The following is a 57671-nucleotide window of genomic DNA, read 5'->3' as shown; positions in this document are numbered from 1 at the left end:
GAGCCTAATGGCGATCTTGAGGCCAATAGCGCGTATAATAAGCTTCGTACATCCGATGATTTAGCAGAAACTATTTACTCGTTTGAATTTGATGCGATCATCAATGAAGGCGGCGCATGGCCAGCCTACGGTTTTACGTCCTCGGCTAGCGAAATATTTGAAAAATATACGCTCTTTGAACGGACTTACGGCCCTACCAATCGATTCTTAAATGTATATGAGTCTGATGATTTGCGGTTTCAACCAAGGCAGTTTTACCATTGGACCTACACCAACCCCAATAATGGTAAAACTTGGGATGGCGGTGGCACGGCTGGCGTGTGGTTTTTTGTCGATGAGGATGCACTACTCAATACAGGTCGTTCTACCAAGGATAGAAACATTTACCGCTATGCGGAGGCGTTATTGATTGCTGCTGAAGTGAAAGCACGGACTACGGGTGTTGCTAATGCGGCTATACATCTTGCAGAAGTGCGAGCACGCGCCAGTACAACGGGCAGGACAGTCGCTGCTATTACCAGCGAATTACAGGGGCTATCGGTACAGCAGTTTGTAGAAGAGGTATGGAAAGAGCGCCTACGCGAACTGCCGTTGGAGTTCAAAATGTGGGACGACTGTCTGCGTACGGGGATGTTTCCGAATATTTCTACTGAAGTTAAAGGTCAGATTACCTTCCAGCCCCTGGTGGGAGCATCGAACGGATCTGGTGCGATCTTTAAGCAGTCGGATTTAGTATACCCGATCTCTTTGGATGAGTTGCAACGTAACCCTAATCTCGTTCAGAATCCAGAATATCAAACGAACTAGTAGGTCTGAAAACTAGTTTCGAAAGGAAGACGAAGCAATCTTGCGTTTTTGGAAATGCAGATTGCTTCGTCCTACTTCGATGACGCATCTTTTGGTATTAAGTACTGCATTCGGTTGTTGGCCGCGTCATCGTAGATCAACTCAGCTGTCTTGAAAGCGATACGTCAACGTTTTTGGGAGAAGGAGGATAGACGATAAAGCATGCTAACGCTTTTGAAAATGCAGATTGTTTTTTATCGATCGGCAATGTAGCCAAAAAAAGAGGCTGTCTCGTGAAATTGGAGACAGCCTCTTTTTAATATCCATAGTGGATTTATCTTTTAAATTTCAATAGCCACTTCCATTTTGAAATCATCATCACGCAAGTGTACAATCTCCATGGCCTTTTCGTAGTTTGTTGATTTCTTGGAGAAGAAGTCGTGCTGTGTGGTTTCGGTATTCAGACCGTTTAATACGATTGGGTTGACCTGTTTCACTTCGAAGATAGGGTCGAAGCCTAAGTTCATGAGTGCTTTATTACCATTGTAACGCACATACTCTTTTACTTCAGCTGTTAAACCCACAACGGTATACAACTCTTCTGTATATTTTAGTTCGTTTTCATACAAGTCATTCAATAACGTTAAGAAACGTGCTTTCACCTCTTCTTTGTTAGGAAGACGGCTGTACACCTCTTGTGCAATCAGACCTACGAATACGCCGTGGATAGACTCATCGGCAACAATCTTTTTAATGATGTCTGCGGATGCAACCATTTGTCCCTGACCGCATAGCCATAATGGTAAAAAGAAGCCGGAGTAGAACAAGAAGGACTCTAACAACACTGATCCCGCTAAAGCCATAAATAGCTCTTCATCGCTTACGTTCTCTTTATCGATCGCGCGGTAGTATTTGTCAATCGTAGAGGCTTTATATTGCAAGAATTTGTTTTCTTGTACCCAGCCAAACACGTCATTGATTTCGTTTGTGGTTGATACCGTCGTGAAAATAGTCGAGTATGATTTAGCGTGGATGGCTTCCATCATACACATATAAGATAGTACGGCTTTATTCTGTAACGAGCTGATATGGTCGATGATTTTCGGCATACCCGTATGGCTTTGCAGCGTATCCAATAGCGTTAAACCACCTAATGCCTTTTTATAGCATTCTTTCATATCCCAACTTAATCCCTTCCAGCTATCGATATCTTTAGAGGGAATATACTCGGTGTCAATCCAAAATTGTTTGATATTTTGTTCCCAAAACATCAAGACGTAATCGTTGTCTGGTGTATTCCAGTTTACGGCGGTAAATTGTTTGCTCATGCTTATTTATTTTTTGGAGTCGCACAATGCCCGTTTTGAGCGAAGAAACGGAAGGAGAAACGTAGATAAGTGGTGTTATCAGTTTCTCCTTCACCTATGTGTTACCTTCGTAACGATTGTGCTTGACTTGTTTGTTTATTCTTTCGTTAAATCGCTTCGTGTTATGCCGAACATGAAATACACTCTTCTACGGTAGATTTGCGTGTACGCGTATAGTACAGTGATTTCAAGCCTATTTTATGAGCATAGATATAATACTTGGCCAAATCGCGCGTCGAATCTTTCGAATTGGTGTGCAAGATGGTCGATACCCCTTGATCAATATGGCGTTGTATCACCGAGATCAGTTTAAGCACTTTGTACTGATCCATGTCATACGCCGATTTGAAGTAGAAGTAGTTGTCGTTTGTTAAATACGGCATTGGGTAGTATGTTGTACTGTCACCGTATTCACGCACTTCGATAATATCCACTACGGGCATAACCGATGCGGTTGCGTTCATGATATAGGAAGTGGATTGGTTTGGTGCGATGGCCATACGGTAAGCATGGTAGATACCGTGCTCTTTCACCTGTGCTTTTAAGTTTGCCCAATCTTGACTTGTGGGTACATGAATGCCTTCAAACAATTCTTTCACCTTATCGGTAGTTGGTTGGTATTCGCGCTCCGTATAGCGGTCAAAGTATGTGCCGTCTGCATAGGCTGATTTTTCGAAGCCTGTAAACGTAGCGCCGCGTTCCTTCGCTATTTCCATCGATGCTTCTAACGAGTAGTAGTTCATCATCATGAAGAACGTATTGGCGAAATCTAACGCTTCGGTAGATTCATACATGATGAAGCTTTTCGCTAGGAAGCCGTGCAAGTTCATCGCACCTAAACCTACGGAATGCAGTTCGCGGTTTGCTTTGGCGATGGATGGCACCATGTCGATATTGGTTACATCGGTCACCACGGTCAGTGCACGCATGGCTGTCTTCACCGTTTCTTTGATACGTTTATTATCCATAACGGTGGCGATGTTCAGCGAACCAAGGTTACAGGAAATGCCATAGCGGATCGTATCTTCTTGTCCGTAGATATTGATATCAGAAACTTCAGACACCTGCATAATCTCTGTACATAAGTTCGAAAACTTCACGCTACCCAAGCCATTTAATGCATGTGCTTTGTTTGTATTTTCTTTGAAGAATATATATGGGTAGCCAGACTCTTTTTGCGTTTGCGCGATGCGCACCAAAAGATGACGTGCGTTTACCTTTTTCTTTTTAACGTTAGGGTTGGTGATCAACTCGTCATACATCTTATCCATATCCAGCTCGTCTAGATATTGACCATATTCCTGCATCACGGTGTGTGGGTAAATGAGGTAGCAGGCTTCATCTTTCTCCGCGAGCTCCATAAACTTATCCGGAACGATGATACCGATAGAAAGGGATTTGATACGCACTTTCTCATCCACATTGATTTTCTTACAATCTAAAAACTCTTCAATATCGGAGTGGAAGATATTAAGATACACTGCGCCAGCACCTGGGCGTTGGCCAAGTTGGTTGGCGTATGAAAACGTATCTTCCATAATTTTCATGATCGGAAGTACGCCACCGGCGCGGCCTTCTACACCTTTGATGGCTTCGCCACGGGCACGGATTTTAGAAATATTAAATGAAACACCGCCACCAATAGAGGAAAGCTTCATGGCCGAATCAACAGCATAGCCAATACCATTCAGATTGTCGCCGATCTCATCCAAGAAACAGGAGACAAGCTCGCCGGAGCGCTTTTTACCAGCATTCAAGAACGTCGGGGTAGCAGGTTGATATTCTTGATTGATCATGATTTCGGCATACTCGATAGCTTTTTGTACACCTTCTTTGCGCGCTAGGAAAAGAGCCACAGCCACTACGCGGTCTTCGTAGCGCTCCAGGAATTTTTCCCCAGAATCATCCCGTAAGGCATAGCTTTGGAAAAATTTGAACGCAGCCATGAATGACTGGAAACGGAACTTTTTCGCGTGCACGAAATTAAACACCTTTTCAATTTCTTCGAATGTAAATGACTCGTAGAAATTGATATAGTAGTCGTTTTCTATCAAATAGTCGATTTTCTCTTTCAGGGTGTAAAAGAAAACTGTGTTTTTGTTGACGTATTCTAGGAAATAGGCGCGTACAGCTTCCTTATCTTTGTGTAAGCTGTACTCGTCATCATGCTTAATCATGATTTCATTGTTAAGCAATATCCAATTTTTTGCTACCTCGTTTGCTATCATTGTATTGGTGTTTAATAATGTCAATAAATTGGTTGATATCCTCCATTGTTCCGGAAAGCTCAAACTTCATGGCCAATGGGATATCGTAACCTTCTGATATCTTATTAGCGGCTAGTCCGAAATTTTTACCCCAATTTCGGTTTCCGCTCGATGTTACCGAATAGATTTTGCTGGCATAGTTATCCATAAACCGCTGTGTCTTATCCGGCACAGCGCCCATTTTTGTCGTAAACGTTATCAGATGTCCGGCATTTTCTATTGCTAGATTGTCTTCAATTTTATGGGCGTCCCAACCCGTAATTTGAATGACCTTATTGATAAAGCGTTGAACATTTCCGGTTTTCGAATCGTAATACAGATGAACCATAGCGCGCTAGATTTTCATTTTCGGATCAACTCGTCGTAAATTTACAAGGCGATTAAAGCCAACTCTTCTGGCTTAAATCCTATAATGCGTTGTTGAACTTCCTCATTGTTTAAAACAAGAACCGTTGGTACGGTGCGGATGCGAAATTTTGCCGCTAAGTCAGGCTGATCAAAAGGATTAATCGTTTCGTATGTTATACCCTTATTATCGAGGTATGCTGACACCTGTGCGCATGGTGCACAGTCATTTTTTTCAAATTTAATGATTCTTGCCATGATGTTGTTAAGTTTATGTGCCGGATGCCTAGACACCCTAGAAGTTTAGAACACGAGTCTCAAAAGGCAGACTTACTTTTTGAGTGAAACAAATATCCACTATTTTATCTGCGGCAGTTAATGATACTTTTCCACATGCGAACCGACGCGAGCCCATAAAGCGCCCTATCTGATCGTTTTTTATTATAAAATACTGGTAGACAGTGTGTGATAGGAATGTTGAAAACTTTAAAATCAAATTTCTTGATAAAAATCCTTCGTAAAAAATGCGTAATATTTTACGGAATCCAAAACTATTTGAACGGTATTTGAAGGGCCTATTTCAACCCTCCACTTATTCGTGGTTAAGAACTGCAACATTCTTATTGTAATCGCTGCAAGGCCCAAAAAAATGTTTAGATTCGTAGCATCTAATTAACATATGGAGGATCCACGATCTTCGACCAAAATATGAATAATACAATCTAGATCCACGAGTTGGCAGATGACAATTAAACAACAAAACAGCTATATATGAAACCATTTTTTAGTGTTATGTTTCTGTTGTGGGGGGCTACAGCCTTTGCACAAGAAAACATAACGTATCAAAAGCCTACGTCAGAAATTCTGCAACTTGCCGATTATCAACGTCCCCCGTCCGTAAGCATTAGTCCGGATGAAAACTGGATTTTGCTATCTTACCGTTCTACGTACAAGAGCTTAGATGATTTAAACCAACCGGAAGTGCGGTTGGGTGGCTTGCGCGTCAATCCTGCGACCAACATGAGTAGTGCAACCAACTACGTGAACAATCTAAAAATCAAGAAATTTGGTGCGTCTGAAGAAACACAAGTCAAAGGGCTACCCAGCGATGCCCGCATTGCCAACGTCAGCTTCTCGCCCAACTCGAAGAACTTAGCATTTACCAATAGCACAGGGGCCGGTCTAGAGCTTTGGCTTGTAGATATTGCCACAGCTACGGCAAAAAAACTAACAGAAGCGGATTTAAATGCCAGTATGGGAAACCCCATTCAGTGGTATAGAGATGGCTCGCAGATGTTAGTTTCCAAGCTACCGGCAAATCGTGCTGCTTGGATAGACAGCAGCAAGGATCTGCCTAAAGGACCCACTGTATCGACCAGCGATGGTCAAATATCGCAGTTGCGGACGTATCAAGACCTCTTGAAAAACCCACAAGATGAAACGAATTTCGAAACATTGTCGACCTCGGAGCTTTATACCGTCAACTTGCAGGGGCAGCAAACGAAAATGTTCGATGCAGCGATGTATAGCCAACGTTCGTTCTCTCCAGATGGCAAGTATGTTTTGCTCGCTATGGTGAAGCGTCCTTTTTCATACGTTGTTCCGTATTACAACTTCCCGCAAGAGACAGCTGTTTTTGATCTGGCAACAAAAAGTAAGGTAAAGGTGGTCAATGAATCGCCTTTGATCGAGGTGTTGCCGAAAGGCTTTTCATCCACCCGTACAGGCAAGCGCAATCTATCTTGGCGTACCGATAAGCCAGCTACTTTGGTGTATGTCGAGGCTTTGGACGGTGGCGACGCTACGAAAAAGGTGGAATGGCGCGATGAACTTTTCTCTTGGGATGCTCCTTTTGATCAGGCTGCAACCTCGCTGATGAAAGTTGCCGATCGATATGCCGGCGCGCTATGGGGCGATAAGGAGCACGCGTTAGTTTATACGCAGTGGTATGATACGCGGAATGAGAAAATTTTCTTGTTGAATCCCACTACGAAAAGTTCAAAAGTGATCTCCGAACGCAATTCACAGGATGTGTACAGCGCTCCGGGCAATGTGCATACCGTAAAAAATGAATTTGGCGCTTATGTGATGCTGGTGGATAACGGAAGAAGTTATTGGATCGGTGATGGTTTCACAAAAGACGGACAGTTTCCATTTGTTGATGAGCTCGATTTCAACACATTGAAGAAAAAACGACTGTACAGCTCTAATGTAAAAGGAAAAAAAGAGGATATCTCGCGTATCATCGACTTGAAAAAAAGCGAAATCTTGGTGTCGATTCAATCGCCAACGGAATATCCAAACTATTACGTTAAAAATATGAAAACGGGGAAGACGCAAGCACTTACGCAACTTGAAAATCCGTTTAAAGCGTTGACAGGTGTTCATAAGGAAGTTATTCATTACAAACGCAAAGACGGTGTAGATTTATCGGGTACGCTTTATCTTCCTGCCGGCTACGATATGAACAAAAAGGAAAAGCTTCCTTTATTAATTTGGGCCTATCCTACCGAATACAAGGATAAAGCAACCGCAGGTCAAAACACGGCAAGTCCTTATGAGTTTACCTATCCATCGTACGGTTCTTTTGTATATTGGGTGACCAAAGGATATGCCGTACTGGATGATGCAGCATTCCCAATTATTGGTGAAGGAGAAACAGAGCCGAACGATACGTTCATCGAGCAACTCGTAGCGAATGGTGAAGCAGCTATTGACGCTGTGGATAAATTGGGTTACATAGATCGGACAAAAGTTGGCGTAGGGGGGCACTCTTATGGCGCTTTTATGACGGCAAACTTACTGACGCATTCCAAGCTATTTGCGGTAGGTATTGCGCGTTCTGGCGCCTACAATAGAACGTTAACTCCATTTGGTTTCCAACGAGAGCAACGTAATTATTGGGATGTGCCCGCGATATATAACACGATGTCGCCCTTCATGAATGCCGATAAAATGAAAACTCCGATGTTACTGATTCATGGTGCAGCAGATAATAATCCAGGAACGTTTACTTTACAAACGGAACGATACTTCCAAGCGTTGAAAAATCTGGGTGCCCCTGTAAGGATGGTGCTGCTTCCATTCGAGGCGCATGGCTATGCTTCGGAGGAAAATATCCTGCACACGCTTTGGGAGCAAGATCAGTTTTTGGAAAAGTATCTGAAAAACAAAAATTAAGCGGGTTATACCCAATATAAAAGGCGCGTCTGTAAGGTTAATAGCCTGAAAAAAATAGTCGCAACAGAGGATGACAAGACGAAGCAATCTTACGTTTGTAAACGTGCAGATTGCTTCGTCGTCGTTTCTCTTTCTTCATAACGCTAACATCTCGCTTTGAGACAACGTTTTTTTAGCAGTTGCCAGCTTGGGCTTATTTTGCAGCCTTTACGCTAAACGGAACTGTATATGTTCCCCAACTGGATGTTACCGTACCGGAAGGTGCTACTTGTATGGTAAATTGTTCTTGATTGGTGGCGCTTTGCACACTGCTTACCTCGACACGCAGAGCATCTTGACTTTCATCGTACTTCGTGCCCCATTGATTCCATGTTTTGTTGAAAATGATAGTAGACTGCTGTTCGCCCGGGATACTGTATAAACTATATTTTCCCGCAGGCAAGGCTTTCCCGTCGATAGTTACGTTTTTATCCACTGCAAAAGTCGTTGCTTCGTTGGCTCCCATACGCCATACTTTGCCCACTGGAGCGATGTCTACTCCCAATTGCCGGCCCTTCAACGAAGGCTTACTGTAATGAATGGCTATAGTCACGCCATCCGTAGTTTTGACCTTTACGCTATCTGGTGGACTGGGTCTTTTGCTCTTGTCTGTTTGTCCGAATGTGACGAAACTTATCATCGTCAGGAAAAATAAAATGCTTGAAGCTTTCATAGGCTTATTTCTTACGTTTACCAAGTTAAACAATTGTTTTGCAGTATTGTTTGTCGTTTATCACCTATAAAATATGTTAAATTTAGACGGCGAAATCCACAGCATAATATTTCGTCGTATATTCGTAATAAATTGCTAATTTATTGAACTAGATGAAAGTAAGTAAATATTTAATGCTCCTGCTTTGCATCGGCTTGGCTATCGGGTGTAAGAAAGATTTGGATACACCTACGCCCGAACCTGTCGACACGAAGGAAGAGCTGATACGCGATAGTATCTATTATTATTACAATTTACAGTCTTTGTGGACCGAGTATGTGCCCGACAACCGCATTCTTAGGACGTTCACAGCTAATTATACTAGTAATCTCAGTTTGTTGAATGCCCTTAAAGGGCTTACGCCTTATCATGCTGGATATGCTGGAAGTATAGACCGCTTTTCATTTTTGGAAAATGCAGACGGTTCTCAATTGGGGCGTAGCAGCGGCGTACGCATGGATACCAATACGGGGTTTGGCGTGTATTTCAGTTGGCATATTATTTCCGAGACAGCGGCTGCCCCATATGTTTACTTTGTAGAGGGCGGATCGCCTGCGCAGCGCGCGGGAATCTCGCGGGGCGCGATACTGTTGTCGCTGAACGGTGATGGGAATATGACGGCTCCCTATGAGTGTCAGGGTGTTGGTGCCACTAGGTCTTGCCGTGTCTTGGGTTCAATCCCTGGAAGAATTGACGCCGCACTAGATGCAGGCACCATGAGCTTGAAAGTTCGAAACGTGAATGGCGAAGAAGTCGAGAGTAGCTTGGCAAATGAAACGTATACCATCAGACCTATCCTCGCGGATACCGTTTATAATGGTACGACGAAGATGGGGTATCTCGCTTTTTCATCTTTTGAAGAGGTGACCAACTCCAATCAAAACTATCAGGATTTTCAACGTATTTTTCAGCGTTTTGAAACGGAAGGGATCAAAGAACTTATTGTGGATATGCGCTACAATACAGGAGGCTATGTGCACACGGCACAATATTTAGCGAACAAAATTATACCGGCATCCGGCGCGGGTAAACGTATGTTCACTTACCAAGTTAATGCAAATTTGCAACCTTATACGGTACGTGCGTCAAGTGAGTACGACTTTAGACCTGTTAATTTCGTCCGAAACAATAACTTGGAATTAACCAAGGTATACTTCTTAGTTACGGACGCAACGGCTTCGGCCGCGGAGCTATTGATCAATGTCTTGAAGCCCCATATGAAAGTAGTCCTGATTGCCGAAGCAAATCGTACCTATGGTAAGCCCGTAGGTTTCTTCGGGCAGGAGATAATGGGCGGTGAAATTTCTCTTTGGGCGGCTTCCTTTAAAACGTTGAACAGTAACGGCGATACCGATTATTGGGACGGCCTCTTCGTCGATGTACCTAACGTATACGATGATGTTTATCGGAACTTTGGCGACCCTCGCGAAAATATGATCGCACGGGCAATTAGTGAGTCTAACGGCAGCGGTGCCACGGGTAGTACCTTAAATCGATCTGCTGTTGCTCGGGGGACGGCTTCAAATCCGTCAAGACAGACGAAGATAGGCGTTGTTAATAAACCAGCCGAAAAGAATTTGATAAAATAAGTGCGTAGCGCGATTTGGCACTGTAAATAGCGCTGAAAAACAAATGCCCCCGAAAAATATAGGTTTTCGGGGGCATTTGTTTTTTTCCTGACTGTCTATACCAAGTACTCGAAGAGGGTTTGATCTTTATTGATTTCTATAAAGTCAAATTTATAGGCTTTCATGCGTTCAATAAAGCTGGTATAATCTTTCGGATCATTAAGCTCGATACCAATCAACGCTGGCCCTCGCTCACGCTCTGTCTTTTTGATATACTCAAACCTTGTAATATCGTCCTTGGGCCCGAGTACTTCGGTAACGAGCAGGCGAAGTGCACCAGGTCGTTGCGGGAAACGGACGATGAAGTAGTGCTTAAACCCTTCATAAAGGAGTGACATTTCCTTGATCTCGCTCATCCGATCGATATCGTTATTTCCTCCGGAAACCACACAAACCACTTTTTTTCCTTTAATTTCTTCTTTGTGAAATTCCAAAGCCGCGATAGATAGTGCACCAGCAGGTTCGGCCACAATCGCGTCTTTGTTATAAAGTTGCAATATCGTTGTACAGATCTTTCCTTCCGGAATAGGTTTGACGCTATCCAATAATTGGCTGCTGATCGCGTAAGTCAATGCGCCTATTTTTTTGACAGCGGCGCCATCCACAAATTTGTTGATTTGCTCCAGCTCTATAGGGCTACCGTTTTCTAACGCGGCTAGCATGGAAGGTGCTCCTTCGGGTTCAACGCCGTACAACTTCACTTGCGGAGCAAACTTTTTCATATGATAGCTTACACCGGAAGAGAGACCACCGCCACCTATCGGGATAAAAATGGCATCCAGATCGGGTAGATCTTCTAAAATTTCGACAGCTACCGTTCCTTGCCCTTCAATAACTTTTACATCGTCAAAGGGGGGAATAAAGGTCATCCCATGCTCTTGACTATAGTCCAAGGCTGCTCGTTGACAATCGTCAAAGGTATCTCCCGTCAGGACAATTTCAATGTTTCCATTACCCCACATTTCTGTCTGTGTAATCTTTTGTCGCGGGGTAGGGCCGGGCATAAATATAACACCCTTGATGTTTAATTTTTTGCAGGAGAGCGCGACACCCTGTGCATGGTTGCCCGCACTGGCGCAGGTAACGCCTTTGCTTCGTTCTGCTTCCGAAAGGCTGACAATTTTATTGTAGGCGCCACGAAGTTTATACGATCGTACCACTTGTAGGTCCTCGCGTTTTAAATAAATCTCGGCGTCGTATTTTTCAGACAGATGTAAGTTATACTGTAGCGGTGTGCGATAGACGACATCTTTGATGCGCTCTGCAGCCTGCTGGGAGTCTATGGTCAGGGTCGAAAGATCCATTTTTAAAAGTAAAAATTAAAAATTAAAAAGTCAAAAGGGACGGGGTAGCGGCTAAAAGTCAAAATTATCTCGATAAGCTTCCTCCGCTCGGTTAAAAAGTCAAAAGGGAGGGGGTAGCGGTTGAAGGTCAAAATTTAAAATTCAAAAACCTTTTCTGATTAGGAAACCCTCAGCAGTATTGTTGTAGTGCCTGTACATACTATGAAATTTATGAAGGGCTATCTAACCTGATTATCGATGAACTAAAACATACGTCATTGCAAGAAAGTGTGACGAGGCAATCTGCATTTTGATTTTGTGAGATTGGTTTCCTTCGGAGCTGCCTCCGGCGGTCGTCGTCGTCGTCCCTCCTTCTCGCAATGACGAGTATTAATCGCTTTATAGACGGCCTGTTTATAATTTTCGTTTAGGACTGCATTAATGCCTTAAGATCATCGTCGCATAGATCTTTCTTGGCATCAGCGATGACCAAGAACTTTTCATACGTAGCAGCAAGCTCTTCTTTATCCAATTGGTAACCTAGTCGCTCGAGGTGGTGTTTTAAAGCATGGCGTCCGGAGCGAGCCGTTAAAATAATACCCGCTTCATCTAGTCCCACATCTTCTGGCCGAATAATTTCATAGTTTTCCCGATGTTTCAAGAACCCGTCTTGGTGTATTCCTGAGCTATGCGCGAATGCATTTTTTCCAACGATCGCCTTATTGGGTTGCACCGGCATCCGCATCATGGAGCTTACCTTTTGCGAGATAGCGGTAAATAACTTGCTATTGATGTTAGACGTTAATCCCGGGAATTGCTGTTGGTGAACTTTCAAAATCATGGCAACTTCTTCCAAAGATGTGTTTCCCGCACGCTCGCCAATGCCGTTTATCGTACATTCCACTTGACGGGCACCATGTTGAACCGCGGCAACAGAGTTGGCGGTTGCCAATCCCAAGTCGTTATGGCAATGTGCTGAAATAATGGCTTGATCGATATTGCTGACGTGTTCTTTCAGGTAGGCGATCTTCGCACCATATTGATCGGGCAGGCAATAACCATTGGTGTCGGGAATGTTGACGACGGTTGCTCCCGCTGCGATAACAGCTTCGACCATCTGCGCGAGGTAGGCCAGATCGGCTCGTCCGGCATCTTCTGCATAGAATTCCACATCTTCCACGTATGACTTCGCATGCTTAACAGCAGCCACTGCCCGTTCTAAAATCTCTTCACGCGTGGAGTTGAATTTATATTTGATATGCATGTCTGATGCTCCGATTCCGGTATGTATACGGGGGCGCTTCGCAAACTTTAGCGCATCTGCGGCGACATCAATATCGTTTTTATGTGCCCGTGTAAGTGCACAGATAATTACATTTTCTACAGCCTTGGAAAGTTCGACGACAGATTGAAAGTCGCCGGGGCTGGATACCGGAAATCCGGCCTCGATAATATCTACACCCAATGATTCCAGATCTTTCGCTATTTCGATTTTTTCCGGTGTGGTTAACTGACAGCCTGGTACTTGCTCGCCATCGCGAAGCGTGGTGTCGAAAATATATAAGTGATTCGGATCGTGTAGCATAACTGATAAAAATTAAAAAGTTAAAATTAAAAAGTCAAAAGTGACAAGTCAAAATTCAAAAAGCGATAAGTCAAAAGTTAAAATTCAAAATTATTAAGCCGAAAGTTAAAAATCCTATTAAAAGTAACAAATCAATTGTTGAGTATGACTTTCATCGTTTTATCCTATTACTTCTTGAAAAAGGATAGCACTTTTGCTCCCATTTCGTTTGTTCCCAAAATGTTATGGGCAGCTGTTTCGGCATTGGCAATATCGCCTGTTCTCCAACCGGCTTTCAACGTTTCGGCTACAGCGTTCGTCACAGCTTTGGCTTCTTCCTGAAGTCCAAAAGCAATATCGAGCATTAATGCTGCTGAAAGGATAGAGGCTAACGGATTTGCTTTGTTCTGTCCTGCAATATCGTGAGCCGATCCATGTATAGGCTCGAAGAATCCGGTACCATCCCCAATAGAAGCTGATGCAAGCATACCCATCGATCCGGCAATTTGTGACGCTTCATCCGTCAAGATGTCGCCGAAAAGATTAGCCGTAAGCACCACGTCAAACTTTTTAGGGTTCTTCACCAACTGCATAGCGGCATTGTCGATAAACATATGCTCGGTCTCTACATCGGAATACTCTTTTGCGATCTCTTGCACCACCTCGCGCCATAATCTTGATGTTTCCAAGACATTGGCTTTGTCAACAGAACACAGTCGCTTGTTACGGGTGCGCGCAGCATCATAGGCTTTGCGCGCAATGCGCTCTACCTCATAGCGGTGGTAGTTCATTAAGTCCGAAGCAAAGCTGTTATCTTCGTTCCGTTTTTTCTCGCCGAAATAAACATCACCAGTCAACTCCCGGAAGAATAAAATATCTGTTCCACGTAGCACCTCCGGCTTCAGGCTGGACGCGTCCAACAATTCATCGAAAAGAAGAATGGGTCTGAGGTTCGCATACAAGCCCAACTCTTTACGGATTTTTAATAGACCTTGTTCGGGACGCACTTTTGCTGATGGATCATTGTCATACTTTGCATGCCCGATCGCGCCGAAAAGAATGGCGTCTGAAGCTTTGGCTTTTTCGAGTGTTTCATCTGGCAATGGGTTGCCGGTCGCCTCAATTGCAGTATGCCCCATGATAGCCTCATCGAAACTAAAATCATGACCATACGCCTGTGCTACTGTTTCTAATACCTGCTTTCCCCAGGTAGTAACCTCTTGTCCGATGCCGTCGCCCGGTATAATTAAAATATTTTTTTTCATCTTGCTTACCTTGGAAAGTATAACGGCTGTCGCGTTTTGCTGTACATCCTGCTGCTGTTTACTTTACCTATTATATTTACTTAATTTTCTAATTTGTAACCCGTCTCCCTGCACCACGCATCGGTAGCTAATCTAATATACTGTTGTTCTGTTTATATGTTCGGAAATGACCACTTCCCCTTTTTCCAAAACCAGTCTATTGTCTAAACAAGCCGGAAGTTGCGATTCATAGTGCCCCACATAAATTAGCGTTTTTCCATAGCCGCTAAGTTCATCCAGTACGGCATTGAAGTGCGCAGTTTGCGATCGGTCCAAGCCTTGGCAAGGCTCATCCAAGATCAATAGTTGCGGGTTTTTGATAATGGTGCGCGCTAGAAGTGCCAGCCGTTGCTTCCCTAAAGGGAGGGTGTGCAGCAATTTATCTTTATCTTCCAAGAGATCAAAGAAATCCAACAGCTGTTCGATTTGTTTTTTCTCTTCGTATTTTACTTGCAAGAACCAGCCGATGCTGTCGTAAAAGCCGGATGCTATGGCGTGCCATACCGTAGCATTTTTGTCAAAATACCAATGGAGCTCCGGCGATATAATCCCTATTTTCTGTTTGATATCCCAGATACTTTCTCCCGATCCTCGTTTGTTCCCGAAGAGGAAGATAGCACTGGTGTAGGCTTGCGGATGATCACCATTTAAAAGGCTGAGCAAGGTGGACTTTCCAGAGCCATTTGGTCCTTGTAGAAGCCATTTTTCGCCCGCCTGCACGCGCCAGCTGATGTTTTTCAATACTTGTTTTTCGCCGTAACGCACGGACACGTTCCGCAGCTCGATCATCGTATCGTTATCCACAGCGGGTGCTTTTTGTAGAAAGTAGGGGAAGGGCTTTTGTTGCCTTTCCTCGTCCTGCTTGATTTCATCCAGATCGGAAACCGGATGGAGTTGTCCATCTTCGATCTGTGCATAGCGATTGACGGCATCTGGAATGTTGCGGTCGTTGCTAATCAGCACGAGCGTGGTTCCCACGTTGGCCATACCATCCAATATGCTGTTGAGGTTTTTGCGTGAGCGTTTATCTAAGCCTGTATAGGGCTCATCAAGGATGAGCAGTTGCGGCCGAAGCCACAGTGCTTGCACCAGTTGAAGCTTTTTATGCTCACCACTGGAAAGCTCGATAAGTTGCGTTTCGCGGCAATTTTCGAACCCCAGAGCCTGTAAAATGGGCTCTGCATCTTGAAAGTTAAGCTGGTATTTTTTTCCGAAGTGGATCAGGTCAGCATAAACGGTCAAGGTATCGTTTTGTTGCTGTTTATTATAGCGTTGTTGGTAATAGAAATTGCGATCCCCCTCCAGATTCGCGAACTGATACCAATTTGCGACATAGAATGCCTGTGCAGGCATAGGATTATCCGGGTCAAACGTGAAGATGACTTCTCCTGAAGCTTTTTCCTGCTTCACCATAGCTTTGGCCAATGATGATTTGCCCGAGCCGCTTTTCCCGGCAATGACCCAATGCTCGCCCGGATATATACGCCAATTTAGATTGCACAGCACCGGAGTTCCGGCGTATTGCAGATTTAAGTTGACGATATGGACGACGGGGTTTGACATTATCTGTTTTTTTCGAATTGCTCGATTTCGCTTTTGTGGCTTAAGATGAAATCGATGTCATCATAACCATTAATCAAGCATGATTTTTTGTAAGCGTTGATCTCAAAGGAATAGTTTTCCCCGGTCTCGTCAATACTCACCATTTGGGTTTCTAAATTTACAGATACCGTACTGGTAGGATTTGCAAAAACTACAGTAAAGATCTTCTGCAAAAATTCCTCGGGTACCTGAATGGGCAGTACGCCGTTATTTAAGGCATTTCCCTTGAAGATATCGGCAAAGAAGGAGCTGATGACCACGTCAAATCCGTAATCTTGAATAGCCCAAGCGGCATGTTCACGACTGGATCCGCAACCAAAGTTTTTCCCGGCAACCAAAATCTTACCGGAGAACGTTGGGTTATTCATCACGAAATCCGCTTTGGGCTGGTTGTCGGCTTCGTACCGCCAGTCACGGAATAAATTATCACCAAAACCTTCCCGTGTTGTTGCCTTTAGAAAACGTGCAGGAATGATCTGGTCGGTATCTATATTCTCAATTGGTAGCGGCACCACTTGAGACGTTAATTTTTCAAATTTTTTCATTTTGAAAAGTAAAAAGTTAAAGAAGTAAGAAGTTAAAAATTAAAAGTCAAAAAACTAGAAAAGTGGGAATAGAACACTAAAGCTATCTTTTCAACGTTTAAATTAACTGTCGAATATCAACGATCTTACCGGTTACAGCTGCTGCTGCGGCAGTCAATGGACTGGCCAGCATCGTGCGCGCATTCGGCCCTTGGCGTCCCTCAAAGTTTCTGTTTGAGGTTGATACGCAATATTTACCGGCTGGTATCTTGTCTTCATTCATGCCTAAGCATGCGGAACAGCCTGGTTCACGCAAAGCGAAACCTGCTTGCTCGAAGATCTTATCAATTCCTTCTTCCTTAGCTTGTGCTTCAACTTGCTTAGACCCCGGCACAATCCATACCTCGACGTTTTCCGCTTTTTGTTTTCCTTGTACAAAAGCCGCAACCTCTCTTAAATCTTCGATGCGAGAGTTGGTACAGCTACCGATAAAGACGTAATCCACTGCTTTACCGAGTACAGATTCGCCATCATGAAATCCCATGTAGTCGATGGCCTTTTGGTAAGATGGGCGTTCGCTTTCCGGTTGTGAAGTGGTTGTCGGGATGTTTTCCGTGATACCGATCCCCATTCCTGGGTTGGTACCGTAGGTAATCATCGGCTGGATGTCTGCCGCGTCGTATTCAAGAACGGCGTCAAACACAGCCTCTTCATCAGAGTACAACGTTTTCCAATAAGCCAAAGCTTTGTCCCAGTCTGCTCCTTTTGGCGCAAACTCGCGCCCTTCCACGTAGTCGAACGTTGTTTGATCCGGAGCGATAAGGCCGCCACGTGCACCCATTTCGATACTCATGTTACAGATCGTCATACGACCTTCCATGCTCAATCCGCGAATGGCAGATCCGGCATACTCTACGAAATATCCAGTTCCGCCAGCTGCGGATATTTTAGAGATGATGTATAAGATGATATCTTTTGCACCCACACCTGCAGCTAGCTCGCCGTTCACCTCAATCTTCATCGTTTTGGGCTTTTGTTGCAATAAGCATTGGGTGGCAAAGACCTGCTCTACCTGTGATGTGCCGATACCAAAAGCAATGGCTCCAAAAGCGCCGTGCGTTGAGGTATGGCTATCCCCACAAACCATGGTCTTTCCCGGCTGCGTGATGCCTAGCTCGGGACCGATAACGTGCACAATCCCTTGATAAGGATGCCCCAAGCCATAGAGCTCCACCCCAAATTCCGAGGTGTTTTTCGTCAGCATGTCCACCTGATAACGCGATAATTCTTCTTTGATCGGCAGGTGCTGATTTAGCGTAGGCACGTTGTGATCGGCTGTCGCTACCGTCTGTGATGGACGAAGTACTGGCAAACCGCGCTTACGTAGGCCATCAAAGGCTTGCGGCGAGGTTACTTCATGGATAAGGTGTGTGTCGATGTACAGGATGTCGGGGAAGCCCTCTTCACGCTTGACAACATGCGCATCCCAAATCTTCTCTACTAATGTTTTTCCCATTTTCTCTTTCTCTATAATTGCTGAAAAGTATCTTTTTTAAAATCAGAAAGATCGCTTAAACGTCTTTCTTGCTTCCTGATTCAGCTATTTCAGGAAGGCTGGTAGTTGAAGGAGTCTGTCTGAAGATAAGATATGACGAGCGTAAAAATGCGTCATTGCGAGGAAGTATGACGCGGCAATCTGCATTTTTTCAAACGTAAGATTGCCGCGTCGTCGTTCCTCCTTCTCGCAATGACGTGCATGTCATGCTTTTTACATTACTCCTTTTTGGCCGTCTAAATTACGAAAAATTAGACAGTTTTAATGGTTTTCATCGCTGTCATGGCTTTACGCAATTTCACACCAACGACCTCGACCGGGTGGCTGCGTAAAATTTCGTTTACCTGAACCAATTGTACATTATCTACCGATCCGTCTTTTCCTTCGTTAAAGTTTTTGCCTACTAAGTCTGTATCTACCTTTTTCATGAAGTCGGCCAATAAAGGCTTACAAGCTTGGTCAAATAGGTAACAGCCGTATTCTGCGGTATCAGAAATCACACGGTTCATTTCAAATAGTTTTTTACGTGCAATGGTATTCGCGATCAACGGCGTTTCGTGCAGGGACTCGTAATACGCAGATTCTGGCTTGATACCGGCTTCTACCATGGTTTCGAAAGCCAACTCAACACCAGCTCTTACGAAAGCGACCATGAGTACATAGTTGTCAAAATATTCTTGTTCGCCAATTTTCACATCGCCAGCTGGCGTTTTTTCGAAAGCTGTTTCGCCTGTTTCTGCGCGCCATTTCAGTAAGTTCACATCGCCGTTCGCCCAGTCTTCCATCATGGTTTTGCTGAATTCGCCAGACATGATATCATCTTGGTGTTTTTGGAACAACGGTCGCATGATATCTTTTAACTCTTCAGAGATTTGGAAGGCTTTGATCTTCGCCGGATTTGATAAACGGTCAAGCATGCCGCTTACGCCACCATGCTTCAACGCTTCAGTAATGACCTCTACACCATATTGTACCAGCTTGGACGCGTAACCCGCATCGATGCCTTTTTCCACCATCTTGTCGAACGACAGGATAGAACCTGTTTGCAACAAACCACAAAGGATAGTTTGCTCGCCCATCAAATCTGATTTTACTTCGGCCACGAAGGATGATTTCAAAACGCCGGCATGGTGTCCGCCCGTCCCTACACAATAGGCTTTTGCATAAGCCCATCCTTTTCCTTCCGGATCGTTCTCGGGGTGCACGGCGATTAAGGTTGGTACACCGAAGCCTCTCAAGTATTCTGCGCGAACCTCAGAGCCTGGACATTTTGGGGCCACCATCAAAACGGTGATATCTTTACGGATCTGCATGCCTTCCTCCACAATATTAAATCCGTGGGAATAAGAAAGTGCAGCACCTTGTTTCATCAAGGGCATAACTGCATTGATTACTGCCGTGTGTTGTTTATCTGGGGTCAAGTTGATCACAAGGTCAGCCGTAGGAATTAACTCGTCGTATGTGCCGACAGTGAAATTGTTGTCCGTAGCATTTTTCCAGGAATCTCTTTTTTGTTCAATAGCTTCTTTACGTAGCGCGTAGGAAATATCGAGACCGCTATCTCTGAGGTTCAAACCTTGGTTTAAGCCTTGTGCACCAGCACCTACAATTACGATTTTTTTACCTTTTAAAGCGTTTACTCCATCTGCGAATTCTGCTGTTTCCATAAATTCTGCATGACTCAACTGTTCTAGTTGTTCTCTAAGCGGTAATGTGTTGAAATAATTTGCCATTGTTTTATTATTAATTTTTTTTGTTTTTAGAAGTCAAATACTATTTTTTTACTGCTCTGCGTTGCGCTAGAGCATAACCAAAATGTAGGTTATCATGTCCGACAGTTGTGATGAGTACCTCTTCGATGCTGTTGAGGCTGGATTTATAGGTGGATGTTTCAAACGGAGTAATGGCGTTGAAAATCCCCTTGTCGTAATCGGCATGAATCTGCTGGATAGTCGATAAAGCTAGCGCGCGTAGATCTGCAATTTCTTCTGCATCGACGGTATACGTAGGTTTTGTGCCTTTGGCGTAAGCGGAGAGATACTTGATAAAAGAGCTGTCCGATTTGATGCCGGTGCGCAGGTAACAAAGACCCTGTGTACTGACTACAATATGGCCGAAGTTCCAGATGATGTTATTGTTAAATCCTTCTGGAATTTGATTGAGCTCTTCTACGGATAGGCTATCGATCAGTTCGATAAAGGCCTTACGGGTGTCTATAATGAAGTTGAAAACGTTGTCCATGTCGTATTACATTGTGAAGACGTTATCGCCTTGATCTAAAAATTCATTTTCCACCACTTCAGGCGCTGGTTCTTCACGCTCAAATTGCTTGAGCTTGGTGTGGAATCCAGCACTGTCTTTGATGATAGCGATGCGGGCACCCCGTACAAACTCAATCAATCTGTATTTGGTTAGCTCGGCGGTTAGCTTGTCAATTTCCTCGCGGTGTCCAGCGGTTTCAAAAACAGTGTAGTCGTTGCGGATCACGACGGCGGAAGCACCGTACTCACGTAACAAACGCTCTACGGGCGCCTTCTCCGCAATAATGTCCGTTGGTACTTTATACAAGGCCTGTTCCTGCCATATGAGCTCTTCATCGGTGTTGTAGTATGCTTTTAAAACCTCGACCTGCTTCTCAATTTGGCGACACAGTTTACGCACCACTTCTTCTGATTCGGTAATTAAGATCGTAAAACGATGTATATTTTCGACCTCAGATGGCGAGGTGTTTAAGCTTTCAATGTTTATTTTCCGTCTGGAAAATATACCCGAGATACGCCCAATCATACCGATAGAGTTCTCTGTGTACAAGGTGATGGTATATTCTTGTTTTTCCATTTTTTAAAAATTTAAAATTCAAAATTAAAAAGTAAAAAAAGCTGGAGCTTACACACTTGAAGCTGCTTTATTCTTCAAAATAATTGTCGCCAGAATCTTCGTAATTTCTTCGATTTCCTCGATCAATTCTTCGATTTTTGTTACCTGAACTTCCAATGTGTCCTTAATCAACCTCAGCCAATACGTTGTTTCATTAGCAGATTTCAGTGCGATGATGTGGAATTTCAAGAAGTCATTTCGTGATGAGCCCGATTTTCCTTCAGCAATATTTGCACCTACAGAAGTGGCACTTCGAACAAGTTGAACAAAAAGAGACATAAAAACACGTTCGATCTTAACCGTTTTGACGAAGAAGATGACCGCTTTAGCAAACAAAAATGTTCGCTCTTTAATATCAAATACTTTATCACCACCAGTTGCCATTTTTTAACTTCTTACTTTTTAATTTTGACTTATCACTTTTCCGTCTTTTAACTTCTTACTTTTTAATTTTGACTTATCACTTTTTTGACTTTTTACTTTAGTCTTATCTCCGATACGCTTGTCCCTTGTGCAACCATGGGGAAAACATTGTTTTCTTTGCCAACCATTACTTCTAATAGGTAGGCGCCATCGTGATCGAGCATGGTTTTTACGGCCGTGTGCAGATCTTTACGCTCAGAGATTTTGTTGCCTTCGATATAATATCCTTTGGCTACGGCTACGAAGTCTGGGCTGGTGATGTTGACAAATGAATAGCGTTTGTCGTGAAACAATTGCTGCCATTGTCGTACCATGCCCAAAAATTCATTGTTTAGAATCAAGATCTTCACTTTAGCACCGAATTGCATGATTGTGCCTAACTCCTGTATGGTCATTTGTATACCGCCGTCGCCGATAATGGCTACGACGTCACGGTGTGGGGCACCATACCAAGCGCCAATGGCTGCCGGAAGACCAAAACCCATGGTGCCTAGACCTCCCGAAGTAACATTGGACTTTGAGCTGTTAAATTGCGCATACCGACAGGCGACCATCTGGTGTTGACCAACATCGGTAACGATAATGGCATCACCACCGCTTAGTTCGTTCAATACGCGAATTACTTCACCCATTGTCATAACGTCGGAAGTCGGATTTAATTCATCGTGGATGACTTCTTTAATTTCTTCTTTTTCGAGCTCGCGGAACTGTGCTAACCACGCACTATGATCATTTTCTTGCAACAACTCGGTCAATAAAGGAAGCGTTTCTTTACAGTCGCCCCATACTGGAACCGTTGCTTTTACGTTTTTATCAATCTCGGCCGGATCAATATCCAGATGAACAACCTTTGCCTGTTTCGCATACTTATCCAAACGACCGGTTACGCGGTCGTCAAAACGCATACCGATGGCGATTAAGACATCACACTCGTTTGTCATGACGTTTGGCGCATAATTGCCATGCATACCAAGCATACCAACATGTTGTGGATGGTTTGTTTCCAGGGCACTTAGACCCATAACGGTTGTCGCTGCTGGGAAACCGCCCTTCTCAATAAAGTTTTTTAGATCCTGCTCAGCCCGTCCTAAAATGACCCCCTGTCCAAAAATGACGAATGGTTTTTTCGCTTGGTTGATCAGTGCAGCCGCTTGCTCTATATATTCTTTGCGGACAATCGGTTTAGGCCGATAGCTGCGGATATGATCACATTTCTTGTAACCTTCGTATTCGAATAACTGCAATTGTGCACTTTTCGTGATGTCGATTAGTACAGGCCCAGGTCTTCCTGTTTGCGCGATGTGGAAGGCTTTGGCTAGCACACTTGGAATTTCTGTGGCGTCCGTCACCTGATAGTTCCATTTGGTAACCGGTGTGGTGATGTTGATAATATCAGTCTCTTGGAAGGCATCTGTACCCAATAATGATGCAAATACCTGGCCGGTGACACAGACGATGGGGTTGCTATCAATCATGGCATCGGCAAGGCCAGTGACCAAGTTTGTTGCGCCCGGGCCGCTTGTCGCAAATGCGACACCGACGCGTCCAGACGTGCGTGCATAACCTTGCGCCGCATGTATTCCTCCTTGCTCATGGCGAACCAGAATATGCGTCAGCTTCTCGTTGTAATCATACAACGCATCGTAAATCGGCATAATTGCACCACCCGGGTAACCAAATATGGTATCTACGCCCTCGTGGATTAAAGCTTCCAAGACGGCTTGCGAACCACTTAATGTTGTTTGCTCTGCCGTCTGCTCTTCAAGCTTTACTTCCATTTTTTCCAGTGTACTCATTTTTTTCAAGTCAAAAGTCAAAAGTAAAATGTCAAAACATTATTTGACGTTCTAGCTTTTTAATGTCTAAATTTCCCCTTTAATTCTCTATTGATCCGTTACGCAGCCTTCTGAAGCATCTGCTACGGTTTTTGCGTATTTGTACAACACCCCTTTGCTAACTTTTAATGCCGGCTGTATCCATTTTGCACGTCTTTCTGCTATAATGGCATCGCTCACATCGAGATGCAGGGAGTTGTTCACCGCGTCGATTTCAATAATATCATTATCCTCGACCAAACCAATTAATCCACCAGAATATGCTTCGGGTGTGATGTGGCCTACTACGAATCCATGCGTTCCGCCCGAGAAGCGGCCATCTGTGATCAATGCCACCGAATTTCCTAAACCCGCTCCGACAATTAGGGAGGTCGGCTTTAACATTTCTGGCATGCCCGGCGCACCTTTGGGGCCTGAGTTTTTAATGACAACAACATCTCCAGGTTTGATACGTCCTGTTGCAACACCTTCTACCAATTCGTGTTCGCCATCGAAAACGCGCGCTGGCCCCGTGAATTTTTCGCCTTCTTTTCCTGAAATCTTCGCTACCGATCCTTTCTCGGCCAGGTTTCCATACAAAATCTGTAAGTGGCCCGTTGCTTTGATCGGGTTGCTTAAGGGCTTTACTATCGGTTGATTGTAGTCGATGATGGATTTCACATCGGCTAAGTTTTCTGCAACAGTTTTACCCGTCACGGTCATGCACTCGCCGTGTAATAAACCCTCATCCAATAGATATTTCATGACCGCTGGTGTTCCACCATATTGGTGCAGGTCTTGCATCAGATATTTGCCTGACGGCTTAAAGTCTGCCAATACAGGCGTTACATCTGACATGCGTTGGAAATCGTCTTGGGAGATATCCACGCCAACAGACTTTCCTATCGCAATAAAGTGCAATACGGCATTGGTACTGCCGCCTAAAATGATAATGGTGCGCAAGGCATTTTCGAATGCTTTGCGGGTCATGATATCGGTAGGTTTGATATCCCTTTCCAACAGTATGCGGATATATTTGCCGGCGTCGATGCATTCTGTCTTTTTATCTTCGGACTCAGCAGGGTTTGAGGAAGAGTAGGGCAAGCTCATGCCTAGCGCCTCGATAGCTGCAGCCATGGTGTTTGCCGTGTACATGCCGCCACATGCGCCAGCGCCGGGGCAGGTATGTTTGATGATACCTTCATAATCTTCATCGGAAAGGTTGCCACACAGGCGTTGACCCAAGGCCTCAAAAGCCGAAACAATATTAAGCTCTTGTCCTTTGTAATGTCCTGGTGCAATCGTTCCGCCGTAGACCATGATCGCGGGCCTATCTAGCCTACCCATGGCCATCACGGCGCCTGGCATGTTTTTATCACAGCCTGGAATGGCAATAAGCCCATCGTAGTACTGGCCCCCGCAGATGGTTTCAATGCTATCTGCGATGACATCTCTAGATACTAAAGAGTAACGCATACCATCCGTACCGTTGCTCATCCCGTCACTAACACCAATGGTACCAAATGTAAGCCCTACAAGATCATTACCCCAAACGCCTTTTTTTACTATCTGGGCAAGGTCGTTTAAGTGCATATTACAGGTGTTCCCATCATAGCCCATGCTCGCAATGCCGACTTGTGCCTTTTCCATATCGGCATCGGTCAGCCCGATACCATATAGCATGGCCTTAGCAGCAGGCTGTGTTTCATCTTGTGTAAAGATGCGGCTGTATTTATTTAATGCTGTTTCCTGGTCAGATGATGACTTCATAATTCTCTTCTTCTAAAACTAATTTTTTGTATTTCCTTTGGATAGATGCACCGATGGTATGTTCCCAGTCCTCTTCGTATGCCATGCCGTCAACCTCTTTGATGCCGATGATTTCTGACGCTGTTCCGCAAAGGAAAGCACTATCCGCAGCTAAGATATCCGCGACAGTGAGCTTTTTCTCAACGATATCGACGTTTAGCTCTTTGCAGAGCGCAATCACGGTTTGGCGTGTAATACCTGGAAACACATTTCCCAATGGTGGTGTGTATAATTTAAAATCTTTTTCTATAAATAAGTTCTCGCTTGATGCTTGCGCGATATAGCCCTCTTGGTCAAGCAATAAAGCTTCATCAAAACCTCTTTTAATGGCATCGCTTGTCGCTAATATCGAGCTTACGTATTGTCCGGATACTTTCGCATCAATGGGAAGGGATTTCGGATTTGGACGTTCCACATCAGAGATGCAGACGCGGAGTAGGTTTTGTCCCAGGTAGGGCCCCCATTCCCATGCCGCTATCATGATGTTGGATGAGCTGGCCGCTGTGAGATGCATGTTCGGTCCGGAAAATACCAATGGCCGTATGTAGGCCGCACGCAGGTTGTTCTTGCTAAGGAGCTCGTAGGTGCTGGCAATCAACAATTGCCTGTCCCACGAAAAGGGAAGATTAATGGCTTCGCAGGATTTTTCCAGACGATCAAAATGCTCCTCCGCTTTAAAAATGCGTATCCCATGATGCGTGCTATATGCACGTAACCCCTCAAATGCGGCATAGCCGTAATGAAGCGATTGACCAAAGAAATCAGCGCCGGCTTCCGCCGCCTTCACGAAATCTCCATTCAAATAGATGTACGTTTCCTGACTGTAATATTGCATGTATGCTGTTGCTTATATCTGCTCTCGAAATCTGTTACCTCCCCCAGATAGCACGCAGATGAATTTCACTTTTGTTAAGTTAGTTCTAATCAAAATTCTTTACAATAGTAAAAGTGTATATTTTGAAAAAGTTTAATATTTCATAATATCAATATCCACAAATTTAAATTTCACAATAAAGTCTATTTACAAAATATTGTACTTTCGTTAATAGACTAAAATGAGATTGGGTATGTTTTTATGTTTTTCCTCGGATTGTGAAATTCATCGAAATTCTTCTTAAAATGCTTCAAATCCTCAACGGAGTTATAAAAAAAGCCCTTAAAACGTGGAAGTCTTAAGGGCTTTTTTTACGTGTATTCTCGTCAGTTATTCTTCAATGATTCCTTCAGCTAATACGGTAATGTTATTGTCCTTTGCTTCCACAACGCCGCCTTTAATGACCAGAATAATCTGCCCATCATTGGCTTGAATAATGACTTTTCCATCCTCTAAAGTAGATACAATAGGGGCGTGGTCTTTCAAAATTTGAAAAGAGCCAGCGCTTCCAGGAACAGTAACTGCTGTAACCTGCCCTTCGTAAGCTAATTTATCTGGTGTGATGATTGTTAAATTCATTTTTTGAAAAGTATTGAGTACTTAGTATTAAGTATGTAGACCTTTATGAGTATATAGATGATTTGCCAGCAAATTAGTCATTTGCTTCTGCCTATATGCTATTTACTTACAGACCTTTCATTATGTATTTAGTAGCTAGTGTAAAGTGTAGACCTTTTACCAACGAACAGGTAGCATTTCTATCTATATACTATCTACTAAATACTAACTACTATTTTTAAACTGCTTCTGCTAATAGTTTTTTACCTTTTTCGATAGCGTCATCGATACCACCCACTAGGTTGAATGCTGCCTCAGGGTACTCGTCTACTTCGCCGTCGATGATCATGTTGAAACCTTTGATAGTATCTTTAATATCAACCAACACACCTTTTAAGCCTGTAAACTGCTCTGCTACGTGGAATGGTTGTGATAGGAAACGTTGAACACGACGTGCGCGGTGTACCGTTAATTTATCTTCTTCCGATAATTCGTCCATACCTAAGATGGCGATGATATCTTGTAGCTCTTTATAACGTTGTAAGATTTCTTTTACACGTTGTGCCGTGTTGTAGTGCTCATCGCCCAATACTGCTGGTGATAAAATTCTTGATGTAGAATCCAATGGATCTACCGCAGGATAGATACCTAGCTCAGCGATTTTACGTGATAATACGGTCGTTGCATCCAAGTGAGCAAATGTTGTTGCCGGCGCAGGGTCAGTTAAGTCATCGGCAGGTACGTATACGGCCTGAACAGAAGTAATGGATCCGTTTTTGGTTGATGTAATACGTTCTTGCATTAAGCCCATCTCCGTAGCAAGCGTTGGTTGGTAACCTACCGCTGAAGGCATACGGCCTAATAGGGCAGATACTTCAGAACCTGCTTGAGTGAAACGGAAGATGTTATCGATAAAGAAAAGGACGTCACGACCTTGACCTTGGCCATCACCATCACGGAAGTATTCTGCAACAGTAAGCCCGGAAAGCGCAACACGCGCACGTGCCCCAGGAGGCTCGTTCATTTGTCCGAAGACGAATGTACATTTTGATTCCTTCATCAATTCGTTGTCAACCTGATCAAGCGGCCATTCCCCTTTTTCCATGCCTTCCATGAAGTGCTCACCGTATTTGATAATGCCGGACTCCAACATCTCACGCAATAAGTCATTACCTTCACGGGTACGCTCGCCTACACCAGCAAATACCGATAGACCACCGTGTCCTTTCGCGATGTTGTTGATAAGCTCCTGGATCAATACTGTTTTACCAACACCGGCACCACCGAATAAACCAATCTTACCACCTTTAGCGTAAGGCTCTAACAAATCGATAACTTTAATACCTGTAAATAAAACCTCTGATTCGGTTGAAAGCTCATCAAATCTTGGCGGCGTATTGTGAATAGGGCGACCGTTTGATTTATCCAAGTTTTGAATACCGTCGATAGCGTCACCCACCACGTTGAAAACGCGACCTTTGATTTCTTCACCAACAGGCATTTTAATCGGAGCTCCGGTATCAACGACTTTCATTCCACGAACCAAACCTTCCGTTGCGTCCATGGCGATTGTGCGGACACGATCCTCGCCTAAGTGTTGTTGAACCTCCAGCACGATGCGTTGGCCATTGTCTTTCTCAATATACAATGCATCATAAATCTTAGGAAGATTGTCATTGTCGGCGAAGTTGACATCAACTACGGGGCCGATAATCTGCGCTATTTTACCAATATTGGGCATATTATAGGGACTAAATAATTATTAATCAATTTAAAACAAGTGTATTTTCACACTTAGATTTTGGAAGGCAAAAATACGCTATATCTATTTAAAAGCAAAACGCTTAGTGATAATAATTTTATTTTTATATGGAAGGGCCATTGATTAACAGGTATCGCCGCATTCCTGAAGAATGGTCGCAGCGATAAAAGCCTGCTAGATGCTACGCTTTTCAATAGCAATAGAAATGTTGTAATCGCTTTTTTTGTACACATGCTGCATCGTTTATAGGGAAGTAGCGTCTTGAAAAAAGCAGGACTTTTGTAGAAGAAATTTTACCTTTCCTTCGATGACTTTTTCGTATGCATTGCTTAGATTAGGGCTGATTTCTAGTCAACATTATTTTTATACCTCTATCTATGAAGATACACATTCTTGCCATTCTGGTCTTTTATCCTTTTTTGGGCTGGTCGCAGCTCGATTATCCCTCTTATTCGCAGCTCAGCGCCCAAATTAATGGTTTGGTGCGACAATCTGGGGCTGGAACCGCCGCTATTGGGAAAAGTTATGGGGGCGAAAATATTCCCATCATTAAAATTCAACAGTCGCCAAAGCCAAGACCCACCTTACTGGTTGTGGCGGGTATTGATGGCAAGCATCCGGCAGGCATACTGAGTGCTGTAGCGCTGGCCAAAAATATAATGGAGTTGCCCAAAGATTCCTTATCTATGCTCCTGAAAGACCACTCCATCTGGATCGTCCCTATGCTCAACCCGGATGCTTATAAACGGAACGTTGCTGCTGCTGTTTGGCTTTCGGGAAATGCGCGGATCATCGACAACGATCGTGATGGACGGTTAAATGAGGATCCGTTGGAAGATCTTAACAAAGATGGCGTTATTTCGCAAATGCGCGTTCGATCACTCGGAGGCAAATACATTGCTCATAAGGAGTATGCCCATTACCTTGTCGAAGCCGATCAACAAAAAGGGGAGCGGGGCGCCTACGAGCTGTATGCAGAGGGGATGGACAAAGACAAGGATGGTCTATTTGGTGAAGATGGTGATGGCGGCGTCAACATCAATCGTAATTTTACGTTTAATTATCCGGCATTCACAGCGGAAAGTGGCGATTATGCTGCTTCTGAACCCGAAACACGAGCGATCGTAGATTTAATTTTTGACAATCCCCAAATTGCTACGGTGGTGCACTTTGGCTTTGGGAATAACCTCAGCGAGCCCGAACGGTTTGATCAAGGCAGAGCGAGCGACCGCATCATAGGTTCATGGTTGGCGAATGATGCTACGGTGTCTACTTATGTAAGTGATCTTTACGCGAAGGCTACATCTGGCTTGGGCGTTGCGCCGAAGGAAAGCATTGCGGGAGGCCATTTTTCAAGTGCGGCCTATTACCACATGGGTAAATATAGTTTTTCAACACCTGTATGGTGGCCTTCGGTGGTGGATTCCAGTGCACAGGCTGACAAGGGGAAAAATCGTCAAGGTGCCGATGCTTTTTTGCAATGGGCTAACGCCAATAATGTCGCGGGAGCAATTTTGCCTTGGACTAGGGTAAATCATCCCGACTTCCCAAATCAAGAGGTTGAAGTGGGAGGCGTTGTTGACGTTTTTCGAAACAATCCGCCCCAGAAGTTTTTAACGACGAACAATCAGGCACATGTGGCATTTACCTTGGCGTTGCTCCATAGTATGCCTAAGCTTGAGTTTCCGCAACCCGTGGTTACCGCACTGGGCGATGATATTTTCCGTGTGGATCTACGCATCGTCAATACTGGATTAATGCCTACCTATCCAGAAATTGCCGATAAGATCAAACATGTCTCCAAGATGAAGACGGTATGCGAGCTGCAGAAAAATCAGAAATTTTTATCTGGCAAACGCTTACAGTTATCCACCACGCTAAATGCCGGAAAAACGCAGCATTTCTCTTGGCTTATCCAAGGGAAAGGAACAATTGAGATTACTGCAGGCTGTCCTACGGGAGGAGAGAGTACCATTAAAGTTACGTTATAAATGCTAGTTAAAATGAAATTACATCGTATTATATTACCCCTATTTATAGGCTTTGCACTACCTTTTCTGGTTTCCGGACAGACGGAAGATCGCAAAACGGCGGTAGAAATTGCCGGTCTACGCGCGATAGGTTCGCCATCGAACCCGAAAGTACCGATGAATTGGAGTCGGTATCATGATAATAAACAGATTGAGCAGTTTTGCCAGGATCTTCAAAAAGCGTATCCACAACTCATTCGCTATGAATCCATCGGTAAATCGTATGAAGGGCGCGACATGTTGGTGCTCACGGTTTCCGACTTTTCCAAGGGAAACGTAGATAGGAAGCCGGCCATGTGGATTGATGGCAATATACATGCTAACGAGCTTCAAGGTTCCGAAATCGCCATGTATACCGCTTGGTATTTGGCTGAAAACTTCGGTAGTGTCGCTTTTATAAAGGAGTTGCTACAGGACAAAGTATTTTATATTGCCCCCACGATCAACCCCGATTCGCGGGATTATTTTATCCACGAGCCCAATACGATGCACTCTTCGCGCACGGGAAGGCGTCCTTTTGATAACGACGGCGATGGTGCCATAGCGGAAGATTTGTATGACGACTTGGATGGCGACGGAAATATCGTGATGATGCGCAGGAAGTCTAAAACGGGTCGTTACAAAGTAGATCCGGAAAATCCAAACCGGATGGTGGTCGTAAAACCGGGCGAGGTAGGCGATTACGAATTGTTGGGTTTTGAGGGCATTGACAACGACGGCGATGGATTAGTAAATGAGGATATCACGGGCACTTATGATCCGAACAGAGATTGGGGATGGAATTGGCAGCCCAACTATGTACAAAACGGGGCGTTGTACTACCCGGGAACTTTGCCCGAGACGCAAGCCGTCAAAAAGTTTTTCTACACCCATAAGAATATAGCGGGCGCACAGTCCTACCATAATTATGGTGGTATGATCTTACGTGGTCCGGGCGCTGCGCAAGACGATAAATACTACTCGCGGAAAGATGTGCAAGTGTATGATGCACTTGGTAAAACGGGCGAGCGCATGCTTCCTGGCTATAACTATATCGTTATCCATAAAGATCTTTACACCGTTTTTGGTGGGGAAATCGACTTTATTGCCTTGGCGCGGGGCGTTTTTACGTTTTCCAATGAATTGATGACGACCTATAAACTGTTTAATGAAAAAGCTGGGCAAGGTTTACGACAAAGTGACGAATATTATGAGTTTGACAAACTTTTGCTTTTTGGGGATGCGTATGTTCCGTGGAAGGAATACGATCATCCACAGTTTGGGAAGATCGAAATCGGCGGTGCGAAGAAAAACTATACCCGAAATCACCCGGGCTTTCTGCTGTTGGAGGATGCACACCGAAATGCTGCTTTTACGATCTACCATGCGCATCACACACCAAAGCTAGAGGTTTTGGATACAGAGGTAAAGCCCTTAGGTGGAAACCTGTATGAAGTGAATGCCACAATTTGGAATAGCAGGATCATTCCTACACATTCCGATCATGATGTGAAATACAAGATAGAGCGGCCGGATCATATCCGCTTAGAAGGCGCTCAAGTGATTACAGGCTTGCGCGTTCTGGATCGTGATTTCAATGTCACGTCAGAACAAAAGTACATACCTCATCAGATCGAGATACCCAACATTGAAGGGATGAGCGAGGTTAGGGTGCGCTGGATTGTGAAGGGAAAACCCAATAAAGCAAAGCTGGTAGTGGATAGCGAGAAGGGAGGTCTTGTAGAAAAGCTGCTGACAGAGAACTAAACAAAAGAGGTTTGCATCAGTCGTGTACGGAGCAAACCTCTTTTGTTTATGATAAGGTTTATGAGTTTCTTTTCATTTGCTCATCCAGCAGCTGCCGTTTGAGGATCTGCTCTTTTTCCATGGATTTCTTACGAAGAGTTTGCAGCTCCTCCTGAAGTTCTTCCGTCGTTTTTTTATGTTCGTTGGTATCGACTTTCGCCTTTCTAAATGATCCCAACGTCGCTAAAAATGCAATGGCCAACACAACAATAACGGTCCAAACAACCGTATGATAGGTTCCTTTCGCAAAATCAATCCCCAAGAATGAGATGCTATCCGTTTTTTGTTTTTCAGCTTGCAACTGGGTATCGAGTGTACTCACGGAATCTTTCAAATTCTTTACAGTGGTTACCGACGAGGAAGAATTGGCTTTCAACGTAGCAATTTCCTTTTGATACACCGATATAGAGTCTAACACATTCCGCCGTACAAGCTCAAGATTTGTTTTGCGAATAATTTTAAAGTCGGCATTCTGCGATTTAGACAGATTGCTCAAATTCGTGAATTGTTCGCTCAATGAGCCTTTCTGGATCGCGTATGGAAGCATGGGCTTCGTTTGTCCTAGTGCAGAAAGTGAACATACGGTAATTGCGATTAGCAAGAGTTGTTTTAACATAAATGTGATGTAATTAACATGGTGTATCTTATTTATAACACCATAAATTTAAAATTATTGTTGAACCACGAATGGTTAAAATTGAAAAATAAATAACGTAATTGCAAAAAAAGATCATATTAACCGTCCTTTTCATTCGCTTAGCGGGGTCATTATTGTAGTATTTTGGCAGGATTATAACGATTTTATTACCTTATAATCCTTCGCATGATAACATATTGTAATAAGTGGATAATTATACAGAGGAATGTCGAGCAATAAAATCGTTTTTTTGAAATCCGTTATAAGCATGGGTGTTCACACAGATTTCGTTAGGTCATGACATAGTCGTTTCTGCACCTGTGTCAAAATCGGCTCCCCTATGCATTTTGAGATGAAGAGAAATTATGGTATTTCAACATAAAAAATCATTTACATTATTATTCATTTGGGGACTGCTCAGCCTGAGTAGTTCCTTCGCACAGACCACCGAGATTTTGTTTGTGAAAGACGGCGTCAAAAATGAAGAGCGATTTCATTTTGCTGTGGAACGTTTGGCCGCTTCTAAACAACAGAACACGAAAAAGAACATTCTCTTAACGCCTAAAAAAGTCAAAAAGAATGCTGTTATCGTTGGCGTGAAGGCGGCCAACGATTGGGGGAAGTGGGTGCCGCCGACATTGTTAGCGTCTTTGACTAAAAGCGAGTCATTCTTGCTTTATAGAAAGGATAAGAGTGCCCCGCTCGTTATCATCGGCGCCGATGAAACGGGTTTGCTTTACGGTTGCGAAGAGGCGATTCGCCATGCGAACTACGCAGCGCAAGCCGTTTCCATCGTTGATGCGCCAGAGATGGTGCTTCGGGGAACCGCTATCGGGATGCAAAAAACCGAGTATCTTCCCGGCAGAGATGTATATGAGTATCCCTACACCGAGGAATTATTTCCTTGGTTTTATGATCGGCAATTGTGGCTGGACTATTTAGACATGCTTGTCGAAAACCGCTATAATACCCTATACTTATGGAACGGCCACCCCTTCTCCTCGCTGGTCAAGCTGAAAGATTACCCGTATGCGCTGGAGGTGGATGATGCTACGTTTGCGAAGAATGAGCAGATGTATAAGTTCCTGACGGAGGAGGCCAATAAACGGGGCATATGGGTGATACAGATGTTTTACAATATCATATTGCCCAAGCCGTTCGCTGATAAGCATGGTTTGAAAACGCAGGAACGAAACCGCGTGATCACGCCACTTATCGAAGACTACACCCGGAAATCCATTGCCGCTTTTGTGGAGAAGTACCCTAATGTGGGGCTATTGATTACATTAGGAGAAGCTATGGAGGGGGTGGGGCAAGACGATATCCATTGGTTTACGAAAACTATTTTGCCGGGCGTGAAGGACGGCCTGCAAGCGATTAACAGTGCGGTAGAGCCACCGGTGATCCTACGCGCGCACGACACCGATGCACCTGCTGTCATGAAAGAAGCACTCCCCATTTATAAAAATTTGTATACCATGGCCAAGTACAATGGCGAAGCGCTTACGACCTACACGCCGCGCGGGAAATGGGCCGAGTTGCATCAGCGTTTAGGCAAAATAGGCACAGTACATATCCAAAATGTACATATCCTTGCTAACCTAGAGCCGTTTCGGTATGCTGCACCGGACTTTATAAGACAGTCGGTAAAAGCCATGCATGACGTGCATTTGTCAAATGGCATCCATATTTACCCCCAAGCATCGTATTGGGACTGGCCCTACACGGCCGATAAAACAAAGAAACGCCTGTTGCAGGTTGATCGAGATTGGATGTGGTATAAAGCATGGGCACGTTACGCTTGGAAGGCGACGCCGAACGTAGAAGAAGATAAACACTACTGGTGCAACGCACTTATTGATCACTACGGTATAACCGATGAGAGCGCTCATGCATTATTGACCGCGTTGAATGAGGTAGGCGAGATTTCTCCGAAAATCTTACGCCGCTTTGGTATTACGGATGGCAACCGCCAGACCTCGTCGCTCGGGATGTTGATGACCCAGCTTATCAACCCCTATCGATATGGCTTGTTTACCCTCTTATACGAATCGGAAGCACCGGAGGGAGAAATGATCATCGACTATGCCGAGAAGCAATTCAAAGGTGAGCAGCATGTCGGCGAGACACCGATACAAGTAGCAGATGAAATTGTGGCACATGCTGAGCGTGCTGTTTCGCAAATACAAAAGCTGCAAGTGGGGAGCAAACAGCCAGATGAATTGCGCCGACTGATTAATGATATTTATATACACGAGGCACTCGCTAAACACTATAGTTTTAAAGTTAAAGCAGCAGTGCAGGTCTTGCAGTATAAGTATACGAAAGATGTGCAATCCTTGAAACGGGCCTTGCCCGATTTAGCAGCAAGTGTAGCTGCTTATAAAACGCTGGCGCAGTTGACTGCTGACAGCTATCTTTATGCGAACAGTATGCAGACCAAACAACGTAAAATTCCTATGCGTGGTGTCGATGCCACGTTTAAGCACTGGACAGAAATGCTGCCTGTGTTTGAAACGGAACTTGCTAACTTTGAGCAGGCTATCGATGCGTTGGAAACACATGGCGCAGGCGCGGAAAAAGGACGAAAAACTTTAGCAGCAGCCGCTGTTAAACTTGCTGCAGATACGCGTTTAGTAACATTGAAAAAAGGTACAAATCTGTATCTCGACCAAGAGCTTGTTGTTACACATTTGCCGCCCGAGTTTGAAGGTTTACAGGCCGTGATGGTAGATGCCGCTAAGCAAAAGCTGGAAGGCACATCGTTGCGTTTTGAAGCGGCCACACCGGTCAAGGTGCTTGTGGGTTACTTTAACAGTACCGATAAAGTATTTGCGCCTAAGCCCGTGCTTGAGATTGATGCTACAGCGAACGATTACGGCCAGGCCGATACTAAGGTTAGAAACGCGCTGCGGGTACAATATATGCCTATGATTGATGTGCATACCTATTCCTTTGCTGCTGGAAAAAATGAACTAAAACTACCCAAAGGAGAGGCGATCATTCTCGGATTTATAAAAGACGGCGAACTACAACATCCGTATAATGCGGATGTCGATAATCAAGGGGACGACGTGGACGATTTATTCGGCTATTTCGGAGAAACTAAACTGTAATGATGATAATAAGATGATGATAAGACTTTTATGTACACTAGCGCTGTTGATTCCTTGTTTTGCCTTTGCACAACAGGATGTAAACAGCAAGCTCAACGGCTATGTGGCGCAATTCAATCAGGATGATAACGAAGCCGTTGTCAATCTCATCCCCAATAAAGAATCGGCAGCTTGGATGTCGGCTAATATTCCGCTTCTGGATTGCCCCGATTCGGCCATCGAGCAGATCTACTACTTCCGTTGGTGGTCTTTCCGGAAACATATTAAAAGCACGCCGGAAGGAACTATCGTGACTGAATTTATTGAACCCGTCAAGCATGCCGGCAAATACAATTCCATCAGCTGTGCACTTGGGCATCATGTTTATGAAGGCCGCTGGCTACGCGAAACTGATTTTTTGAAGGAATACATCGATTTTTGGTTTTACCATGCAGATAAAGACCAAAACAGGCCCCGCTTTCATCAGTTCAGTTCATGGATAGCTGATGCGCTATTGGCTTATTATAAGGTTACGGGAGATCAGGAATACATCCTGTCTAGATTGGATGCACTCGACAAGGACTATGCCGTTTGGGAAAAAGAAAGGCAACTTGCCAATGGTTTATTTTGGCAGCACGATGTAAAAGATGGAATGGAAGAGTCGGTTTCTGGCGGAAGGCGCGAAGAGAACATGCGACCTACGATCAATAGTTATATGTATGGTAATGCCAAGGCTATTGCGACCATCGCGACGATGGCCGGTAAGCGAGATTTAGCTGATGCCTATAATCTAAAAGCCGTAAAATTACAGCAATTGATCTTGGATTCGCTCTGGGATAAGGACGATCAGTTTTTTAAAACAAAATTAGAGAAGGGCGGCCTGCATCCCGCCCGCGAAGCGATAGGCTTTATTCCTTGGTATTTTGGTGTCGTGCCTGATGAGGCCCAGTATAGTGCGTCTTGGGCGCAGGTTACCGATACCGCGGGATTTAGGGCGCCTTGGGGGCACACCACTGCTGAGCGGCGCGAGCCCAGCTTTCGTACGCGCGGCACAGGCCACAGCTGCGAATGGGACGGTGCCATTTGGCCTTTTGCCACATCGCAAACCCTACGTGGGATGGCCAATCTTTTGTCTACGTATACACACAAGGGTGGAATTGATGAAAAAGATTTTTATCACGAAATACAGCAGTATGCAAAAGCGCATGTCATGCACGGTAAGCCTTACATCGGCGAATACCAAGATGAAAAAAACGGGGAATGGTTAAAAGGAGATCATCCACGGAGCAAGTTCTATAATCATTCCACATTTGCCGATGCGGTAATTCAGGATCTCATCGGTTTTAAGCCTTTGCTGAGCCAAGGTTTTGAACTAAAGCCACTCATTCCTCAGGACAAGTGGGCGTATTTTTCTCTTCAACATATTCCGTACAAAGGAAAGTTGATCAACATCTTTTGGGATCAGAAAGGCGACCGCTATGGAAAGGGGAAAGGGCTGCGTGTTTACGCGGACGGAAAGCTCGTGGCAAAATCTAAGAAGTTAAAATCGCTAAAAGTTAAACTATAATGATAAAAAAAGGAATCTATGCCCTTTTCGTGTTTATTGCGGGGCTTACGCAGCTGGCCGAAGCACAGTCGTATTACAACGTATTAAAATATGGAGGGAAGAACGATAGTACAGGCACCAATACCAAGGCTATCGCTAAAGCTATTGACGCCGCTGCGGCAAAAGGAGGTGGCACCGTTTATTTTCCGGCAGGTAAATACATTACTGGTCCCATTCATTTCAAGAGCAATATTACCTTATTTATTGATGCCGGCGCAGAGCTGCACTTTAGCGATAATTTTGATGATTACTTGCCGATGGTCGAGTCGCGCTGGGAGGGAACTGCCGTGACAAATTTCTCACCGCTGTTTTATGGTAATGGTTTAGAGAATATTGCTATCGTTGGCCGCGGAATTATTGATGGCCATGGAAAAAAATGGTGGGGATATTCGGAGATCGAAGTAAAGAAGCAGACAGAAGACAGTAAATGGCAGAAAGAGTTTAAGCGCTTGAATCCCAACGTGCTGGCGCCTGATTTGCCAGGTTGGATCGAGCGCGGCTTTTTACGCCCGCCATTTATCCAATTTCTTCATTGCAAGAACATACAGATAAAAGATATAAAAATCCAAAATTCACCCTTTTGGACGATCAATCCACAGTACTGTGATAACGTCACTGTAGATGGGATTACTATTGATAATCCGCCTTCTCCGAATACCGATGGGATCAATCCAGAATCATGCAGCAACGTACGCATTGCAAACAGCCACATCAGTGTGGGGGATGATTGTATCACGATCAAATCTGGTAAAGACCGTTCCGGACGTCAGATTAACATCCCCGCGGAAAACTATACCATTACAAACTGTACGATGTTACGTGGCCATGGTGGCGTGGTGATTGGTAGCGAAATGTCTGGTGGCGTAAAAAATATTGTTATTTCTAACTGTGTTTTTGACGGAACAGACCGCGGCATCCGTTTAAAGACAGCACGTGGCCGAGGTGGAATTGTCGAAAACATCCGGGTGAGTAACATCGTTATGCGCAACATCCGTGATCAGGCGATTGTCATGGATATGCAGTATGCCAAGACCGATGTGGAGGCTGTTAGCGAGCGTACACCGCAATTCAGAAACATATACATCAGCGATATGGCCGGCAGTACCAACCGTGTAGGCTTATTGCGAGGTTTAGATGAAATGCCGATAGAAAACGTAAGTTTCAATAATATCAACATGCAATCGAAGGCAGGTTTCTCTTTAGAAAACGTTAAAAAGATATCATTTAACAATGTGCAGGTGGATGTGGCGAATGAGCCATTTATTAAAGCCAAAAATGTAGATGTCCTAGAGGTTCGCGCCATCCAAAACTTTACACCATTGGCTGATCGTCCTTTACTCCTATTGGAAGATGTGCAACATGTGAATATTCAGCAAAATTATCCGATGGCTGGAACAAAGGTGTTTCTAGAGCTTGTCGGTCAGAAAAACAAACATGTTTTTATTCACGGTAATAACTTTAGTAATGTGCAGACCGTGGTGGCTGGTCAATTGGAGGCCGCGACAACAGCGAACAATATCGACGCAAAAAAATAAGGTTCATATGCACATTCGCGTAATCATTTTCCTCGAAATAGCGCTATGCTTTGGCATACCCTCGATAGCGCAGCAACGATTGTGGTATAAGCAGCCCGCGCAACAGTGGGAGGAAGCGCTGCCTATAGGCAATGGCTATTTGGGAGCCATGATTTACGGCGATGTACACGAAGAAGAAGTTCAGTTTAATGCCGCCACGTTGTGGACAGGCGAGCCACGCGAATACAATAAAAAGGGAGCCTATCGCTACCTGGACAGTATTCGTGCACTTCTAGACCGTGGGCAGCAACGCAAAGCCGAGGCGCTAGCCCAAGCGGAGTTTATGGGATTAAAGAGTGCATCGGATGATCCGGAAGCTTGGCTATCGAAGGTGACTGCTGAACGTGAAAACCCAAACGGGGCAGCGAGCTACAGCTTTGACGACGAGGGTTGGAAGACTATACACGTGCCGGCATATGAAGGTTGGGAAGATGTTGGCTTGGAGGGGATTGATGGCGCGGTTTGGTTTCGCACGAGTGTTGTCCTAACGCAGCAAGATCTTCGGGAAGACTGGGTGTTAGATCTCAACAAAGTGCGAGAGGAAGACTATACGTTTTTGAATGGTCAGGTACTTGGCCATACCGCGGGCGATCAAGCGAAGCGTGTCTATCGGATCCCAAAAGAGCAGCTGCGCGTTGGAAAAAATGTATTGGCCATTCAGGTGATTAATCTCAGCGGCAAAGGTGGGATATCCGGATATAAAGATACCAGTCAAGCGATTGGCCTGCGCAGTAAGCAAGGGAAGTTCATTTCCGTTGTAGGGCAATGGAAATACTGGATACAAGATAGTAACGCACCGAGCGTAGGCGCTTATCAAGCCAGCTATCAGCCTTTTGGTTCGTTGCGGCTTCGGTTTCCCGGTGCCGATGCCACACATTACAGTCGAAGCCTAGATTTGGAGAAGGGGATCGCAACGGTAGCCTACACGCAAAACAACGTGTCCTTCACGCGTACCTACCTCGTCAGCGCGCCCGATCAGGTGCTTGCTTTGCATCTGACAGCCGACAAGCAGGAGCAGATCTCGTTTTCGCTGACAATGGATGCGAAGCATCAAGGTTGCCGCGTCTGGAAGGTAGATGACCATACCTTGGGTATGCAGGTTAAGGTAAAAGACGGTGCATTGCAAGGAACTTCCTCTGTTAGTATAAAATTGCAGGGTGGTTCTATCCGCGAGCAAGATGGTTGGTTGGTTGTGGACAAGGCCAATGAAGCCAGTATTTACCTGAGCGCTGCGACCAATTTTGAGAACTACACCACGCTAGATAGCAGCTATGCTGCACAAGCTGCGCAACAACATAAGCGTGTGCAAAAAAAGTCTTTTAAAAAGATATTGGAGTGCCATCAGCAGGATTACGAAAGCCTGTTCCGGCGTTTCTCCATTAACCTTGGCGGGAACGCAGCTGATGCGCTGCCAACAGACGAACGGCTACGACAGTTTGTGGAAAAGGACGATCCGGCGCTCGTAGCCCTGTACATACAGTATGGTCGCTACTTGCAAATCGCGAGCTCGCGAAAAGGTACGCAGCCAGCTAACCTTCAGGGTATTTGGAACCACTTGCTGGAACCCTCATGGGGCAGTAAGTATACAACGAATATCAATCTGGAGATGAACTATTGGCCAACCGAGATGCTGAATCTTAGCGAGCTGCATCAGCCGCTGTTTGAAATGATTCAGGATCTGTCTGTTGCTGGTGCAAACACCGCTCGAGAGTATTACGGAGCCCGCGGTTGGGTATTGCATCACAACACCGATATTTGGCGCGGTACCGCGCCCATTAATAATTCGAACCACGGCATATGGCCTACAGGTGGTGCTTGGTTGGTTAGGCATTTATGGGAGCATTACTTATATAACCAGAATCCCAAATTCATAAGCAGCTACTACGATATTATTAAAGGCGCTACGCTATTTTTCAAGGATGTGTTGGTCAACGATCCTAAAACCGGCTTGCTCGTGAGCAGTCCATCAAATTCGCCCGAAAACGGCGGTCTAGTGAAAGGGCCTACGATGGATCATCAAATCGTTCGGTCGCTGTTTTCTATATTCATCCAATCAGCACAATTGGTTGGAAAAGATCATGCATTGCGTGATTCTATTGAGCAGATGCTTCCACAGATTGCACCCAACCAAATCGGTCGTTATGGGCAGTTGCAAGAGTGGATGGAAGATATCGATGATCCAACAAATAAACACCGGCACGTCTCCCATCTTTGGGGGCTTCACCCGGGGAACGAGATTCATGCAGAAACCCCCGATATGTTTGAAGCGGCAAAAAAATCGCTGTTGATGCGCGGCGACGACGGTACGGGTTGGAGCTTGGCCTGGAAAATAAACTTTTGGGCCAGGTTAAACGATGCAGAGCATACCTATAGCATGGTCAAAATGCTGTTGCGTCCTGCCGGTAAAGCGGGCGGATCTTACCCCAACCTTTTTGATGCGCACCCGCCTTTCCAAATCGACGGCAACTTTGGTGGCGCTGCAGGCATCGGGGAAATGCTGCTGCAAAGCCATGGTAGCTACATCGACATTTTACCCGCCCTTCCGGCTGCACTGCCTGAAGGCGATGTGCGCGGATTTAAAGCTCGCGGTAACTTCGAAATTGCATGGCAGTGGCAAGATCGAGCGCTAAAAACCATTCAAGTAAAATCCAAAGCAGGAAAGCTGCTGAAACTTCGTTACCAAGGGAAGACTGTTGAGTTAAAAACTAAGAAAAATAAGGTATACTCCTTTGATGCCGAACTTAATCTATTGTAATCATGCGTAAAGCTTTTTTTGTCCTGTGTGTGCTATGTGTAGGGTTGTACGGTGCTAGGGCGCAAGATGTGCGGCAAATTTTGCACTTGGATAAACGGTGGTCTACGGCAATGGACGAGCACGATACGTTGCGGTATAAAGGTTTCGAGAAAAGTTCCTTCCGAGAAGACAAAAATTGGAAAACTGTAGACGTGCCCCACAATTGGGACAGCTATGCTGGCTACCGCAGGCAAATTCATGGCAACCTACACGGTTATGCCTGGTACCGGAAAGCGTTTACGATAAAGGAACGCGCAAAGAACAAACGGTTTTATTTATTCTTTGAGGGGGTCGGCTCTTATGCGACCGTATGGTTAAATGGCATACAAATAGGCTACCACGCGGGTGGGCGCACCACCTTCACACTCGATGCTACAGATGCTATCTATGTGGATGGGCGGCAAAATATGTTGGCGGTGCGCGCAGATCATCCGGCCGAGATCCGGGATCTTCCTTGGGTGGATGGTGGCTGCTCTACCGAGCGGGGCTTTTCGGAAGGCTCGCAACCGCTTGGCATATTTCGGCCAGTAAGTCTAATCGTTAAAAATGACGTCCATGTAGCGCCTTTCGGCGCGCATTATTGGAATGATGAAACGGCCAATCAGGAAAAGGCGACCATACAACAACGTATAGAAATTCAGAATACAACGCCCAAACCCCGGAAGCTGAAGGTGGTGACCTATCTTTTAGACGCAAAAGGCAAGCGTGTGGGAAGTTCAACAGATCAACTACAGATCAACGCATCCACGACTAAAGAAATCTCCTTAAGCAGCATGCAGCTAAGCAAACCTCAGCTGTGGGAACCGCAGGATGCTTACCTGTACACCATAGAAACAAGTATTCAGGAGGGAAACAAGGTGTTGGATAAGCTGCAGACACCGTATGGCGTAAGAGCCATCCGCTGGCCAAAAGGTTTAAATCCGGTGGGCAGCAATCAATTGCTGGTAAACAATAAACCTGTTTTTATACATGGTATTGCTGAGTATGAGCATAAGCTGGGTAGCTCTCACGCTTTTAGTGAACAAGAAATTTCTGCTCGTGTACGGGATATGAAGGCCATGGGCTTCAATTCTTTTCGCGATGCACACCAACCGCATAATCTACGTTACAACCGCTATTGGGATGAACATGGCATATTGTTATGGACGCAAATGGCAGCCCACATTTGGTTTGATACGCCTGCTTTCCGAGCAAATTTCAAGCAGCTGTTGCGGGATTGGGTGAAGGAGCGCCGAAACAGCCCCTCCGTATTTTTGTGGGGCATAGAGAATGAAAGTACCCTGCCCGAGGACTTTGCTCGTGAATGCATGGATATTATACGTTCGATGGATCCCACAGCCTCCGTACAGCGTTTGGTAACGACCTGCAATGGCGGGAGCGGCACCGATTGGGATGTGCCACAAAACTGGACCGGAACATACGGCGGCGATCACCATACCTATGGCGAAGATTTAAAAAAGCAGTTACTCGTTGGAGAATACGGCGCTTGGCGTACACTGGAACTACACAGCGAAGCTCCTTATCTACCGAATCACTCCGTTTACAGCGAAGATCGGTTTACAGAAATCTTAGAAACCAAAATACGCTTGGCAGATTCCGTCAAGCAGGAAAGTATCGGGCATTATCTGTGGCTTTGGAATTCGCATGATAACCCCGGGCGTGTACAAGGCGGAGAAGGATATCGCGATATGGATAAAATAGGTCCTGTAAATTACAAAGGTTTGTTGACACCATGGGGCGAACCCACGGATGCCTATCATATGTACCGTGCGCACTATGGTGAAAAATCGCGCCCGATGGTTTACATTGCTTCCCATACCTGGCCAAATCGCTGGCTAACTCCCGGCACAAAAGATGGCCTTCGTATTTACTCCAACTGTGAAGAAGTGGAGCTGTTCAACGATGTAGAATCGATAACATTAGGTAAGCTGAAAAACCCAGGTTTAGGTAGGGCTTTCGAATTCAATGGCATACCAATTCGTTATAATGTGTTGTATGTAGAAGGTAGGAATGCTGGAAAAGTGGTGGCACGTGATACTGTCGTTTTGCATAATTTACCAGCAAGCCCCAATTTCGAAAAACTGCTGGATCGCCAATCTGAACTTGTAAAAGGGGAGAAGGCGCTTGACTATATCTACCGCGTAAACTGTGGAGGAGACACCTACACGGATACGTTCGGACAAATTTGGCTTTCCGATCAAAGTTATGCCTCGTCGGGGAAATGGGGCTCGTATTCTTGGGCGGATAATTATGGAATAGCCTCATTTTTTGCAAGCCAACGTCGCACGTTCGACCCCATAAAAGGTACTGCCGATTGGCCACTGTTCCAGAGCTTTCGCTATGGACTTGATCAGTTAGGCTACCGCTTTGCTGTGCCCGATGGACAATACCGCGTAGAACTCTACCTCGCGGAACCTTGGATAGGAACGGGCGGCGGCGGTGATGCCACAGGGATGCGCTTGTTTGATGTGGCTATCAATGCGGAAATAGTAGCGCGTGATCTGGATATTTGGAAGGAAGTGGGACACGATAGCGCGTTGAAAAAGGTGTATACGGTAGACGTACGTGATGGCCAACTGCATATTCATTTTCCACATGTGGCCGTTGGACAAGCCATCATTCAGGCTATTGCAATTGCTCGTGTAGGTAGCGTAGAAAAGGCATCATCAGAGCATGTGCAGCAGACAAGCCTTCAGCTCAAAAAAGGGACAACTTCGCCTGTGCAGTCTTGGATGGACATTGGACAAGTGTACAACAAGGCGGAGAACTTGTCATTCCATTATCTCCCCGGCTTTTTATACGGATCTAGTTTTTGTGAAACGCAGTCCTCAAATCCCATTGTTGTTTTTAAAAAACCAACAAACTTGTATGTCCTTGGACGGGCAGACATCAAGGGAATGGAGCGTACCAGTGATTCCGTAGTGAACAATCGAGGCGAGGCTTATCAGGTTTACCGCAAGGTCCTCGCAGCGGAAGAGGAATTTCCAGTGCCTGTTGAGACACCAAGCCTTCTTGCTTTTCAAGAACAAAGTGGGCTACAACCGGCATATGATCTGAAAGAATCAGAAAACTACAAAGCCAATGCGGTGAAGGTGTTTCAAAAGATGGATAAAGTTGACTTTCTAAAGCAAGAGCGTTTGCGCTATGCTGAGAAGGATGGTTTCCTAGAGTTCGAAATCAAAGTTGGCGTTGCTGATGTCTATGCACTGACCTTAAAATATCACAACGAATTTCAGGACAGCAAAAGCCTGACTTTGGAAGTGCGCACAGTAGATGGCTCCCTATTAAAGCCCGCCGAAAAGCTGCAGCTTGATCCCACACGAACAGGAAAATGGAATTACGTGACCACCACAACAGGATCGATGATCAATGCTGGAACCTATCGTGTTATCGTGCGCGGCTTGGATGCCAAGGATATGTATATTGATGGGTTGGAGGTGCAGTAAAAAGTAAAAATTAAAAATTAAAAAGTCAAAAGGGAGAAGTCAAAAGTGAAAAGCCAGAAGTAAAAAGTCAGAAGGTCGAAGTCAGAAGTGAAAAGTCAGAAGGTAGAAGTCAGAAGTGATAAGTTAAAATTCAAAAGTTACAAGTCAAAATTGAGAGGTTAAAAGTAAAAAATGAAAGGTCTTGAATAACTTATCTTATTACTAAGTCCTACCTACGACATACTATCTACTACATACTAATTCCTGCTCAAATAGCGTTTTTTATATTCTAGAGGCGTAAGCCCCATCACTTTCTTAAAGTGCCTGTAAAAATTGGAGACGTTGTTAAAGCCACACTCAAAACAGATCACCTCGGTAGGCAGTTTGTTTTCCACCAGTAGGCGGCAGGCATGACTAATGCGGATCTCTACCAGAAAATCATAGTAGGTTTTGCGCGTCATCGTTTTGAAGTATCGACAGAAAGAGGTGATACTCAAATTTGCAATATTCGCAACTTCCTCTAACGTGATATCGTCTTTGTAATGTGCGTGGGTGTAGTTAAAAATATTATTTAAACGGATATTATCGGCCTCGTTGGATTGATGGAAGGTAGTCTGCGTTTTAACGATCGTCTCACATTCATCGCTTTCCGCCAAGACACGCAATATTTGCAATAAGGCGATCACTTTCCCAAACCCTGTTTCATGGACACAGTTTTGCATCAGCTCTGCGACCAGCTTTTTTGTTTCGCCTTTGATGATAAGTCCGCTTTTAGCCCTTTCAAATAGTTTCGGTATCAAATACGACTCGGGCAGTTGGAGAAGTTGCTTGCCCAGACAATCAGGAAGAAATTGTAGAACTATAGCTTCGATGTTGTAGTCGGGGTTATTTTGGAAGTATTCGTCTTTACAACGCCATGCATGCGATAGCTTCTCGCCCACGAGAATTATTTCTTCGGGCGCGAAACTGCTGATGTTGTCACCAATGAAACGCACACCCTCTCCGCGAATGGTATAGTGTAGTTCCAGCTCTTCGTGATAATGCCACACGTTGCCGAAATTAGGCATGACATCATGCCTAGCGGAAAACGAACTTTCCAGTTTCGCAGGAAGTTTTCTGTACAAAGGTTTCATAGTCTTCGAAAGCATTGTCTAACAATGGGTTTACAATTTTTATATCGGTTTGCTAATATACATTTTTTATTCAACGTATATGGTAATATCTTATAATTAATAGATAATGTTACATAAAAATACGTATGGGCGAATTCGTTTCTTTGCTATAACAATTATAAAGCTATAAAACTCTTTTTGGCTGTTCATTGCTCATTCCCGAGCATAATTGAAATAGAAGTGAAACAAGATAGTTCGCAGTACCGATAGTGAAAATGGCTTATATCCATTCCGCTTGAGGTGACGTACATTCTATTAAGTTTTCATATTCAATACAGCCCATGTGTGCGGATGTCATCTGTGTTAAGGTCTCGTTTTATGCTTCGTTTTAAAATGTCATTTACCTGATTGAACATGAATTATAAACTTACTATTAAAAACGGAATACGGGCAGGGGGCCTATGCTGCTTCTTATCGGTAATTGCTTCGTTTCCCTCCCAGCTGCATGCGCGATCTACCCAAGGCAACCTGCAGTATGTGCAGCAACAGCCACGCGTAGTGGATATTCAAGGCACAATTTTTTCCAATACTGACGAGCCTGTCGTGGGAGCCACCATACAGGTGAAAGGAAAAAACATCCAAACGCAGAGTGATGTGGAGGGCAAGTTTAGCTTGCAGATAGACGCTTTGGGTGAGACGCTGGTGATCAGTTACGTGGGATACGAGACACAGGAAATGCAGGTGATTAGCGTGGAACCGCTGCAAATTCGTTTAAAGCCATCGGGAGTTTTGGATGAAGTGGTGGTGGTGGGTTACGGCGTTGTGAAAAAGCGCGATCTCACGGGTGCGGTGGCCTCGGTAAAAGCGGAAGAGATTATGCGCACGCCAACGGCCAACGTGATGGATGCCTTGCAGGGCAAGGTTTCGGGTATGGATATTATGAGAAATTCCGGACGTGCAGGCGCTAATGTAAATGTTGCTTTGCGCGGAAGCCGATCTATTTATGGCGATAATAACCCGCTTTATATTATCGATGGTATTCCGGGAGATTTCTCCCGGTTAAACCCAAGTGATATCGCTTCTATTGATGTCCTGAAAGATGCTTCGTCAACAGCCATCTATGGTTCTGCAGGATCGAATGGCGTCGTGATCATCACCACGAAGCAAGGGAAAGCAGGAAAGACTGTCGTCGATTTCGATTCCTACTTTGGTTACAACGGCTTTCCAAAGTACCCACACGGGATGACCGGTGATGCCTACCTAAATCTAAAACGAGAAGCTTATCGTACGCAAAATGGGAATTACCCCGAGTTTTTAAACAATATCTTTAAAAACCCAGCCCACCTAGAGGCTTATGAACAGGGCAAATGGGTGGACTGGGTCGATCAGGTATTACGCGATGGTATTCAGCAAAACTACAGCTTGGCCGTAAACGGGGGCACGGAAAAAACAAATGCCTACCTCTCTCTAAACTTCAACGATGAGCAGAGCATGATCAAGATTGATCGGTTTAAGAAATATGCTGTACGGACCAACGTGGATCACAAAATATCATCGGTGTTTAAACTCGGTACGAATCTTCAATTGACCCACACCGACAATGATCAGGCGGCACAAAATATTTTTGGTAATGCGCTGACCTTTTTACCGCTTGGGGATGCGTTTGATGCACAAGGAAATATACAGCATATTCCTGTAGATGGCGTGACAAATCCCTTATCGGATCAAATAAAAGATCAATACGTCAACAATACCCTAAATACCTATTTTTCGGGTAACGGATTTGTTGATATCACCCCGATGGAGGGTTTGTCTTTTCGTTCTATCTTTGGAGCCATTTTAGGCTCTTCGCGTACAGGGCGCTATTTCGGCACGCAGTCTATCGCTAATCCCGAAGCGGGCTTTCGCGTGCCAGCCGCCGTTATCATCAACGATAGAAACTACGATTATCGCTGGGAAAACATCCTCACCTATGCCTTTGATATTCAAGACGACCATCACTTTACCGTGACGGGCGTGACCTCTTGGGCTAAAAATCAGGCCGAGCAAGCCTACGCGGGAGCTTCTGGCTTTGATCTGGATTCGTATTCTTTTCACAACCTGAGTGCAGGCACAAATCCCATCATCCGGTCTTCCTACATTCGCAGCCAGTCAATGTCCTATGTCGGGCGATTAAATTACAACTACCAAGGAAAATATCTATTTAGCCTTTCCAGCAGGTGGGACGGCGTGTCGCGTCTGTCGAAAGGAAACCAGTGGGATATTTTCCCGGCGGGAGCCTTCGCTTGGCGCATCAGTGACGAGAAATTCTTCATGCCGCTGCAAGCTGCGGTATCTGACCTGAAACTTCGGGTGGGCTATGGTGTTACGGGAAATTCTGGTGGGGTAGGCGCCTACGGCACACAGGCTGGCGGCTTTAACGCGCCGCGACCTGTAGGCTTTGGCGATACGCCGGCGCCGGCATTTATTCTGAATCAACAGTTGGCCAATAATGCCCTGGGCTGGGAAAAATCCTACACCACCAATATCGGATTAGATGCCTCTTTCCTAAACCAACGTCTTAACCTAACCATCGATTGGTATAACGCCGATACAAAAGATCTATTATACCTGCGGGATATGCCCGCTTCATTGGGCGGCTCTTGGGGCGCACCATTTAAGATGTGGCAAAACGTAGGGGCAACGCTCAATAGAGGGTTGGAAATATTATTGACCAGTAAAAATATCGAGCGCGATAATTTCTCGTGGGAAACGACGGTGACATTCGCTGCGAACCGTGAGCGCATCGTGACGCTTCCTGGAAACAAAGACCTGATATCAACCGGCTTGTTCATCGGCCATCCGATCAAGACCTTCTTTGATTACAAATACTTAGGGATATGGCAGCTTGAGGAAGAGGCGGAAGCCGCTCGCTACAATTCCTTGCCCGGCGATATTAAACTAGCCACTGATGGCACATTCAGAGAGGATGGAACGCATGCCTACGGTGCAAACGATAAAATGATCCTAGGTTCGGCGGTTCCTGACTGGACCGGCGGCTTGCAGAATAACCTGCGCTATAAAAGTTGGGATGCCAGTATCTTTTTCACCGCCCGTTGGGGACAGATGGTCTCCAGCAATTTGATTACGCGCTATAACCCGACCACGGCAGAGGGAAATAGTCCTGATGATTCGGACTATTGGACGCCAGAAAATCCAGGAGCCTATCTTCCGCGTCCCGGTTTACACGCTACCGCAAGCGGCTACATTGGCTTCGAATCCCTGAAGTATGTTGATGGCTCGTATTTTAAGATCCGTAACATCACACTAGGTTATACCTTGCCGGAATCCATTGCCAAAAGAGCGGCTATGAAACGATTTCGTATTTACGCAACAGCTAATAATGCATTGATCTGGACGAAAAGCGATTTGCTGAAATACCAGGATCCCGAATCTAACGGGTCAGACAATTTCCCGCTCACCAAACAATTTGTGGTAGGCTTAAACATTACGTTCTAACATTATAATCCAATGAAGAGAAGAAATTTATATAGCTATATATTATCAGGGAGTTTGCTATTTGGCGCATGCTCGCTTGACGAACTTAATCCCTCAGGGATTACGGTAGACAAAGTTGCCGAGAACAAAGCCGGTTTTGAAAAGCTAATCAACAGTTGTTATTTTGATCTGCCGCGCTATTTTTACGGGCGAAACTTATTGCTGGTGACTGAAGGCGGTACAGACTTATGGACAGCAGATCTCAACTCCAACAACAATCAAAATTATCTGAAATATGCATCCGGAGGAGCCATGTCCTTAGATATGGCGAAGGACTATTGGAATGGTGCGTATGACGCGATCAACTATTGCAACTTGGTTATCGATCGGGTCGGGCAGGTCACGGATTTCGCGAGCGATGAGGAGCGGAATGCGAAGGTTGCCGAGGCCCATTTTTTGCGTGCGTTATATTATTTCCATGTGGTCGAGCAATTTGGGGCATCACCGCTCACCTTGCATGAAACGACCGAGGCCAACACCGAGTCGGTGCGCGTGGCCCCCTTGGAGATTTATGAAAAGGCAATCTTGCCCGATCTACGTTTTGCGGCTGACAACTTGCCGACAATTGCTGCCATTGCCGGAAAACCGTCGAAGAAGTCTGCTTTAGGTTTATTGGCTAGGGCTTGTCTGCAAACGAAACAATATGGTGCCGATACCTATTTGGAGGAGGCACTCGCGACAGCAAGAAAACTGATCGAGCAAGGAGCAAATTACCAAACGCAATTGTTCGCCAATTTTGCAGATAATTTCAACGCAGCAAACAACAAGCGAAATACGGAGGCGCTTTTCCAGATCACCTACTCGCAATCGTATGGCTCAACGAATGTCTACGACCATAACAACGATTTCAAGCGGTTTTACTGTTACCCTACCGCTTTTGGCGCGATCCAGCTAGCGGGGTTTCAAACCACCATTGGGCGTTGGTCAGGCGGCAACTTTATGCCGAGCGCACACTTGATGTCTGTTTTCCGTAATCCGGATGGCACACTGGATCCCCGCTACAACCTATCCTTTCAAACCAGCTGGACGTCCAACGTCAACTACAATTGGGGCCGGGATGCGCTGGTGCAATATGATCGTAATTCAGCGACCGTGCAGGAGGGCAGTAACCTGCCTAATGGTGCTCTGGCCATTAAAATAGGGCGCCCAGAAGAATCCGATTACGCGACAGAAAAGCCAACTCGATTATCTAAGAATTACCTTTGGGTCGATTTAGCAGATCTGTATGACGTGGATAATCGTGTTAAGATGCGATACACGCGGGTCAACCAACAGCCGGGTCAGGTTGACAACCCGTTTATTAGTTTCTATCCTTCCCTAACGAAGTTTAATTCTGGATCATTGATCAGTCCGCGGACAAACAGCTTCACGAGCGATGCGTCTGCGACGGTGATGCGCTTGGGCGAAGTATACCTTATTGCGGCCGAAGCGGAATTTCATTTGCGTGGCGCCACAGGCACGGCTGCAAATTTTGTCAATGTGCTACGTCAGCGGGTAAATGGACAACAGATTGCCGCTGGCGATATTACGCTGCAGTTTCTACTGGATGAAAGAGCCCGCGAGTTATGCGGCGAATACAGCCGTTGGTATGACTTGAAGCGCACCGGAAAATTGACGAAAGCCTACCTCATGGAAAAAAATCCAGACGTCGGTCAATACTTCGTCGATGCAATCCACAGCGTTCGCCCTATTCCGCAAGGACAGATAGACGCAATTAGCAACCCCGGGGGCTACCAAAACCCCGGCTATTAATGCATACAATATTGCTTATTGGTTGTGCACCGGCATAGCGCGACCAATAAGCAATATTTTGGCACATTCCTCTATGTGCTCCCATTTGTAAGCTATTCAAAACGTTTTAGCTTCGGCCCAACCACGCTTGATCGATAATTATTGGCAATTTCCTGACTACAAGCCGATGATAATATCTTATAATAAATAGATAATCGCAAATATTATTAAAGCATTAATATTACGTTAATTTGAACAGGCGATTCTACGTGTAGTGCCTGTTAGAGACTTGTGTTTATCATTCATGATGCCTGCGGAGGCGTTTTCCTAAAAAGAAGTATCATGCATAGTCGGCTTTTTAAAAGCAGTTTGCTGCTTGCAAGAGTCTACATTGTTGACATACGACAAGGTCTTAAAGGTTAGAAAGCCTGAGAAAAAAGTGTAATGAAAAACGTGGTATAGCATGTACCCACCAATATAGATCAAGATTAAAAACAACATTTAACAATGAAAAGAAAAATACATATTTGCTTAGCGGTAGCGTTGCTATGCCTGTTCAAGATGACGTTTGCACAGTCCGATCGCGAGAAGTACCTCCAAGTGATTACCGAGCGTTCCGACAAGATCATCGCGCAATTGGCCATTACGGATTCTGCGACCTATAAGAAAGCACGCACTGTGGTTGTTCAACAGTATGATCAGTTGAACACGCATCATGAGCAGCGTGAGGTGAAGATTAAGGCGCTTAAAGACAAGTATGCCGGGCAAAAGGAAAAACTGGATAGCGAACGCAGCAAGCTCGAAGCGAAGGAAGATGTATTCTTGCAGAAGCTGCACAAGCAATACATCGGTAAACTGAGCAAATTGCTACGTCCACAGCAGGTCGAGCAAGTAAAGGATGGCATGACCTACGGTGTCTTGCCGCTGACGTATGGCGCCTACCAAGACATGATTCCTACGCTAAACGAACCGCAAAAGGAAAAAATCCTGACCTACTTAACCGAGGCGCGTGAGCTCGCGATGGATCAGCCGGGATCCCGGGAAAAGCATCAAGTGTTTGGAAAGTATAAAGGCCGAATTAATAATTATCTTTCTTCCGAAGGCTACGACCTCAAAGAAGAAGGACAGAAGTGGGAAGAACGAAAGGCGCAAAAACAGGCCAAAAAATAATGTTAAATACGGAAGGATTTACGAACTGCTGTTGGTAAATCCTTTTTTGCGTCAGTATGCTAACTAAAAAAGAGAGAGAATAATTTATAAGCTGTAAACCTATTTTTATAAGAGAGTAACGATGAGTTTTAATTCAATTTTTAAAAGCAGGCTTCTTTGGCGGGGTTTAGGACTTTTTTGTCCTGTACTGATTATGATGCCGCAGGGGGAGATTTTGGCTTTCGCAAAGCCTGCTGAGATGGCGTCCGTTTCTGCCAGATTTGTCAACATAACGGGAAAGATTTTGGATGGCCAGGGAAGGCCAGTCATCGGCGCAACCGTAACCATCAAAGGAACCAATACCAGCACCCAATCGGATGAAACCGGGGTATTTCGGTTAAACGCGCCTCCCGGTAGCGAAATGTTGGTCGTAAGCTTCGTGGGCTTCGAAACACAGGAAGTTGCGATCAATGGAAGAACGACGATCGAGGTAACGATGGAGCCGGTAGCGGCGATTGATGAAGTTGTGGTGGTAGGCTATGGTACGCAGAAGAAAGAGCATCTTACCGGTGCAATTCAAACAATAAAAGCAGAGGAGATTGAAGATATCCCCGTTACCAACGTAGGAGCAGCTTTACGAGGTCGACTTGTCGGAGTAGGGGTTAGTGGCGGAATCAACCGTCCGGGGCAGCCAGCCAATATTAACATTCGAAATGCCTATACCGTGTCGAAAGATGGTGGGACGACACAACCTTTGTACGTTATTGATGGCGTTATCCAAATCACCTCTCAAGGTGTTCCAGACAATACGTTTTTCAACACGCTAGTGCCCTCAGAGATAGAAACAATCACTTTTGTTAAAGATGCTGCCGCGGCTGTTTACGGCTCACGCGGTGCGAATGGCGTAGTAATCGTGACAACAAAGCGCGGCAAGACAGGTGAGCCAAGGATCAGCTATTCAGGTTCATACGCTTTGAACGACGAGTCTTTTCGCCCAAAAATGATGAGCGCTTACGATTTCGGTCGTTACATGAATATCATGAATGGTCCCTATGGTGCAGACTTACCCTATGAAGAAAATAACTTTTTCTCGCCTGATGAGTTGGAGCACTTTAAGACCATCGATCATGATTGGTTAGATGCTGCATGGTCTCCTTCACATCTCACACAACATGCATTAAACGCAAGTGGAGGTACAGAAAAAGCAACCTACTTTGCGGGAGTATCCTATCAAGAACAAAACGGAAACTTAAGTACCGTAGATTATTCGCGATGGAATTTTCGTGCGGGTGCAGATGTAAAGGTATCTAACGCCTTAAAGGCAGGAATCCAAGTTTCAGGTAACTACTCCAATAATATTAAAACATATAACAAGATATCTGGAGAAAATGACGATAATGATTACCGCACCTTGGTTTCAAAACCGCGTTATATCCCCATGTACATTGACGGTTATCCGGTGAGGGGCCCCGGCGCGAATGATTTATCACAATATCATTTCTTTGAAATTGATAAATACAATAACGTTTCCGATCGTAAAGGTCAGGCAATGACAGTCAATTTTTTCGCCGAATACCAGGTGCCCTATGTCGATGGCTTGAGTGCTAGGTTTAGCTATGGACGTAATTTTGAAAGTAGCAATACGCAACGTATCGGCGGGCGTTATGACCTTTACACATTTAATATGGGTGGCGAGCATAACCATATTTACGACGGCGCCACAGTAGACCGCGCGATCAATGTCAAAAATGATGATCGCATTTCTTTCATCAATACCAATGGTCGGTCGCAGCAGATGAACTTCAACCTGAATTACAACCGAAAGATTGGCTTACATGAAGTAACAGCACTGTTTAGCGTAGAACGGGCTGAGTCGGAATCAGGTCAAGAGAATGTGATGCGTGACCAACCGCTGCAAAATAACAATGGCCAGTTCAACACCGCTTTTGGTGAGATTTCTGGAACCACTTTCGCTTACGAGTCTGGATCGCTCGGCTACATCGGTCGGCTAAATTACGCCTACGATGATAAATACTTGGCTGAAGTGCTTTACCGCTCTGACGCATCCACACGCTTCGCGCCGGAAAATTACTGGGGCAACTTTTACTCCACATCAGTAGGATGGGTACTATCTAGAGAAAACTTTTTCAAAGCAGATTGGGTAAACTTCCTTAAAATTCGGTATTCCTATGGGAAACTGGGTACTGACGATACACGAGCGTGGAACTGGCGTCAGCGGTATACCTTTCAAAATGGTCAGGGCGCCGTATTTGGAGGAAATGGAATAGCGGGAACCGGGTTGAGAATGGAAGCATCACCAAACAGAAATGCCAGATGGAGCGACCATTACAAACAAAACTTTGGTATTGATGCGAATTTCTTAAACAACAGACTTTCCGTAAACGCCGACGGCTATTATAATAAGGGCCGAAATTTGTTGATGGAGCTTACAGCCAATGTCCCCGTAACGGTGGGTGGTACCATAGCATCAGAGAATTTTGGAGCTATTGATACATACGGTATTGAAGTGTCGACGGGTTGGAATGATAAAATAGGAAGTGATTTCAATTATGGGATCAATCTTCGCTTTAGTTGGAGTGACAACAAAGTAATCAAAGGAAATTTCAATCAGCAGGATATTTTGTTGCCATGGCAGCCAAAACCCGGACAGTCGAGCGACAACGGTATGTGGGGGCTGGATTACTTAGGCATGTTCCGCAACCAACAAGATATCGACGCTTATGTGAGCCAATATAACATTCGGGAAGTGTTTGGGGTACAAGCCGAAAACCTGCAACCTGGAATGCTGTATTACAGAGATGTTCGCGGCACTTTGCAGGCTGACGGTACCTTCTCTGGTCCTGATGGTATCATCGATGAAAATGATCAAATACAGTTAGCTCGAAGACGCGACAGCCACTTTGGATTAGGCACTACCATTAATCTATCTTACAAAGGAATAAGCTTATCGATGGTCGTTAGCGGTAGCTTAGGCGGATGGGCAGAGCATGATGGTGGTGCGCGTAAAAAATTAAACAACAGCATTTCAAGGGTATACGAAAATATGCCTGCTTTTTGGTCTGATATCTATGATCCAGAACTTAACCCGACAGGCAGATATCCCAACCCACACTGGGAAGACATCAACCTAACGCCTACGTCAACCTTCTGGCAGGTTAACTCATTCCGTATGGCCATGCAGAGTGCCTCATTAAGTTACAACCTGCCGAAGCATGTCGCGGAATACGCGAATCTAAATAATGCACGGATTATCTTTTCCGCAATGAATCCTATGACGTTCTACAATCCTTTTAATTACAGAGACCCCTACACTTCTTTCGACGTTTACCCTAATTTAAGAACCTACTCTTTAGGCGTAAACTTAACCTTTTAATGATTTAGACGATGAACAATATGCAAAGAATAAGAACAGTGATCGTGATATGTATAGCATCGGCGCTAGTTGCTGGTTGTAAGGATGATTTTCTAGAAGAAAAAAGAGATTTAACCGGTATCAACGAAGAAGTTTTTGAAAATGAAAGTACCGCGATTGCTTATGTAGATTACGTTTATGGATTGTTTCAGCCTGCGTCGAATAGCAGCAATTCATTTTATTGGTCACTTGCTGTAGGTGGCGATAATTTAACGAGGACAACGGAAGAGCTTTCGGGCCAAACTGATATCAATAGGCCTTGGACAAACATTGCATTCCATCAGGCGCATGCACTGCCTTATTTCGGCAACCGCCTAAGTTCTTCCATTTCAAATAATACATGGACACGAATCCGCCAGATCAATATCTTTTTAGCGGAGATCGATAATCACGGGTTGTCCGAGGAAGTTACATCGCCTTTAAAAGGTCAAATGTATTTCTGGCGAGCCTTTCAATACTTTGATTTGCTGCGTCTGTATGGTGGCGTTCCTCTGGTGCTGGAACCGCAAGATCCGGTAGGGGCAAATGGCGTCAATTTAGAAGTTCCACGGAGCTCATCTTCGGAAACGTTAGCACAAGTTATAAGCGATTTAGACGAGGCCATACGATTACTCCCTGGCGAGTGGGATACGAACAATTGGGGACGTATTACACGTGGTGCAGCTGCGGCATTAAAAGGTAGAGCACTTCTTACTTGGGCGAGTCCTTTATTTAATAGAAATGATGAGCAGGCACGTTGGCAACAAGCTTATGAAGCAAACTTGGCGGCAAAAAATTTATTGGAAGAAAATGGGTTTGGCCTTTTCAAAACAGGTAGCTTAGCCAACGCAGAGGCGTGGGGCAACATGTGGTTTACCGAAGTTAATAATCCAGAAGCGGTAATCGTTTACGGATTTAATAACAGCACGACGGATCAACTTGGTAAAAACAATTATTGGGAATACGCTGCACGTTCTACCGAGACTAATGGCAATGGATCTATATCGCCCACGAAGCAAATGGTAGATGCATTTCCTATGAAAGACGGTAGATATCCTGGCAGTTCAAACTACAGCTACGATGAGAAGAAATTTTATAAAAATAGAGATCCACGGTTCTATAAGACGTTTGCATACAACGGTGCGCGATGGCCTTACCGAGAGAACCCCAATTTTGTGCAGTGGAGCTACCGCTGGTATAATGCTACTGCGAATGTAGCCGGCAATCCAAACCAAACGACGGAAAAGCAAGGGGCAAATGCTAGCGGCATCTATCTGGCGAAAGCGACAAACCCAAATGCGTCCAATGTAGATAATTTTTCAATCAGTGGAACCGACGTTATGGAGTTGCGCTTTGCGGAAGTGGTTCTTAATTTGGCAGAGTCCGCCATTGGAATTGGACAACTTAATGAAGGAAAGCAATTGATTACGACGATCCGGGAACGAGCGGGAGTGGAAAATTTGGATGGCTCTTATGGTCTAACCGAAGCTAACAGCAGGGACCAACTTTTT

The 57671-nt window shown here is 44.9% G+C and carries 37 protein-coding genes (2 of these 37 cut by a window edge); 15 read left to right on the top strand and 22 right to left on the bottom strand.

What is annotated here, in order from left to right; genetic code table 11:
* Positions 1–807 carry the 3' portion of a RagB/SusD family nutrient uptake outer membrane protein gene (locus B0I21_RS17010; RefSeq protein ID WP_133641680.1) on the top strand. Its footprint begins 768 nt before the window's first position, so the window shows 807 of its 1575 coding nt (coding positions 769–1575); its start codon lies beyond the left edge, outside the window; its stop codon occupies positions 805–807.
* A gap of 320 nt (positions 808–1127) precedes the next feature.
* Here B0I21_RS17010 and nrdF read toward each other — a convergent pair whose 3' ends face one another.
* The 4 genes from nrdF to B0I21_RS16990 form a co-directional block, all read right to left on the bottom strand.
* Positions 1128–2114, bottom strand: a complete 987-nt coding sequence (gene nrdF, locus B0I21_RS17005; RefSeq protein WP_133641679.1) for a class 1b ribonucleoside-diphosphate reductase subunit beta — start codon at positions 2112–2114, stop codon at positions 1128–1130.
* Between the two features lie 161 nt (positions 2115–2275).
* Positions 2276–4381, bottom strand: a complete 2106-nt coding sequence (gene nrdE / locus B0I21_RS17000; protein ID WP_133641678.1) for a class 1b ribonucleoside-diphosphate reductase subunit alpha — start codon at positions 4379–4381, stop codon at positions 2276–2278.
* Entirely contained in the window at positions 4341–4748 is a 408-nt protein-coding gene (nrdI, locus tag B0I21_RS16995) for a class Ib ribonucleoside-diphosphate reductase assembly flavoprotein NrdI (RefSeq protein ID WP_133641677.1), read from the bottom strand. Before nrdI ends, nrdE begins: the two co-directional genes overlap by 41 nt.
* A 41-nt stretch (positions 4749–4789) precedes the next feature.
* Positions 4790–5023: a thioredoxin family protein gene (locus B0I21_RS16990; RefSeq protein WP_133641676.1), complete on the bottom strand. Its 234-nt coding sequence runs from the start codon at positions 5021–5023 to the stop codon at positions 4790–4792.
* A gap of 513 nt (positions 5024–5536) precedes the next feature.
* Here B0I21_RS16990 and B0I21_RS16985 point away from each other — a divergent pair.
* Positions 5537–7945, top strand: coding sequence for an alpha/beta hydrolase family protein (locus B0I21_RS16985; protein WP_133641675.1), 2409 nt, complete (start codon positions 5537–5539; stop codon positions 7943–7945).
* Positions 7946–8138: 193 nt separating this feature from the next.
* Here B0I21_RS16985 and B0I21_RS16980 read toward each other — a convergent pair whose 3' ends face one another.
* Complete coding sequence (locus tag B0I21_RS16980; protein WP_133641674.1) at positions 8139–8657, bottom strand: DUF2911 domain-containing protein; 519 nt, start codon at positions 8655–8657, stop codon at positions 8139–8141.
* A gap of 152 nt (positions 8658–8809) precedes the next feature.
* On the opposite strand from B0I21_RS16980, the gene B0I21_RS16975 reads away from it, so the two are divergent.
* The gene (locus B0I21_RS16975) at positions 8810–10285 is read left to right on the top strand and encodes a S41 family peptidase (protein ID WP_133641673.1); all 1476 of its coding nucleotides are present in this window, start codon (positions 8810–8812) and stop codon (positions 10283–10285) included.
* A 95-nt stretch (positions 10286–10380) separates the two neighbouring features.
* Here the strand turns inward: B0I21_RS16975 and ilvA are convergent, their stop codons facing one another.
* The 15 genes from ilvA to atpD all read right to left on the bottom strand — a co-directional run bounded on the left by ilvA (position 10381) and on the right by atpD (position 28252).
* The gene (gene ilvA / locus B0I21_RS16970) at positions 10381–11628 is read right to left on the bottom strand and encodes a threonine ammonia-lyase IlvA (protein WP_133641672.1); all 1248 of its coding nucleotides are present in this window, start codon (positions 11626–11628) and stop codon (positions 10381–10383) included.
* 406 nt (positions 11629–12034) lie between these two features.
* Positions 12035–13192, bottom strand: coding sequence for a 2-isopropylmalate synthase (locus tag B0I21_RS16965; protein WP_133641671.1), 1158 nt, complete (start codon positions 13190–13192; stop codon positions 12035–12037).
* A gap of 167 nt (positions 13193–13359) precedes the next feature.
* Positions 13360–14436, bottom strand: coding sequence for a 3-isopropylmalate dehydrogenase (gene leuB / locus B0I21_RS16960; RefSeq protein WP_133641670.1), 1077 nt, complete (start codon positions 14434–14436; stop codon positions 13360–13362).
* A 132-nt stretch (positions 14437–14568) separates the two neighbouring features.
* A complete protein-coding gene (locus B0I21_RS16955) occupies positions 14569–16038 on the bottom strand; it encodes an ATP-binding cassette domain-containing protein (RefSeq protein ID WP_208292376.1) in 1470 nt (489 codons plus the stop codon).
* Complete coding sequence (gene leuD / locus B0I21_RS16950; RefSeq protein ID WP_133641668.1) at positions 16038–16622, bottom strand: 3-isopropylmalate dehydratase small subunit; 585 nt, start codon at positions 16620–16622, stop codon at positions 16038–16040. The genes B0I21_RS16955 and leuD overlap by 1 nt, the downstream gene beginning before the upstream one ends.
* 97 nt (positions 16623–16719) lie before the next feature.
* Positions 16720–18117: a 3-isopropylmalate dehydratase large subunit gene (leuC, locus tag B0I21_RS16945; RefSeq protein WP_133641667.1), complete on the bottom strand. Its 1398-nt coding sequence runs from the start codon at positions 18115–18117 to the stop codon at positions 16720–16722.
* A gap of 290 nt (positions 18118–18407) precedes the next feature.
* Positions 18408–19889: a ketol-acid reductoisomerase gene (gene ilvC, locus B0I21_RS16940; protein ID WP_133641666.1), complete on the bottom strand. Its 1482-nt coding sequence runs from the start codon at positions 19887–19889 to the stop codon at positions 18408–18410.
* Positions 19890–19929: 40 nt separating this feature from the next.
* Complete coding sequence (locus B0I21_RS16935) at positions 19930–20397, bottom strand: DinB family protein (protein ID WP_133641665.1); 468 nt, start codon at positions 20395–20397, stop codon at positions 19930–19932.
* A gap of 6 nt (positions 20398–20403) precedes the next feature.
* Positions 20404–20994 carry an acetolactate synthase small subunit gene (gene ilvN, locus B0I21_RS16930; protein WP_133641664.1) on the bottom strand — a complete coding sequence of 197 codons (591 nt, stop codon included), beginning with the start codon at positions 20992–20994 and terminating at the stop codon, positions 20404–20406.
* Positions 20995–21042: 48 nt separating this feature from the next.
* Complete coding sequence (locus tag B0I21_RS16925; RefSeq protein ID WP_133641663.1) at positions 21043–21417, bottom strand: four helix bundle protein; 375 nt, start codon at positions 21415–21417, stop codon at positions 21043–21045.
* A gap of 92 nt (positions 21418–21509) precedes the next feature.
* Complete coding sequence (gene ilvB / locus B0I21_RS16920; RefSeq protein ID WP_133641662.1) at positions 21510–23252, bottom strand: biosynthetic-type acetolactate synthase large subunit; 1743 nt, start codon at positions 23250–23252, stop codon at positions 21510–21512.
* A gap of 87 nt (positions 23253–23339) precedes the next feature.
* Entirely contained in the window at positions 23340–25040 is a 1701-nt protein-coding gene (ilvD, locus tag B0I21_RS16915; protein WP_133641661.1) for a dihydroxy-acid dehydratase, read from the bottom strand.
* On the bottom strand, positions 25024–25914 hold the full coding sequence (gene ilvE / locus B0I21_RS16910) for a branched-chain-amino-acid transaminase (RefSeq protein WP_133641660.1): 891 nt from the start codon (positions 25912–25914) through the stop codon (positions 25024–25026). The genes ilvD and ilvE overlap by 17 nt, the downstream gene beginning before the upstream one ends.
* 369 nt (positions 25915–26283) lie before the next feature.
* Entirely contained in the window at positions 26284–26532 is a 249-nt protein-coding gene (gene atpC, locus B0I21_RS16905) for an ATP synthase F1 subunit epsilon (RefSeq protein WP_133641659.1), read from the bottom strand.
* A 217-nt stretch (positions 26533–26749) separates the two neighbouring features.
* Positions 26750–28252 (bottom strand): F0F1 ATP synthase subunit beta, encoded by a 1503-nt coding sequence (gene atpD / locus B0I21_RS16900; protein ID WP_133641658.1) that lies wholly within the window; start codon positions 28250–28252, stop codon positions 26750–26752.
* A 398-nt stretch (positions 28253–28650) separates the two neighbouring features.
* Here atpD and B0I21_RS16895 point away from each other — a divergent pair, with 398 nt between their 5' ends.
* Both B0I21_RS16895 and B0I21_RS16890 read left to right on the top strand, forming a co-directional pair.
* Positions 28651–30264, top strand: coding sequence for a M14 family zinc carboxypeptidase (locus B0I21_RS16895; RefSeq protein WP_133641657.1), 1614 nt, complete (start codon positions 28651–28653; stop codon positions 30262–30264).
* Positions 30265–30276: 12 nt separating this feature from the next.
* Positions 30277–32049 carry a M14 family metallopeptidase gene (locus B0I21_RS16890; protein ID WP_133641656.1) on the top strand — a complete coding sequence of 591 codons (1773 nt, stop codon included), beginning with the start codon at positions 30277–30279 and terminating at the stop codon, positions 32047–32049.
* 58 nt (positions 32050–32107) lie between these two features.
* Here B0I21_RS16890 and B0I21_RS16885 read toward each other — a convergent pair whose 3' ends face one another.
* Complete coding sequence (locus tag B0I21_RS16885) at positions 32108–32704, bottom strand: hypothetical protein (protein WP_133641655.1); 597 nt, start codon at positions 32702–32704, stop codon at positions 32108–32110.
* A 386-nt stretch (positions 32705–33090) separates the two neighbouring features.
* Between B0I21_RS16885 and B0I21_RS16880 the strand changes: the two genes are divergently transcribed.
* Genes B0I21_RS16880 through B0I21_RS16860 form a run of 5 tightly spaced genes read left to right on the top strand, consistent with a single transcriptional unit; the run spans position 33091 to position 45240 of the window.
* A complete protein-coding gene (locus tag B0I21_RS16880) occupies positions 33091–35841 on the top strand; it encodes an alpha-d-galacturonidase (RefSeq protein WP_133641654.1) in 2751 nt (916 codons plus the stop codon).
* A gap of 13 nt (positions 35842–35854) precedes the next feature.
* Entirely contained in the window at positions 35855–37387 is a 1533-nt protein-coding gene (locus tag B0I21_RS16875) for an MGH1-like glycoside hydrolase domain-containing protein (RefSeq protein WP_133641653.1), read from the top strand.
* On the top strand, positions 37387–38961 hold the full coding sequence (locus B0I21_RS16870; RefSeq protein WP_133641652.1) for a glycoside hydrolase family 28 protein: 1575 nt from the start codon (positions 37387–37389) through the stop codon (positions 38959–38961). Before B0I21_RS16875 ends, B0I21_RS16870 begins: the two co-directional genes overlap by 1 nt.
* A 7-nt stretch (positions 38962–38968) precedes the next feature.
* Complete coding sequence (locus B0I21_RS16865) at positions 38969–41755, top strand: glycoside hydrolase family 95 protein (protein ID WP_133641651.1); 2787 nt, start codon at positions 38969–38971, stop codon at positions 41753–41755.
* A gap of 2 nt (positions 41756–41757) precedes the next feature.
* Complete coding sequence (locus B0I21_RS16860; RefSeq protein ID WP_133641650.1) at positions 41758–45240, top strand: malectin domain-containing carbohydrate-binding protein; 3483 nt, start codon at positions 41758–41760, stop codon at positions 45238–45240.
* Positions 45241–45476: 236 nt separating this feature from the next.
* Here B0I21_RS16860 and B0I21_RS16855 read toward each other — a convergent pair whose 3' ends face one another.
* Positions 45477–46352: an AraC family transcriptional regulator gene (locus B0I21_RS16855; protein WP_133641649.1), complete on the bottom strand. Its 876-nt coding sequence runs from the start codon at positions 46350–46352 to the stop codon at positions 45477–45479.
* A gap of 393 nt (positions 46353–46745) precedes the next feature.
* Here B0I21_RS16855 and B0I21_RS16850 point away from each other — a divergent pair, with 393 nt between their 5' ends.
* The 5 genes from B0I21_RS16850 to B0I21_RS16830 all read left to right on the top strand — a co-directional run.
* Positions 46746–49829: a SusC/RagA family TonB-linked outer membrane protein gene (locus B0I21_RS16850; protein WP_133641648.1), complete on the top strand. Its 3084-nt coding sequence runs from the start codon at positions 46746–46748 to the stop codon at positions 49827–49829.
* A gap of 12 nt (positions 49830–49841) precedes the next feature.
* A complete protein-coding gene (locus B0I21_RS16845; RefSeq protein WP_133641647.1) occupies positions 49842–51620 on the top strand; it encodes a RagB/SusD family nutrient uptake outer membrane protein in 1779 nt (592 codons plus the stop codon).
* A gap of 486 nt (positions 51621–52106) precedes the next feature.
* Positions 52107–52769, top strand: coding sequence for a DUF3826 domain-containing protein (locus tag B0I21_RS16840; protein WP_133641646.1), 663 nt, complete (start codon positions 52107–52109; stop codon positions 52767–52769).
* 121 nt (positions 52770–52890) lie between these two features.
* On the top strand, positions 52891–56142 hold the full coding sequence (locus B0I21_RS16835; protein WP_133641645.1) for a SusC/RagA family TonB-linked outer membrane protein: 3252 nt from the start codon (positions 52891–52893) through the stop codon (positions 56140–56142).
* Between the two features lie 20 nt (positions 56143–56162).
* Positions 56163–57671, top strand: the 5' portion of a protein-coding gene (locus B0I21_RS16830; RefSeq protein ID WP_133641644.1) for a RagB/SusD family nutrient uptake outer membrane protein. Its footprint extends 504 nt past the window's final position; the window shows 1509 of its 2013 coding nt (coding positions 1–1509); the start codon lies at positions 56163–56165; the stop codon falls past the right edge of the window.

It is taken from the genome of Sphingobacterium paludis, assembly GCF_004364125.1.
In the GTDB taxonomy this organism is placed as follows: Bacteria; Bacteroidota; Bacteroidia; order Sphingobacteriales; family Sphingobacteriaceae; genus Sphingobacterium; species Sphingobacterium paludis.
Note: the sequence above shows the minus strand (reverse complement) of the source record. Positions and strands in the feature narration are given on the sequence as shown.

What these genes read in the sequence shown, in the direction of transcription:
- nrdF (WP_133641679.1), bottom strand. Translation starts at nt 2,114, where the DNA reads ATGAGCAAACAATTTACCGCCGTAAACTGGAATACACCAGACAACGAT.
- nrdE (WP_133641678.1), bottom strand. Translation starts at nt 4,381, where the DNA reads ATGATAGCAAACGAGGTAGCAAAAAATTGGATATTGCTTAACAATGAA.
- nrdI (WP_133641677.1), bottom strand. Translation starts at nt 4,748, where the DNA reads ATGGTTCATCTGTATTACGATTCGAAAACCGGAAATGTTCAACGCTTT.
- B0I21_RS16990 (WP_133641676.1), bottom strand. Translation starts at nt 5,023, where the DNA reads ATGGCAAGAATCATTAAATTTGAAAAAAATGACTGTGCACCATGCGCA.
- B0I21_RS16985 (WP_133641675.1), top strand. Translation starts at nt 5,537, where the DNA reads ATGAAACCATTTTTTAGTGTTATGTTTCTGTTGTGGGGGGCTACAGCC.
- B0I21_RS16980 (WP_133641674.1), bottom strand. Translation starts at nt 8,657, where the DNA reads ATGAAAGCTTCAAGCATTTTATTTTTCCTGACGATGATAAGTTTCGTC.
- B0I21_RS16975 (WP_133641673.1), top strand. Translation starts at nt 8,810, where the DNA reads ATGAAAGTAAGTAAATATTTAATGCTCCTGCTTTGCATCGGCTTGGCT.
- ilvA (WP_133641672.1), bottom strand. Translation starts at nt 11,628, where the DNA reads ATGGATCTTTCGACCCTGACCATAGACTCCCAGCAGGCTGCAGAGCGC.
- B0I21_RS16965 (WP_133641671.1), bottom strand. Translation starts at nt 13,192, where the DNA reads ATGCTACACGATCCGAATCACTTATATATTTTCGACACCACGCTTCGC.
- leuB (WP_133641670.1), bottom strand. Translation starts at nt 14,436, where the DNA reads ATGAAAAAAAATATTTTAATTATACCGGGCGACGGCATCGGACAAGAG.
- B0I21_RS16955 (WP_208292376.1), bottom strand. Translation starts at nt 16,038, where the DNA reads ATGTCAAACCCCGTCGTCCATATCGTCAACTTAAATCTGCAATACGCC.
- leuD (WP_133641668.1), bottom strand. Translation starts at nt 16,622, where the DNA reads ATGAAAAAATTTGAAAAATTAACGTCTCAAGTGGTGCCGCTACCAATT.
- leuC (WP_133641667.1), bottom strand. Translation starts at nt 18,117, where the DNA reads ATGGGAAAAACATTAGTAGAGAAGATTTGGGATGCGCATGTTGTCAAG.
- ilvC (WP_133641666.1), bottom strand. Translation starts at nt 19,889, where the DNA reads ATGGCAAATTATTTCAACACATTACCGCTTAGAGAACAACTAGAACAG.
- B0I21_RS16935 (WP_133641665.1), bottom strand. Translation starts at nt 20,397, where the DNA reads ATGGACAACGTTTTCAACTTCATTATAGACACCCGTAAGGCCTTTATC.
- ilvN (WP_133641664.1), bottom strand. Translation starts at nt 20,994, where the DNA reads ATGGAAAAACAAGAATATACCATCACCTTGTACACAGAGAACTCTATC.
- B0I21_RS16925 (WP_133641663.1), bottom strand. Translation starts at nt 21,417, where the DNA reads ATGGCAACTGGTGGTGATAAAGTATTTGATATTAAAGAGCGAACATTT.
- ilvB (WP_133641662.1), bottom strand. Translation starts at nt 23,252, where the DNA reads ATGAGTACACTGGAAAAAATGGAAGTAAAGCTTGAAGAGCAGACGGCA.
- ilvD (WP_133641661.1), bottom strand. Translation starts at nt 25,040, where the DNA reads ATGAAGTCATCATCTGACCAGGAAACAGCATTAAATAAATACAGCCGC.
- ilvE (WP_133641660.1), bottom strand. Translation starts at nt 25,914, where the DNA reads ATGCAATATTACAGTCAGGAAACGTACATCTATTTGAATGGAGATTTC.
- atpC (WP_133641659.1), bottom strand. Translation starts at nt 26,532, where the DNA reads ATGAATTTAACAATCATCACACCAGATAAATTAGCTTACGAAGGGCAG.
- atpD (WP_133641658.1), bottom strand. Translation starts at nt 28,252, where the DNA reads ATGCCCAATATTGGTAAAATAGCGCAGATTATCGGCCCCGTAGTTGAT.
- B0I21_RS16895 (WP_133641657.1), top strand. Translation starts at nt 28,651, where the DNA reads ATGAAGATACACATTCTTGCCATTCTGGTCTTTTATCCTTTTTTGGGC.
- B0I21_RS16890 (WP_133641656.1), top strand. Translation starts at nt 30,277, where the DNA reads ATGAAATTACATCGTATTATATTACCCCTATTTATAGGCTTTGCACTA.
- B0I21_RS16885 (WP_133641655.1), bottom strand. Translation starts at nt 32,704, where the DNA reads ATGTTAAAACAACTCTTGCTAATCGCAATTACCGTATGTTCACTTTCT.
- B0I21_RS16880 (WP_133641654.1), top strand. Translation starts at nt 33,091, where the DNA reads ATGGTATTTCAACATAAAAAATCATTTACATTATTATTCATTTGGGGA.
- B0I21_RS16875 (WP_133641653.1), top strand. Translation starts at nt 35,855, where the DNA reads ATGATGATAAGACTTTTATGTACACTAGCGCTGTTGATTCCTTGTTTT.
- B0I21_RS16870 (WP_133641652.1), top strand. Translation starts at nt 37,387, where the DNA reads ATGATAAAAAAAGGAATCTATGCCCTTTTCGTGTTTATTGCGGGGCTT.
- B0I21_RS16865 (WP_133641651.1), top strand. Translation starts at nt 38,969, where the DNA reads ATGCACATTCGCGTAATCATTTTCCTCGAAATAGCGCTATGCTTTGGC.
- B0I21_RS16860 (WP_133641650.1), top strand. Translation starts at nt 41,758, where the DNA reads ATGCGTAAAGCTTTTTTTGTCCTGTGTGTGCTATGTGTAGGGTTGTAC.
- B0I21_RS16855 (WP_133641649.1), bottom strand. Translation starts at nt 46,352, where the DNA reads ATGAAACCTTTGTACAGAAAACTTCCTGCGAAACTGGAAAGTTCGTTT.
- B0I21_RS16850 (WP_133641648.1), top strand. Translation starts at nt 46,746, where the DNA reads ATGAATTATAAACTTACTATTAAAAACGGAATACGGGCAGGGGGCCTA.
- B0I21_RS16845 (WP_133641647.1), top strand. Translation starts at nt 49,842, where the DNA reads ATGAAGAGAAGAAATTTATATAGCTATATATTATCAGGGAGTTTGCTA.
- B0I21_RS16840 (WP_133641646.1), top strand. Translation starts at nt 52,107, where the DNA reads ATGAAAAGAAAAATACATATTTGCTTAGCGGTAGCGTTGCTATGCCTG.
- B0I21_RS16835 (WP_133641645.1), top strand. Translation starts at nt 52,891, where the DNA reads ATGAGTTTTAATTCAATTTTTAAAAGCAGGCTTCTTTGGCGGGGTTTA.